This window comes from Streptomyces sp. NPDC057010 (assembly GCF_042673805.1).
GTDB lineage: Bacteria > Actinomycetota > Actinomycetes > Streptomycetales > Streptomycetaceae > Streptomyces.
Genome location: NZ_JBHUSC010000021.1, coordinates 1 through 53,965 on the forward strand (window position 1 = coordinate 1; position 53,965 = coordinate 53,965).

Sequence of the window (53,965 nt, forward strand, 5' to 3'; positions counted from 1 at the left end):
CCGCAGGACGAGCGCGCAACCACCCTTACGTCACGAAGAGGGCCTTGGTGCGCGAGCCGAGGAGACACCCCGGAGGGGCCCCGCGGACCGGCCCACACACCACCGCTCAACACCGGCCCCCTCAACCGCCCCGGCGGCCCGCGAGGGCGCGGCGAGCCGAGGAGACACCCCGGAGGGGCCCCGCGGACCGGCCCGCCCACCACCGCTCGGCACCGGCTCCCTCAACCGGCGCCGGGGCACGGGCACGGGTCAGACCCCCCGGGTTCGGGGCCCCGAGGCAACCCGCCCGATATGCGACGCTTGCGTCGTGCGCATACTCGTGGTCGAAGACGAACACGGCCTCGCCGAGTCCCTCCGGCGCGGCCTGTCCGCAACCGGGCACGCCGTCGACGTCGCCCACGACGGCCACCGCGGCCTGGACCTCGCCCTGGCCGGCGGCCCGTACGACGTCGTCCTGCTCGACCTGATGCTCCCCGGCGTCACCGGCCACGAGATCTGCACCCGCATGCGCGCCCACGGCGACACCACCCCCGTCCTGATGCTCACCGCCCGCGACGGCGAGTCCGACGAGGCCGAGGGCCTGGACTCCGGGGCCGACGACTACCTCACCAAGCCGTTCTCCTTCGTGGTCCTCGCCGCCCGCATCCGCGCCCTCGCCCGCCGCGCCGGCACCCCGGACCGCGGGACGCTCCGGGCCGGCGACCTCCTCCTCGACCCCCACGGCCGCCGCTGCCGGCGCGGCACCCGCGACATCGAGCTGACCGCCCGCGAGCTCGGCGTGCTCGCCTGCCTGATGGAGCGGCCCGGCCAGGCCGTGGCCAAGCAGGACATCCTCGACGAGGTCTGGGACACCCCGCACGGCATCGACCCGAACATCGTCGAGGTGTACGTCTCCTCGCTGCGCAGGAAGATCGACACCCCCTTCGGCCGCCGCTCCATCCGCACCGTCCACGGCACCGGCTACCGGATGGCCCCCGACGGTGGCTAGTTCGGTCCGGGCGCGTGCGGCGGTGGCCGCCGCCCTCGCGATGGCCGCCGTCCTGGCCGCCGGCGGGCTGTGGCTCCACACCCTGCTGCGGGCCAACCTGCTGGAGAACGCCACCGGCCGCACCGAGCTCGCCGCCCGCAAGGTCGCCGCCCGGTTCGACGGCCGGACCCCGCCGCCCGGCGGCCGGCTGCCCGCGCCCGAGGGCGGGGTGGACCTGGTCCTCGTACGGGACGCGCAGGGGCGGACCGTGGCGAGCAGCGGGGACGCCCCCGCGCCGGACCTGGCCGGGCTGCGCCCCGGGCCCGACGGCGACGCCCGCTCGGCCGTACTCCCGCCCGCGCGCCCCGGCGCGGAACGGCGCGTGCTGGTCGCGGTCGAGGCCCCCGGACCGCCGGGCGCCCGGACCGTGTACGCCATGACCGTGCTCGGCGACGTCGACGACGCGACCCGGGCGGTCGCGATCGGACTGCTGGCCGGCGCACCCCCGCTGATCGGCTTCGCCGCGGCCCTCGCCTGGTGGGTGACGGGCCACGCGCTGCGGCCGGTGACCGCGATCCGCAACGGGCTGGCGGCCGTCACCGCGAGCGAGCTGGACCGGCGGGTCCCGGACCCGGGCGGCGCGGACGAGATCGCGCAGCTGGCCCGGACCGTCAACGACACCCTGGACCGGCTGGAGCGCTCCGACGCCCGGCAGCGGCAGTTCACCGCGGACGCCTCGCACGAGCTGCGCAACCCCCTGGCGGCCGTCCGGTCCCGGCTGGAGGTGGCGCTGGCCATGGACCGCCCCGACCGGGAGTCGGTCGAGGCCGCGCTGGCCGACACCGAGCGGCTCCAGCGGATCGCGGCGGACCTGCTGCTCCTGGCCCGGCTCGACGGCGGGCCGGGGCCGCGGAGCGAGCCGGTCGACCTGGCCCTGCTGGCCGCGGAGGACGTGGCGCGCCGGGGCGGCTCCCGGGTCGCGCTACGGACGGACGCGCGGGCGCCCGTACCGGCGGCCGGGGACCCGGCGCGGCTGGAGCGGGCGCTGGCCAACCTCGTGGACAACGCCCTGCGGTACGCCCGCGAGGAGGTCGTGGTGCGGGCCGGCGCCGCGGACGGCTGGGCGCTGCTGGAGGTCGCGGACGACGGCCCGGGCATCCCGGAGGCGGACCGGGACCGGGTGTTCGAGCGGTTCGTACGACTGGACGCCCACCGCGGCCGGGCCGACGGCGGAACCGGGCTGGGCCTGGCCATCACCCGGGAGATCGCGCGGGCGCACGGGGGCGACGTACGCGCGCTGCCGGCGCCCGCCGGGGGCGCGCGGCTGGTACTGCGCATCCCGGCTCGGTGACCTCGGGGGAACCCGTCGCGGCGGCTTCCTCAGAATTCCTCAGGATTCCTTCAGCGCCTGTCCCCCACCATCGACAGGCATGAGCGCGCACCGGAGGAAGACGACGACCAGCCGCCGCCGGCGCACCCCGCGCCGGCTCGCCCGCACCCTGCTGGTCACGGCCTGCGCGCTGGCGGTGATGGCGGGCGGCGGCGCCTGGTACCTGTACCGGGACCTGGCCGCCGGCATCGGCAGCTCCAAGGCGCTGCAGGGCGCCGAGAAATCGCAGTACGGGGACGTGAACATCCTGCTCATGGGGCTGGACAGCCGTAAGGACCAGAACGGCGAGGACCTGCCGGCGGACGTCCTGGAGCAACTGCACGCCGGCACCTCGGACATCGGCGGCTACAACGCGAACACCCTGATCCTGCTGCACGTGCCCGGCGACGGCAGCCGGTCGAAGGCCTTCTCGGTGCCGCGCGACGACTTCGTCGAGATATCCGGCGGCCGGGGCAAGGACAAGATCAAGAAGGCGTACGGGCTGGCGAAGGAGGAGAGGCAGGAACAGCTCGTCGCGCAGGGGGTGAAGGACCGCCGGCGGCTGGAGCGGGAGGGGCGCGAGGCGGGGCGCAAGGCGCAGATCGATACGGTGCGCAGCTTCCTGGGGGTGCCGATCGACCACTTCGCCGAGCTGAACCTGGCCGGTTTCCGCCACCTCGCCGACGCGCTGGGCGGCGTACCGGTGTGCCTGAACAAGGCGGTGAAGGACAAGTACTCGGGCGCCGACTTCCCGGCGGGACCGCAGATCCTCAACGGCCGGCAGTCGCTCGCCTTCGTGCGGCAGCGGCACGGCCTGGACATGGGGGACCTGGACCGGACGAAGCGGCAGCAGGCCTTCCTCGCGGGCGCGACGAAGAAGCTGAACTCGGCCGGGACGTTCACCGACCCGGTGAAGCTGATCAAGCTGATCGACACGGCGAAGCAGGACGTGGTGACGGACGAGGGATGGGACCTGCTGTCGTTCGTGCGGCAGGCGAAGAACCTGTCCGGCGGCAGGGTGCAGTTCACGACACTCCCCATCGAGGGGTTCGGAAGGAACCATGGGGAGGACATCAACGTCGTAGATGATATGAAGATAAAGCGCCTCATTGCCGAGCAGATCGGGCCCAAGGCCACCGCGAGCCCGAACGCACCGGGCGCCGCTTCCGCACCGAGCCCGTCGGCCTCACCTGAGGCGTCAGCGTCACCCCCTCCCGCGTCCCCGCCCGCCCGCACGGACGGCGGCGGCATCCCGTGCGTGGACTGAAACCCCTGACGGCGGCCGGCGCGCGCCGCCGCACCGAGGCGCTGCTCCTGGTCTTCGTCGTCGCCATCGCCGTCTTCGGCCACACCTGCGCCGGCCTCGCCATGAACGGCGAGCTGCCGCCCAACCTCACCGGCTTCACCATCAGCCTGTCGCTGCTCTCGCTGGTGGGACACCTCGGCATCCGCCGGTTCGCGGCGTACGCGGATCCGCTGATCTTCCCGCTCGCCATGCTGCTCACCGGGCTCGGACTGGTACTGATCCACCGGCTCGACCAGGGGTACATCGAGCGGTACAACTCCGACGCGAACGCGCCCGGCCAGCTGATGTGGACGGTGGTCGGGGTCGCCGCCTGCATCCTGGTCGTGGCGCTGCTGCGCGACCACCGGCTGCTGCAGCGCTTCATCTACATCACGATGGCCGTCGCGCTGGTGCTGCTGATCGCTCCGGCGTTCTTCGGCGCGGACACGTACGGCGCCAAGCGCTGGATCATCCTCTTCGGCTTCTCGCTGCAGCCCGGCGAGTTCGTGAAGATCATGATCGCGATCTTCTTCGCGGGCTACCTGGTCATCCACCGGGACTCGCTGGCCCTGACGGGCCGGCGGTTCCTCGGCATGCGGCTGCCGCCGATGCGTCAGCTCGGTCCGATCATCACCGTGTGGATCGTCTCGATGCTGGTGCTCGTCTTCGAGCGCGACCTCGGCACCTCGCTGATCTTCTTCGGCGTCTTCGTGGTGATGCTCTACGTGGCCACCGAGCGCACCAGCTGGATCGTGTGCGGCCTGTTCATGGCGGCGGTGGGCGCCTTCGCGGTGGGCTCGACGGAACCGCACGTCAAGGCTCGCGTTGCGGCATGGCTGGAGCCCCTGTCCTACTACTGGGAGAACCGGCCGGCGGGGGTCACCTCGGACCAGTCGGCGCAGGCCCTGTTCAGCTTCGGCACGGGCGGGCTGTCCGGGACGGGGCTGGGGATGGGCCACCCCGAGCTGATCAAGTTCGCGGGCCGCAGCGACTTCATCCTCACGACGGTCGGCGAGGAACTGGGCCTGGCCGGGGTCATGGCCGTCCTCATCCTCTACGCACTCCTCGTGCAGCGGGGCCTGCGCATGGCACTCGGCGCCCGCGACCCCTTCGGCAAACTCCTGGCGGTGGGCCTGGCCTCGGCCCTGGCCCTCCAGGTCTTCGTGGTCGCGGGCGGCGTCACGGGCCTCATCCCCCTGACGGGCAAGGCCCTCCCCTTCCTGGCCAAGGGCGGCTCGTCCCTCCTGGCCAACTGGATCATGATCGCCCTCCTCCTCCGCATCAGCGACAGCGCGGAACGCCAACGCGAGGCGGACACGAGGGGCCCGGCGGAAACGACCATCACGCCGGTGGCGGTGGGGGCGGGGGCGGGGTAGGGGCTCCGCCGGGACGGGGCGGGCGGGGGCTTCGAGACGCTTCGCCCGGGCGGGGTTTCTGCCCCCCTCTCACCACCACCGCGGTGCGGCGGCTGCCCACCCGCCACCTCGGCGCCGAGACCGAAACTCGGTAATCCGGCGAGCGGGGTCGGCCACATCGGCATTTCCCTCAGGCAACTCGGCCGGCCGGGGCGGGGGCTTCGGGACGCTTCGCCCGGACGGGGCCTCCCCCCTCTCACCACCACCGCGCACCGGGGCTTCGGGGTTCGGAGCCCCGGAAGGCGGCATCAGGGAAGGTTTGGGGGTTTCCCGTCAGTCTCATCGTCCTTCCGCGTCGGCCCGGCCTGTCAAGGGCGCTCCTCCTTCGTCGTCGCGTCGCTTCGCGATGGCCTACGGCCACCCTTGACAGACCGACCCGCCACGGAAAAACGAAGACCGACGGGACCCCCCCAAAAGAACGGTCCACGGGTCAGAGACACAGGCCCGGGCGAGCCAGGGATGCGCGAGCCCGCTTCCCCAGTCCGGCCAATGCCGACTACCAAAGGCATAGGCGGGCACCGTCCGAGCCGGGCGCAGCCCAACCTGCACCAAACAGCGGCGAGGGCCTCATCGGGAGCCTTGAGCGCGTCAAATCGCTACGCACTCCTCGTTGACGGCGTCCGGCGGCCGTCCGTGGCTGGACATAAGCCGCCCAAGATCGCTGCGTGCCCCTTCACAGCTCAGCGTCTCCCGGCCGTCTGGAGCTGGTCACAGGGCTCCCGCTGGCGGCGACCGGGGCGGCACGGCCTGAGGTCAACGCACGACGGGGCCCTTTCCGGCTCGCCAATCGTTGATTCGTTTGCGGATGCTGGGCACCATCTGTAGATCTTCAGTGGCCTCCGGGGCGAACCAGGCGACCTCAAATGACTCGTCAGACGTACGGAGCCTGCCACCAGTGGGGCGGGCGAGGAGACAGATCGAGAATTCCTGCCGGACCTCGCCGTCGTCGTAGGCGAAGACGTGTCCGGGGTTGGTGTATGTCCCGACGATCCCGGTGATCTCAACCGCTATTCCGGTCTCTTCGAGGGTCTCCCGGACCGCGCAGTCCCCGATGGACTCCCCAAGCTCCATCTTGCCGCCGGGCAGAGCCCACATGCCATTGTCCGTGCGTCGTTGCAACAGCACCCGGCCGTCGTCATCGACGACGACTGCCGAAGCCGCCGGCACCAAGCTGTTCGCTTTCGGCGCGTTGGGATCGTCCTCGAAGTCACGCCTGGGCATCCTGCCTCGCCTCCCGGATGTCGCGTCCCCGGCTCCACAGCTCTTCGACGTGAGCTGCGAAACGGTCGAACATTCCGTCTGTCTGCCTGCGTCGGATGTGCATCATCGGTGAATCGTGGCCGACTCTGCGGGCCAGAATGGGGGTGACGATCATCTCGTCGTCGAACCGGAAGACGGAGAGGTTGACGTGACCGGTCTCGAACCGGCCTTCGATGGCGCTGACGTCACGCAGCTTCTCGAGCTCATTCAGCGTCACGGCGATACGGGTGGAAAGCGTCAGCGGTACGCCCTCCTCAGCCTCTCGCGCTGCGGTGACCGGGCTGTTCGGATCGCCGATCAGGAAGCGCACCCGGCATCCGCCCTGAGCCTTGCGGCGTAGGGCACTGGCCAGGTTCGCCTGCTCCAGCCACAAGAAGTAGTTGGTGTACCCGGCGAATACCAGCTCTCGCTGCGCCTTCGTCACCAGGGACTTCCACAGACTGGCTGGTGCTGCGGAGCGATAGGGGAAGACCTGGACTATCTCCTTGTCCGGCCCGGTGGTGAGTGCCGACCGGACGGCGTTGGGCCACAAGGCTGCCTCCTCCTCACCTAATACCTCACAGGCAGCCCATCGGTGGCGAGCATGCGGAATCCGGTTCGGCTCAGTGATCCATCGACCGACCGTCTTCGCATCGACCCCACAAGCTTCTGCGAGCTGCGCTTCAGTCATCTTGGCATTCACCATCGCTCGCCGGAGCGCGTGATTCACAGTTCGCCTCCGCTGAACCGTTGGGGACGGAACGAACGGTAGTGGTGAAGCGTCCCAAACGTCCCGTGAACGCGGTGGCAACGCTCCGACGAGGGACGGAACATCAGGGCATGCCCGGTCCGCGGCACCGAACGATGCGTGGGACGCAACTGCGAAAGGGAGGCAGGGCATGCGCAACCGGATGCCGATGCTTGGCGTTTCGTCCGGGAGGCACCTTTGATCCGGGACCTGGGCGACGAGGAACCACGTGCCCCGAACTCTCGCCCACGCTGAGCACGGCCTCGCCATGTTCCTCGCACGGTGGGAGGAACATGGGGCGGCGACTCATGGGCGCGTTACCGACGTCACCGCGGGGGACTGGTGCTGGCACCTCCTACGGCCCCGCGAACAGTCTGAAGAGATCGCGCCGGCCACGTCGTACAGGTGGGCTCGGCGTGGCACGGCATCGACGCGGCGCAGGCGATCACCTGAGATTGTCCCGCGGCAGGGAGTCGACGGCTCCCCGGCGTAAGCCCCTGGCTGCGGGGCGCAGCGACCCGGCTCGGCAACCGCCCCCGCCGGCTACGGCACCACCCGAGAGGAACACCACCATGGCCAAGCACTCTCCGCCCCCGCCCCCGCCGTCCAACCCGCCGCCCCCGCCCGGTCAGCCCGCCCCGCCACCGCCACCGCCGAACCCGGACACCAGCACGCCACCCGGCGGCGGGACACACCGCAAGTGACCACCGCCGCCCACCAGGGGCGCCCCAGCCGTACCGAGCTGGGGCGCTGCCTCCGGTCTGCCGGCGCCCTCTCCTCTGACTGGGCCCCCTCGTTCGCCGCGGTCGACCGCGCCGCATTTCTCCCTGATGTGATCTGGCCGTTCGTCCCCGACAGCGATGGCGCTTCCCGCACCATCACCGTCGACCGCCACACCGACCCTGCCGCCTGGCACCGCTACGCCGACTCCGACCTTTCGATCGTCACGCAATGGGATGACGGCGCCCACGAAGGCAAGACGCCCGGCACCGTGCCAACCTCGTCCAGCTCTCAACCCTCAGTTGTATACAGGCTTCTCGCTGCCCTCGACGCCGAGGCGGGAATGAGGGTGTTCGATGCGGGCACCGGCACCGGCGAGACCGCCGGGCTCCTCACCCACCGATGCGGGCCAAGAACCGTGACCAGCATGGACGTCGACGCCGCCGTGACCGCGGGTGCCCGGCAGCGTCTGACCGCCCTCGGCTTTCCCGCCAACGTCATAGCAGGCGACGCTCTAGCCGGTCACCGCGACGGAGGCCCGTACGATCGCATCCTGTGCACGTTCGGGCTGCGCACCGTTCCCGGCGCGTGGCTGTCCCAGGTACGGCCCGGCGGGATGATCGTCGCACCATACGGGACGCACTACTCCAACCGTGACGCCTTACTCCGCCTCACCGTGCATGCCGACGGCACCGCGAGCGGACCGTTCACTGCCGGGGTGGAGTTCATGAAGGCGCGGACGCAGCGAACCACATGGCCCAACCACACCGACTACGTCACCGAGTGGCCCGGGCCCACCAGCACCCCCATCCAACCCGACCAGCTCGCCGACACCGATGCCGCCCACGCCATCGGTCTCGCCATCCCGGATGTCACCCACACCCTGTACCGCACAGCCGACGGCAACCAGGCCGGATGGTGGTACTCCCTCACCGACCGGTCATGGGCGTACGTGCGATGGCCTGAGCAGCACGGACCGGGCATCGTCCACCAGCACGGTCCGCGCCACTTGTGGGACGGCATCGAGTCCGCACACGCCTGGTGGGAGCATGCCGGCCGCCCGGCTCTCATGCGGTTCGGCCTCACCATCACCCCCGACGGTGCTACACCATGGGTGGACGCCCCTGGCAACGTCGTGCCGGGAGCGGGCTGGCGGTAAGGAGAGACCGTGGACAGCAGCGATAACCCTGAGGCACCTCGCCGTAACAGCCTTGAGGCATGGGCAGCCCGCCGGGAGCGGCGCCAGCAGACCGACCACTGGCTCACCGGCACCCGCCGCGCCGTGCCTCTCGCCCCGGGGGCCCGCGCTTCTCACGTGGCACCCGACGCCCCACGTCTGCTACTCGAACGAGACACCGACGGCCGGTGGTCGCCGGTCGGCGTCGCCGCCGACCACGCCGAGGCTGCCGAGTTCCTCAAGGGCTGAACGATTGAAGAACAAGCTCAGCCCATGCCGGGCTGATCGCCGCCGGGTCACCTCAGCCGCGGGGCGACCCGGTAGACCCATGTCCAGCTCCGGGCGGCCGCCGGACGCCGTCAACGAGGAGCGCGTAGCGGTTTGACGCGCTCAAGGCTCCCGATGGGCTTCTCGCCGCTGTTTGGTGCAGGTAGAGCCGCCCCCGGCCCGGACTACGCCTGCTTATGCCTGGATGGGTGCCTGGCTGCCCTGGACCCGGCGCTGCCCGGCATGGCTTGGGGGCATTGGCCGGACTGAGGGAGCGGGGATTGGGTTCCTGGCGCTCCCCGGGTGGATGCGTCTGACCCGGCCCGTTCCTTTGGGGGCTTCCCGGCAGTCTTCGTTTTTCCGTGGCGGGCCGGTCTGTCAAGGGTGGCCGTAGGCCATCGCGAAGCGACGCGACGACGAAGGAGGAGCGCCCTTGACAGGCCGGGCCGGCGCGGAAGGACGATGGGACTGACGGGAAACCCCCAAACCTTCTCTGATGCCCTCCGCTCGGCTACCGGCCCCCAAGCCCCCGATGCGGCCCCGCCCGGCTACAGGTAGTCCTCCAGCCGCCCGATCCGGTAGCCCTGTTCCTGGATGCGCTGGAGCATGCGGGTCGTCATCTGGGTTTCCGTCGAGCCCTTGAGTTCGGACGGGCCGCGGAAGTGGGCCAGGATGATGTCGCCCGGTTTGAGGGCGGAGCCCTCGGCGTACTGGAAGTTGTTGATCTGCATCGACGCCCGCCAGAGGACCAGGGACGAGACTCCGCACTCCGAGGCTGCCCGGAGGGTGTCTTCGTTGTAGTTGCCGAAGGGCGGGCGGAAGAGCGTCGGGCGTTGGCCGAAGCGCTGTTGCAGGCGGTCCTGCTGGCCGCATATCTCCTTCTTCTGCGCCGCGAAGGGCAGCGTCCGGAGGTTCGGGTGCGTCAGCGTGTGGTTGTTTATCGTGCTCGACGAGCCGTTGTCGCGGAGCTTCTCGAAGTGGCCGTAGTCCGAGGAAGCCACGTTGTCCGTCAGGAACATGCTGATCGGCAGCTTGAGGTCGGCCGCCATCTTCAGGAACTCGGGGTCCTTCTCGGCGCCGTCGTCGAAGGTCAGGAAGACTGTTTTCTCCCCGTCCGGGACGGGTATTCGGTCGACGACCGGGACCTTGCCCGGGCCGGCCTTCGGGATCTGCGGCTTCTGGGCGGGCTTCGGCGCGTACGCGACGGGGGCCGTCAGGCCCCACTTCTTGTACGCCTCGTCCGAGGCGTTCCCCGCCGCGTTCCCCGCCGACGGGCTGGGCGACGGAGTCGCCGACGCCTCCGCCGTCCCGGCCCCCTGCGTCGTCTTGCGCCCCAGCCTCTCGATGGGGTCCACGCTGTCCCCACACCCCGTCAGGGACAGCGCGAGCGCGCCGGCCGCCAGCGTTCCGGCTACCAACCGGCGCGCGTGCTTCACAGATAGTCCTCCAAGCGAGCCACGGCGTATCCCTTGTCCGTGACGGTCTTCATGACATGACGGATCATGTCAGGCATCGTGCCCTTCCAGTCCTCCTTGCCCCGGAAGTGCGTGAGGATGATGTCACCGGGGTGCAGGTCGCGGTCCCATTCGCGGTAGTCCATCCGGTTCGTGAACGCCTCCGCGTTCCACAGCGGTACCGCCTTGATCCCGCAGGACTTCGCCGCCTTGAGGGTGTCCTGGTTGTAGTTCCCGTACGGCGGCCGGAAGAGCGTCGGCCGCTTGCCGAACTGCTTCTGGATCGTGTCCTGCTGACCGCAGATCTCCTCGCGCTGCTTCTCGTACGAGAGCGCCGGCATGTAGCGGTGGTTGAGCGTGTGGTTGTTCAGGGTGACGCCCGCGTCCTGCATCTTCTTGAAGTACGGGTAGTCGTCCCGCACCAGGTAGTCGCTGAGGAAGGCCGTGTACGGGATCTTCAGCTCCTGCATCATCCTGAGGAACTCGGGGTCCTTCTCCGCGCCGTCGTCGATCGTGAGGAAGACGACCTTGTCCTCGGTCGGGACGGTGGTGAAGACCGGCGGGTACTCCTCCTGGTCCTCGACCTCGAAGCCGTCCCGCGTGGTGATCTCGGGCTTCGTCTTCGGCGCGGCCGGGGCGGTCAGCGGCACCTTGCGCAGGCCCCACTTCTTCGCCGCCGCGACGCGCGCCTGCTGGGCGGCCTTCGCCTTCTCGGCGGCGCTGAGGGCGCCGGCCGCGCCCGCCTCGGCACCCTTGGCGGCCTTCGCCTTCTCGGCCTTGTCCGGTGCCCCGGATCCCCCGGAGCAGGCCGTGCCGAGGGCAGCCACCAGCAGGGCGGCCACGGCCACCCCGAACCGGCCGCGCGGACCCGCCGCGTACCGGTGACCCAATTGCGTCTTATCTTCCTTTTGTCGTACTAGCTGCATAGCTGCGCATCCTGGCACCCGACACACGGGCTTCCCGGAAGACACCGCGAGCGGAATTCCACCTTCCTTCGACTGGCCCACACCGTTTGACGGGAGCGTCCGGAGCACCGCCCCTCCCGCCCCGTCGCCGACAATGGATCCGTGACCCCCGAAGACTTCGCCGCCCTCCTCACCCCCGAGGGGCGCGCCCTCCTCGACTCGCTCCGCGACTACGACCCCGCCCAGGAGCTGGCCGTCGCCACCCGGCTGCGCCGCGAGCACCCCGCCGGACTGGTCTCCGCCGCGCTCGGGCAGGCCCGGCTGCGGCAGCGCGCGGTGGCGAAGTTCGGGGCGCAGGACGCGTTCCGGATGTACTTCACGCCCGGCGGCGGGGAGATGGCCACGCGCGCGTCCGTGGCGGCGTACCGGGCCGGGCGCCTCGCCGACCTGGGCGTGCGGTCGCTCGCGGACCTGTGCTGCGGCATCGGCGGGGACGCCCTCGCGCTGGCGCGGCTCGGCATCCGGGTCCTCGCGGTCGACCACGACCCGCTGACCGTCGCCGTCGCGCGCGCCAACGCCGAGGCGCTGGGGCTGGCGGACCTGATCGAGGTGCGGGAGGCGGACGTGACGGAGGTGGACACCTCCGGCTACGACGCCGTCTTCATCGACCCGGCCCGGCGCGGCGGGCGCGGCCGGATCTTCGACCCGGAGTCCTACTCGCCGCCGCTGTCGTGGGCCGTGGAGACGGCCCGTGCGGCGAAGTACGCCGCCATCAAGATCGCGCCCGGGATCCCGCACGAGGCGGTGCCGCAAGAGGCCGAGGCCGAGTGGATCTCCGACCAGGGGGACGTGAAGGAGGCGGTGCTCTGGTTCGGGACCTCGCCCGGGACGGTGCGCGCCACGCTGCTGCCCGGGCCGCGCGCCCTGCAGACCGCCGATCCGCTGCCGGATCCCGAGGCGGGGCCGGTGGGCCGCTGGCTCTACGAGCCCGACGGCGCCGTGATCCGCGCGCACCTCGTCGCCGAGGTCGCCGAGCGGCTGGACGGGCGGCTCATCGACCCGACGATCGCCTACATCACGGCCGACGAGCTGCGGGAGACGCCGTACGCGACGGCGTACGAGATCACCGATGTGCTGCCGTTCGGCCTGAAGAAGCTGAAGGCGCTGCTGCGGGAGCGGGGGGTGGGGGTGCTGACCGTGAAGAAGCGGGGGTCGGCGATCGAGCCGGAGGAGCTCCGCAGGAAGGTGAAGCCGTCGGGGCCGAATTCGGCGACGGTGTTCCTGACGCGGGTGGCGGGGGCGCCGGCCATGCTCATCGGGGCGCCGGCCGGGTCGGGTGCGGGTGTGGCGCGGCCCTGACCTCTCCCCTCGCCGGGGGTGCGCGGCCTTCGCGTGCGGCCCCGGGCTGCGCCCGGGCTCCCGGGGCTCCGCCCCGCACCCCGCGCCTCAAACGCCGGCGAGGCTGGAATTGGCCACCCTGAGTGCGCGAGCGCGGGCTCAAGACCGGGACTCCGCCCCGGACCCCGCGCCTCAAACGCCGGCGAGGCTGGGATTGCTCATAGACCGGTGCGGGCCGGATGTGGGCGGGGGAAGGCTCGGAGGGCCCAGCGGTAGTGGGCCGTGGCTTTGGCTGCGCCCAGGAGGGCGGTGATCCAGAGGATCATGCCGATGCCCATGAAGTACGTGAGCTCGCCGTACTTGACCGGGCCCGGGCCAGAGGTCGCCGCGGCGGCGAAGGTGAGGGACAGGCCCAGCGCGCCCAGGGCGAAGGAGGACAGGAGCCAGGTCAGGCTCCGGGCCGGCGCGCGGAGCCGGGAGTCCGTCGCCGGATCGCGGTCCGCCGCGGCCCACGCCGACAGCAGCCGCCTCACCTCGCGGTCCCGCCGGGCGCCCCAGGCGAACCAGAACCCGGCCGGGATCAGCACCCCCACCCCTAGGACGCCGTAGACGGGGACGGAAAGGAGGGAGAGCCCGTCGCGCGCCTCGAAGGCCATCACGGCCAAGCCGACGAAGGTCCAGCCGACGGCGAACACCGCCGAGACGGCCCAGAGAAGGAGCAGCCGCCCGAGGCCCAGGCTGCGCCGGGCCAGCTCGCGCAGGAAGAGCGCGCGGTCGGCCCTCAGGGCGGTTTCGTCCATCCAGGCGCGCACGTGCGCGGGCGGCGGCGGAGGGGGCAGGTTACGGCCAGGCATGGGCATGACCATAACCGCAAGCCCCGCCTCGTCAGGCGCCGGTCACCTCGACCGACTCGAACCGCCAGCGGTGCACCGCCCGCGTGATCAAGTCGGCGGCGGGCTCCGGCAGTTCGGGGAGGTCAGCCGAGACCCCCTCGGCCGTCTCCCACCACGTGATCACGAGCACCCGGTCCTGCGGGGCGCGCAGCACCTCACGGCGCGCCGGCTCCCGGGCGAGGATCTGGGCGCGCGCCCACTCCAGCAGCTCGTTGCCCCGGCCGGCGACGGCCCGGGCCTCCCACATCAGCGCGATCACGAGTACAGGTTGTCCTTGCTCAGTTCGTGTACGTGGTCGTGGGAGTGGGAGTCACCGTGCGCGTGGGACGTACCCGGCACGTGCGGGTCCGTCACCGGCAGCGAGGAGTCCGCGGAGAGGTCCCAGTCCGAGGCCGCCCGGTTCCGCTTGACCATCTCCGCACCCAGCGCCGCCACCATCGCGCCGTTGTCGGTGCACAGCTTCGGCCGCGGCACGCGCAGGATGATCCCCGCGTCGTCGCACCGCTCCTGCGCCAGCGAGCGGAGCCGGGAATTGGCCGCCACACCGCCGCCGATCATCAGGTGGTCGACGCCCTCGTCCTTGCAGGCCCGGATGGCCTTGCGGGTGAGGACGTCCACGACCGCTTCCTGGAAGGAGGCCGCCACGTCGCGTACCGGAACCTCCTCGCCTGCCTTCCGCTTCGCCTCGATCCAGCGGGCGACGGCCGTCTTGAGGCCGGAGAAGGAGAAGTCGTACGCCGCGTCGCGCGGCCCCGTCAGCCCGCGCGGGAAGTTGATCGCCCTCGGGTCGCCCTCGCGTGCGAGCCGGTCGATGACCGGGCCGCCGGGGAAGCCCAGCTGGAGCACGCGCGCGATCTTGTCGAAGGCCTCGCCGGCCGCGTCGTCGATGGTCGCGCCGAGGGGGCGGACGTCGCTGGTGATGTCCGGGGCGAGGAGCAGCGAGGAGTGGCCGCCGGAGACCAGCAGGGCCATCGTCGGCTCGGGCAGCGGGCCGTGTTCCAGCTGGTCCACGCAGATGTGCGAGGCCAGGTGGTTCACCCCGTAGAGCGGCTTGCCGAGCGCGTACGCGTACGCCTTGGCGGCCGAGACGCCCACCAGCAGCGCCCCCGCCAGGCCGGGGCCGGCCGTGACCGCGACGCCGTCGAGGTCGCGGGCGCTGACGCCCGCCTCCTTCAGGGCGCGCTCGATGGTGGGGACCATCGCCTCCAGGTGGGCCCGCGAGGCGACCTCGGGCACGACCCCGCCGAAGCGCGCGTGCTCGTCGACGCTCGACGCGACGGCGTCCGCGAGGAGGGTGGTGCCGCGGACGATGCCGACGCCGGTCTCGTCGCAGGAGGTCTCGATGCCGAGGACGAGAGGTTCGTCAGCCATTGCTCTCACTGCTCTCAGAGTTATCGGTGTTCTCAGGGGTCATGGTCAGCCGCATCACGAGCGCGTCCACGTTGCCGGGCTGGTAGTAGCCCCGCCGGAAGCCGATGGGTTCGAAGCCGAAGCGCTCGTAGAGCTTCTGGGCGCGGGCGTTGTCCACCCGTACCTCCAGCAGCACCTCGGCGCACTCGAACGCGGTCGCGGCGCGCAGCAGTTCGGTCAGGAGCCGGGCGCCGAGCCCGGTCCCCCACTGGTCGCGGGCGGCCGCGATGGTCTGTACGTCGGCCAGGTCCCCGGCGGCGGCGAGGCCCGCGTAGCCCACCAGACGGCCGGTTCCGGGGGCTTCGGCGACGACGTACCTGCGCGTGGCCTGCGGGCCGCGGGCGTGGGCCAGCTCCGACCAGAACATCCCGGCGGACCAGGCGTCTTCGGGGAACAGCTCGTGCTCCAGTTCGAGCACGGGTGCGATATCCCACCAGCGCATCTCGCGCAGCACGACATCAGGGACGGGCGTCACTGCGGGGTGACCACCTTGTAGTTCTTGGGCACCTGCGCGTCGGGGCGGCGCAGGTAGAGCGGGGTCGGAGGAAGGAACTCCGCCCCGGCAGCCAGTCGTTCCACGGCCAGGGAGGCCAGGGCCGCGGCGGACTGGTGCTCGGGTGCCCGCGCGTCCGGGAAGACGTCCGGGTAGAGCAGTGCGCCCTGGCCCACCGCGGGCAGCCCCGCGACCTGTTCGGCGATGTCGGCCGGGCGGTCCACGGCGGGGTCGCCGACGCGCGTGCGCGGGTCCTCGTACCGCGCCCAGTAGACCTCCTTGCGCCGCGCGTCGGTGGCGACGGTGAAGGGGCCCTCGATCCCGGCGGTCCCGGCTGCGTAGGCGAGGCCGTCGAGGGTGCACAGGCCGTGCACGGGCACGCCCAGCACGGCCGCGAAGGTGGAGGCGGTGACGAGACCGACGCGCAGACCGGTGTAGGGGCCGGGGCCGACCCCGACGACGATGCCGGTGACGGCTTCGAGCTTCGCCCCGGCCTCGGCGAGCACCTGGTCCACGGAGGGCAGGAGCAGCTCCCCGTGGCGGCGGGCGTCGACCTGGTTCGACTCGGCGAGGACGGACTCGCCGTCGTGCAGGGCGACGGTGACGGCGGGCGTGGCGGTATCTACAGCGAGCAAGAGCACGCGAACAGCCTACGACTCCTTGAACCCGGGCCCTTGCGGCCGGGCACGGACCGGGTCGGCTGCTACCTTTCGATCAGGTAATCCAGGCGGCTCGGAGAGGTGGAGCAAGGTGGCACGCAGCAGCTCGGGAATCGTGGCCGGGCTCACCGCCGCGGCACTCATCGCCATCGGCTTCCTCGGCTACCAGGCATCCGCTACGGCTCCCGCCCGCCCGCCGAAGGCGGCCCCGCAGGCCCCGGCCCCCGCCCCGAGCCAGTCCGCCGCCAAGCAGGACCCCACGAAGCCGGTGCCCGTACCGGAGGGCTCGGGCGAGGGGGTGCGCGTCGTGTACTCGGTGGGCCAGAAGCGGGTCTGGCTGGTGGGCGACCCCGCCGCCGGCCAGCAGCCGAAGTCCTTCACGGTGATGCCGAGCACGGTGCACCCGAAGGCCGGCAGCTACGTGGTCGGCTCGCGCTCGGGCGCGGTCACCGGTTCGGACGGGGTGCCGATCGAGCACGTCGTCCGGTTCACGAACACCGACGGCGTGGCGATCGGCTTCAGCGCCCGCGCGGACGGCGCGACGCCGGAGCCCGACCCGAACAAGAAGACCGGCGGCATCCGCATGGCGAAGGCCGACGGCGACGCGATGTGGGCCTTCGCGACGATCAACTCGAAGGTCGTCGTCGTTCCCTGACGGCAGCACTTTCACCCAAACGGGCGACTCAGGCCGCTTCGGAGCCCGGCTCCGGAGCGGCCTCTTCGTCGACCGGGCCCTGCGGCCCGCCGTCCTCCGGAGCCTCGGGAGCGGGCGCGTGTTCCCGTACGGGCGGGGTCGAGACGGCGGTGGCGGCCAGGCCCGCGGCGAGCAGCGCCCGCATGGACACGGCGGACGGACGGGGGTCGCGCGGTGCTCCCGCTGGTGCCGACATGGCTGCCTCCTGGGCCCCGGAACGCCGAACTTAGGCATACCTAAGAAACTCTCGGTACCATGGGACCACGCCCGCGACCACAGGCGCAATATCTTGCCGACGAGTTGTCGGTACGTTTACTCCGAAGGTCGATCCCTGCGGTCTATTCGGAGCGCACTCCCGCGAGCGCGTGCAGCCCGGCCCCTTCGGCCCAGCGCGCACCGATCCCGCGGACCGACACCTCCCGCACGTCGTCCAGGACCTCCTCGTGGCCGACCGCCCGCGCGATCACCACGTGCAGCCGGTCCTCGGAGAGGTCCTCGACCTTGCCGTCGCCCCACTCCACGACGACCACGGATTCGGGCAGCGAGACGTCGAGGTCCAGGTCCTCCATCTCGTCCAGCCCGCCGCCCAGCCGGTACGCGTCCACGTGCACCAGCGCCGGCCCGCCGGTCAGCGAGGGGTGTACGCGGGCGATCACGAAGGTCGGCGAGGTCACGGCCCCGCGCACGCCCAGGCCCTCGCCGAGGCCGCGGGTCAGCGTGGTCTTGCCCGCGCCCAGCTCGCCCGTGAGGAGCACCAGGTCGCCGGGGCGCAGCAGGCGGGCGAGCCCGCGGCCCAGCTCCTGCATGGCGTCCGGGGAGTCGACGGTGATCCGGGTCTCGACGGCGCCCTCAGGCGCCGGTGCCGGTGTTGCTGCCGGCGCTTCCAGCGGTACTTCTTCCATGCCCGCCAACGTTAGTCGGTGCGGCGCCCGGGACGGCCCCGGTGCTCGCCAGCAGCGCGGTGAGCAGCCGCGTCACGGTCTCCGGGCGCTCCAGCATCATCAGGTGCCCGGTGGACTCCAGGACCACCAGCTCGGCGCCCGGCAGCGCCTCCTTGATGGCCACGCTGTGCCCGGGCGGGGTGATCATGTCCTTGTCCCCGGCGATGATGGTGACCGGGACGTCCGCGAAGTGCTGGAGCGCGGCGGTCTTGTCGTGGGTCTGGAAGGCCGGGTAGAACTCGGCGACCACGTCGATCGGGGTGGCCTCGATCAGCCGCTCGGCGAAGCGCGCGACGCCCGGGTCCACGTCCCGGGAGCCGAACGAGTACATCTTGATCATGCCGGCGAAGAGGTCGGCGGTGGCCCTGCGGCCCCTCTCCACCAGTTCGACCTGGGACCCGAGCGCCTTGAGCACGCCGGGCAGGAGCTTGCGCACGGCTCCGACACCGACGGAGGGGAGCCCGTACGTCACCTCGTCGAGGCGGCCGCTGGAGGTGCCGACGAGCGCGACGCCGATGACGCGGTCGCGCACGAGTTCGGGGAACTGCTCGGCGAGTCCCATGATGGTCATTCCGCCCATCGAGTGACCCACGAGGATCAGCGGGCCTTCGGGGGCGGCCGCGTCGATGACGGCCTTCAGGTCGCGGCCTAGCTGGTCGATGGTCACCGGCTCGCCGTCGGCCTGGGCCAGGCCGCGGTCGCTGCGGCCGTGGCTGCGCTGGTCCCAGTAGACCGCGCGGACGGTGCCGCGCAGCGCGGCGCGCTGGAAGTGCCAGGAGTCCTGGCCGAGGCAGTAGCCGTGGCAGAGCACGACGGTGGCGGGGGGCGCGGCCTTGCGGCGCATGCGGCGCCGTTTGCCTTCCTCCGGCAGCTCGTCGACCTCGTAGTAGAGCCGGGTGCCGTCCTCCGCCCGGCAGGTCCCCTCGGTGCCGCGCAGGGACCCGTAGTCCCCGGCGGCGTCGAGGGCCAGGCGCGCCTTCATGCGCATACCCCGTCCGACGGTGATCCGTTCGACCGCGACACCGGCAGCCGCACCGGCCGCTATCACGCCGATGGCGGCGCCGGCCCAGCCGGCCTTGCGCCAGTTCTCGCTCACGCCGCTCACGCCGCCGCCCTCGCTCCGTGTCAGGCGCCCAGGTACACCCGGGGCACGCGCCCTCCGATACGGGTGACGATCTCATACGCGATCGTGTGTGCCGCTTGAGCCCAGTCCTCGGCGGTGGGCTCGCCGCGCTCCGCGTCGCCGAAGATGACGGCCTCGTCGCCGGCGCGGGCCTGGTCGCCGCCCAGGTCGACGACGAACTGGTCCATGGCGACGCGGCCCGCGACGTGCCGGACCGTACCGCCGACGAGGACGGGGCCGCGGCCGGAGGCCTGCCGCGGGATGCCGTCGGCGTAGCCCGCCGGGACCAGCGCGAGGGTGGTCTCGCTGTCCGTGACGTAGTGGTGCCCGTAGCTCACGCCGTGCCCGGCCGGGACGGTCTTGACCAGCGCGAGGGAGGCCTTGAGCGTCATGGCGGGGCGCAGGCCCAGCTGGGCGGGGGTGCCGAGCTCGGGCGCGGGCGAGACCCCGTAGACGGCCAGGCCGCAGCGGACGAGGTCGAAGTGGGACTCGGGGAGGGTGAGGGTGGCGGGCGAGTTGGCGATGTGCCGGACCTCGGGCTCCACGCCCTCCTTCTCCGCGTACGCGAGCAGGTCGCGGAAGGCGGTGAGCTGCAGCTGGATGGAGGGGTGGCCGGGCTCGTCGGCGCAGGCGAAGTGCGACCAGATGCCGGTGACGTTGACGGTGCCCTCGGCCTGGGCGGCGACTGCGGCCCCCACGAGTTCGGCCCAGTCGGCGGGCTGACAGCCGTTGCGGCCGAGGCCGGTGTCGGCCTTGAGCTGGATGCGGGCGGTGCGGCCGGTGGCGCGGGCGGCCTTCTTCACCTCGTCCAGGGCCCACATGCCGCTGACGGAGACGTCCACGTCGGCCTCGACGGCCTCCCGCCAGGGCCCGCCGGGGGTCCACAGCCAGCACATGATCCGGCCCTCGATGCCGGCGGCGCGCAGGGCGATGGCCTCTTCGGGGGTGGCGGTCCCGAGCCAGGTCGCACCGGCCTGCTGGGCGGCCCTGGCGCAGGCCAGGGCTCCGTGCCCGTAGGCGTCCGCCTTGACCACGGCCATCAGCTCGGACCGGGGCGCCCGCTCGCGCAACGCGCGCACGTTCGCCCGTACGGCGTCAAGATCGATCTCGGCGTACACGCGCGTCGGTGTCTCGTTCATTGCGCACAGTCTCTCAGAATCCCTTGTCGGCTCGACGGAGCCCACTCCCACGCCGGCGAGGCTGGAATTGCCCTGCGGGCAATCCAGCCCGCCAGGCGCGCCCTTGGCACGGCTCGCACTCTCAGCCCTACGCGGGCCGAATCCAGCCCCTCCGGCGTTTGAGGAGCGGGGTGCGGGGCGGAGCCCCGGTCCTGTGGCCGCACCTGTCAGGGGCGGTGGACGTTCTGCCAGGCGGCGGGGAGGGCCTCGGCGACCTGGTGGGCCAGCACGGGGGACCCCGCGAGCCTGGCCGCCAGGCCGTGGAGGTAGGCCGCCACCGCGCCGGCGTCCGGGCCCGACAGGCCGGCGGCCAGGAGGGAACCGGCCAGGCCGGACAGGACGTCACCGCTGCCCGCCGTGGCCAGCCAGGGCGTCCCCGTCGGGTTCACCCGGACAAGGCCCCCGCCGGAGGCGACCAGCGTCGTCGAGCCCTTCAGGAGCACCGCCGAGCCGTACGCCCCCGCCAGCTCCCGCACCGCCGCCAGCCGCCCCGCCTCCACCGACTCCCGCGAGACCCCCCGCAGCGCCGCCGCCTCCCCCGCGTGCGGGGTCAGCAGGGTCGCGGCCGTCCGGGCGCGCAGCACCTCCGCGTCCAGGCCCCGCAGCCCGTCCGCGTCCACCAGCACCGGCACGTCCTGCGCGAGCAGCTGCGCGACCTCCCCGGCGCGCCCCTCCCCCAGCCCCGGCCCGACCACCCACGCCTGGACCCGTCCGGGCCCGATCAGCGTCTCCGGGTAGCGGGCCAGCACCGCGTCCGCCGCCGGCCCCACGTACCGCACGGCGCCCGCCCCGCCCCGCAGCGCACCGGCCACGGCCAGCACGGCCGCCCCCGGGTACTGCGCGGATCCGGCGACGATCCCGACCACGCCCCTCCGGTATTTGTCGCTCGACGCCGTCGGCACCGGCAACAGCCCCGCCACATCGGCGTGCTGGAGCGCCTCCACCCGCGGCTCCGGGAGTTCGAGCCCGATGTCCACGAGCCGCACCGCGCCCGCCCGCGAGGCTCCGGGGTCGATCAGCAGGCCGGGCTTGTACGCCCCGAAGGTCACCGTCACATCGGCCCGTACCGCCGGCCCCGCGACCTCGCCGCTGTCCGCGTCCACGCCGCTCGGCAGGTCCACCGCGACCACCGGCGCCCCCGGCGGGATCCGCTCCACCAGCGCCGCGGCCGCCGGCCGCAGCCCGCCCCGCCCGCCGATCCCGAGCAGTCCGTCCACGACGAGGTCCGCGCGCCGCGGAACGGCCTCCTCGACCCACCCCCCGGCCGCCCGCAGCGCGGCGAGCCCGCCCGCGTGCATCCGCTCCGGATCCATCGGCACCGCCGTCACCCGGGCCCCGCGCCGCGCGAGCCGCGCGCCCGCGTACAGGGCGTCGCCGCCGTTGTCCCCGGGCCCCACGAGCAGCACGACCCGCGCCCCGTACACCCTCCTCAGCAGCCCCGCGCAGACGGCGGCCAGCCCGGCCGCCGCCCGCTGCATCAGGGCGCCCTCGGGCAGCCGCGCCATCAACTCCCGCTCGGCGGCCCGTACGGTCTCCACGCTGTAAGCAGTTCGCATGGGCTGCCTCCTAACCTTCTGCGATCACCACGGCCGACGCGACACCGGCGTCGTGGCTCAGCGAGATGTGCCAGGACTTCACGCCCAGCGCCAGGGCCCGCGCCTCGACCGTGCCGGACACCCGCAGCCGCGGCTGCCCGGAGTCCTCGACGTACACCTCGGCATCGGTCCACAGCAGCCCGCCGGGCGCGCCCAGCGCCTTGGCCAGCGCTTCCTTCGCCGCGAACCGGGCGGCGAGCGAGGCGGTTCCGCGCCGCTCGCCGCTCGGCAGGGTCAACTCGGCGTCCACGAACAGCCGCTGCGCCAGGTTCGGCGTGCGCTCCAGCGCCGCGCCGAACCGCTCGATCTCCGCGACGTCGATCCCCACGCCGATAATCACAACAGGAACCCCAACTACTCCACCGTCACCGACTTTGCGAGGTTACGCGGCTGGTCCACCTCGTTGCCCCGCGCCGTGGCCAGTTCGCACGCGAACACCTGCAGCGGCACCGTCGCCACCAGCGGCTGGAGCAGCGTCGGCGTGGCCGGGATCCGGATCAGGTGGTCGGCGTACGGGACGACCGTCTCGTCGCCCTCCTCCGCGATCACGATGGTCCGCGCCCCGCGCGCCCGGATCTCCTGGATGTTCGACACGATCTTGTCGTGGAGCACCGAACGGCCGCGCGGCGACGGGACGACCACCACCACCGGCAGGTCCTCCTCGATCAGCGCGATCGGCCCGTGCTTGAGCTCGCCCGCCGCGAAGCCCTCGGCGTGCATGTACGCCAGCTCCTTGAGCTTGAGCGCGCCCTCCAGCGCCACCGGGTAGCCGACGTGCCGCCCCAGGAACAGCACGGTGTTCTTGTCGGCCAGCGAGCGCGCCAGGGCCCGTACCGGCTCCATCGTCTCCAGTACGGTGTCCACCGCCGCGGCGATGTCCGACAGCTCCCGGATCACCGCCTCGATCTCGTCGCCCCACTTCGTGCCCCGCACCTGCCCGAGGTACAGCGCGACCAGATAGCAGGCCACCAGCTGCGTGAGGAAGGCCTTGGTGGAGGCGACGGCGACCTCCGGACCGGCGTGCGTGTACAGCACGGCATCCGATTCGCGCGGGATCGTCGACCCGTTCGTATTGCAGATGGCCAGCACCTTGGCGCCCTGCTCGCGCGCGTGCCGCAGCGCCATCAGGGTGTCCATGGTCTCGCCGGACTGCGAGATCGCGACCACCAGCGTCCGCTGGTCCAGGATCGGGTCGCGGTAGCGGAACTCGCTCGCCAGCTCCGTCTCGCACGGGATGCGGGTCCAGTGCTCGATGGCCAGCTTCGCGATCATGCCCGCGTGGTAGGCCGTACCGCACGCCACGATCACGACCTTGTCGACTTCCCTGAGCACCGAGTCGGGGATGCGCACCTCGTCCAGGGTCAGCGAGCCGTTCGCGTCGATCCTGCCCAGGAGGGTGTCGGCGACAGCCTTCGGCTGCTCCGCGATCTCCTTGAGCATGAAGTAGTCGTATCCCCCCTTCTCGGCCGCCGAGGCGTCCCAGTCCACGTGGTACGCCCGCACGGTCGCGGGCGTGCCGTCGAAGTTGGTCACCGAGACACCTTCGCGGCGGAGCTCGACGACCTGGTCCTGCCCCAGCTCGATCGCGGACCGGGTGTGGGCGATGAAGGCGGCCACGTCCGAGGCGAGGAAGTTCTCGCCTTCTCCAACGCCCACCACCAAAGGGGAGTTCCGGCGCGCGCCGACCACCACGTCCGGTTCGTCGGCGTGCACCGCGACCAGCGTGAAGGCGCCCTCCAGGCGCCGGCACACCAGCCGCATCGACGCCGCGAGGTCCGCGGTCGCCGAGAACTCCTCGGCGAGCAGGTGGGCCACCACCTCGGTGTCCGTCTCGGAGTCCAGCCGGTGGCCGCGCTCGGCCAGTTCGGCGCGCAGCACGGCGAAGTTCTCGATGATGCCGTTGTGTACGACGGCCACCCGTCCGGAGTTGTCCAGGTGGGGATGGGCGTTGACGTCGGTGGGCCCGCCGTGGGTGGCCCACCGGGTGTGCCCGAGCCCCGTGGAGCCGGCCGGCAGCGGGTTGCCGACCAGTTCCTTCTCCAGATTGACCAGCTTCCCGGCCTTCTTGACGGCGGCCAGCCCCCCGTCGGCGAGCACGGCGATGCCCGCCGAGTCGTAGCCGCGGTACTCCAGCCGCTTGAGTCCGGCGATGACCACATCGAGCGCCGACTGCGCTCCCACGTAACCCACAATTCCGCACATAGGCCGCAGCGTACGCCGAAGTCGCCTGCCTGCCCCGTACCTGAACAAGACGAAAACCCCGCCCCGGCGAATCGCCGGAGCGGGGTTGACGTTCAGTCGGCCGCGGTTCAGCCGAGCTTCTTGACCTGCGCGTCCACGACGGCCTTCGGCTGCTCGGCGGTGCCGGTCAGGCTCAGGGCGGAGAAGGTCGCGACGGTGTTGCCCTTGCGCACGACCACGAGCTCCATGGTGAGCGGCTCGCCGTCCGCGTCACCCGTCACGGTGTACGCGACGGCCTCGTCGCCCGCGGTGACGGCAGCGCCCGGGGCCACCTTCGTAATCTTGAGGGAGTCGCCGCCCTGGCTGCCGGTGTAGCCGCCGGCGCAGGCCGTGCCCGCGGTCTTCACCGTGGCGAAGGCCTCCTGCGCGCCCTTGCCCTCGTACGAGGCGAGGGTCACCGAGGTGGCGGTGGCGCCCAGGGCGCCCATGGCGGCCTTGGCCTTCTCCTCCGGGCTGGCGTCCGCGGCGGGCGCCTTGGGCTTGGCGACGGCCTTGGTCCGGGCCGTGCCCGCGGCGGTGCCGACCGGGTTCATGGACTGCGCCGAGACCAGCGGCTGGCACGCAGGCTTGTCGCTCTTGGCGTCGGCCGCGGCGGCCGCCTCGGCCGGGGTGGCCTCCTTGACGACGTGGTCCGGCAGGTCCGCCTGGACCACGATCACACCGGCCAGCTCGGCGTTCGTCTTCGCCTTGCCGGCCGGGGCCGCGGAGGCCGAGCCGGCGCTCGCGGACGGCTTGGTGTCGGCCTTGGTGTCACCCTTCTCGGCGCCGCAGGCGGTGCCCAGCAGGGCCAGCGACACCGCGGACGCGGTCAGGACGGTACGACGGACAAGAGCGGTACGCACGTGAGAACTCCCCCGGAAAACGAGAACAGGAACCGCAGGAGCGGCGCCCCGGCAAAGGCGGGGCGGGCACGCTTGCAGGACTGCGGTATCCGGCAATCTACTGCCGAAACGATCACTTGATCGGACTTTTTGGCTCCCCCCGGCCAATCGTGACCGGCACGAGACCGCACGAGGGTCGAATCGGTACCGGTCCGGGTGCAACCGCCCCCCGGCCCGTCCGCACCTGACGTACGTGACCGACCACACCACCCACAACCGGCCCCGAGCCCCGACAATGGCGGTGTGATCACTTCGCCGCCACGAAGCAGCACGCCGGACAGTGCAACGGAGCGCACCGGACGGGAGGGGCACCCCACGCGCCCCGCCCACCGCCGGGGCCCCGAGGCCTCGCCGTACGTCGACCTCACCCGCGCCGAGTGGAGCGCCCTGCGGGAGCGGACCCCGCTGCCGCTGACGGCCGACGAGGTCGAGCGGCTGCGCGGTCTCGGTGACGTCATCGACCTCGACGAGGTCCGCGACGTCTACCTCCCGCTCTCCCGCCTCCTGAACCTCTACGTCGGCGCCACCAGCAACCTCCGCGGCACCGTCAACACCTTCCTCGGCGACGCGGGCAACGGCCACGGCGCCCAGCAGGGCACGCCCTTCGTCATAGGGGTCGCCGGGTCGGTCGCCGTCGGCAAGTCCACCGTGGCCCGTCTGCTCCAGGCCCTCCTCGCACGCTGGCCCGAGCACCCCCGCGTGGAGCTGGTCACCACCGACGGCTTCCTGTACCCGATGGAGGAGCTCCGGCGGCGCGGGCTCACCTCCCGCAAGGGCTTCCCGGAGTCCTACGACCGCCGCGCGCTCACCCGCTTCGTCGCCGACATCAAGGCGGGCAAGGAGGAGGTCCGGGCCCCGGTCTACTCGCACCTGATCTACGACATCGTCCCCGGCGAGGAGCTCGTCGTACGCCGCCCCGACATCCTCATCGTCGAGGGCCTCAACGTGCTCCAGCCGGCCCTCCCCGGCAAGGACGGCCGCACCCGCGTCGCCCTCGCCGACTACTTCGACTTCAGCGTGTACGTGGACGCGCGCCCCGAGGACATCGAGCGCTGGTACCTCAACCGCTTCCGCAAGCTCCGCGAGACCGCGTTCCAGAATCCTTTCTCCTACTTCCGCAAGTACACCCAGGTCTCCGAGGAGGAGGCGATGGAGTACGCGCAGACGATGTGGCGGACCATCAACAAGCCCAACCTGCTGGAGAACGTGGCCCCCACCCGCGGCCGGGCGACCCTGGTCGTCCGCAAGGGCCCGGACCACAAGGTGCAGAAGCTGAGCCTCCGCAAGCTCTAGGGCCCGCCTGGCTAGGGTGCGGGCATGATGCACCTGCGGATGATCACCCCGCACCACCTCACGGACCAGGTGGTCGCGCTGATCGAGCGGACGGTCGGCACCACCCACCTGGTGCTGCTGCCCGGCGCCGCCCGCACCCCCGAGGGCGACCTCGTCCTGTGCGACGTCGCCCGCGAGGCCGCCGACGAGCTGCTCGTGGAGATGCTGGCGCTCGGCATCGACAAGACCGGGTCGATCGCCGTGGAGCACATCGACCTCTCCATCTCCGAGCGCGCCGACCGGGCGGAGCAGGAGGCTCCGGGCGAAGCCGCCGACGCCGTGATCTGGGAGCAGCTGGCCGAGGCGACCCACGAGGAGTCCACCCTCACGATCACCTACGCCGCATTCATGATCGTCGCGACGATGATCGCGGCCTGCGGTGTGGTCCTGGACAACGCGATCCTGATCGTGGGCGCCATGGCGGTCGGCCCCGAGTTCGGACCGCTGGCCGGCATCTGCACGGGTCTGGTGCAGCGCGCCCCGAAGCTCGCCTGGCGCTCGGCGGTCGCCCTGCTGGTCGGCTTCGCCGCGGCGATCGTGGCGACCACGGTGTTCAGCCTGGTGATGGACGCGCTCGACCTGTTCCACCCGGGCATGCTGGACCGGCCCCGCCCGAACACGAGCTTCATCTGGCAGCCCGACCCGTTCTCGTTCGTCGTGGCCCTGCTCGCCGGGGTCGCCGGGGTGCTGTCGCTGACCTCCGCGAAGGCGGGGGCGCTGGTCGGGGTCGCCATCTCGGTCACCACGGTGCCCGCAGGCGCCAACGCCGCCGTGGCGTTCAGCTACGGCGAGTTCGGCCAGATGTGGGGCTCGGCCGTGCAGCTGCTGCTCAATCTGGGCGGCATCGTCCTCGCGGGCACGCTCACCCTCGTGTTCTGGAAAGTGCTGTGGCGCACCCAGCACGACCGGATGGTCCGGCCGCCGGGTGCGCCACGCACCTGAACACGGCGTACGACTAGCCGAGCGCCGACTTCACGACGTCCGCGAGCCGGCCGGCGACCGCGCGGGCCTGCTCGATGTCGGCGGCCTCGACCATCACCCGTACGAGCGGCTCCGTACCGGACGGACGCAGCAGCACCCGCCCGGTGGTGCCCAGCTCGCGCTCGGCGTCGGCGACCGCCGCGGCCAGCTCGGCGGAGGTGGTGACCCGGGACTTGTCCACGTCGGGGACGTTGACCAGGACCTGCGGCAGCCGCGTCATGACGCCGGCCAGCTCGGCCAGGGACTTGCCGGTGGCCGCGACCCGCGCCGCCAGCAGCAGGCCGGTGAGCGTGCCGTCGCCGGTCGTGGCGTGGTCGAGGATGATCACGTGGCCGGACTGCTCGCCGCCCAGCGCGTAGCCGTGCTCCTTCATCGACTCCAGCACGTAGCGGTCGCCGACGCCGGTCTGCACGACCTGGATGCCCTCGGCCTCCATGGCCAGCTTGAAGCCCAGGTTGGACATGACGGTGCCGACGACGGTGTTCTCGCGCAGGTGCCCGGCCTCGCGCATGGCCAGCGCCAGGACCGCGAGGATCTGGTCGCCGTCGACCTCGGCGCCGGTGTGGTCCACGGCCAGGCAGCGGTCGGCGTCGCCGTCGTGGGCGATGCCGAAGGCGGCGCCGTGCTCGACGACGGCCGCCTTGAGCAGGTCGAGGTGGGTGGAGCCGCAGCCGTCGTTGATGTTCAGACCGTCCGGCTCGGCGCCGATCGTGACGATCTCCGCGCCGGCCCGCGCGAAGGCCTCGGGCGAGACGTACGCGGCCGCGCCGTGGGCCTCGTCGAGGACGACCTTCAGGCCGTCGAGGCGGTTGGGCAGCACCCCGATGAGGTGGGCGACGTACTTGTCGAAGCCCTCGGTGTAGTCCGAGACGCGGCCGACACCGGCGCCGGTGGGCCGGTCCCAGGGAGCGCCGGTGCGGTGCTCCTCGTAGACGGACTCGATGCGGTCCTCCAGCTCGTCGGCGAGCTTGTGCCCGCCGCGCGCGAAGAACTTGATGCCGTTGTCGGGCATGGCGTTGTGGCTGGCGGAGAGCATCACGCCGAGGTCGGCACCCAGCGCACCGGTGAGATACGCCACCGCCGGGGTGGGCAGCACACCGACGCGCAGGACGTCCACGCCCGCGCTCGCGAGGCCGGCCACGACCGCCGCCTCGAGGAATTCGCCGGAGGCCCGGGGGTCCCGGCCGACCACGGCGGTGGCCCGGTGGCCCGCGAAGGTGCCCGCCTCCGCCAGTACGTGGGCAGCCGCCACGGAGAGGCCGAGCGCGAGCTCCGCCGTCAGGTCCGCGTTGGCGACGCCCCGTACACCGTCCGTCCCGAAGAGTCGTCCCACTGTTGTCCTCCCGAGTTTCCGCTTCGTCTGTGACCGCATGTGACAGGTATTTGCCGCTTGTGGCGGTAAACGAACCGCCCCGACAGCACGGAGAGTGCTGCCGGGGCGGTTTCGTTGCTGAACAGCAGGCGCAGATTAACGCTTGCTGTACTGCGGAGCCTTACGGGCCTTCTTGAGACCGGCCTTCTTGCGCTCGACCGCACGGTCGTCGCGGGAGAGGAAGCCGGCCTTCTTCAGCGCCGGGCGGTTGTTGTCCACGTCCGCCTCGTTCAGCGCGCGGGCCACGCCGAGGCGCAGGGCGCCGGCCTGACCGGAGACGCCGCCACCCGAGATGCGGGCGATGACGTCGTAGCGGCCGTCAAGCTCGAGGAGCTTGAAGGGCTCGTTGACTTCCTGCTGGTGCACCTTGTTGGGGAAGTAGTCCTCAAGGGTGCGACCGTTGATCTTCCACTTGCCGGTGCCCGGAACGATCCGGACGCGGGCGATGGCGTTCTTGCGACGGCCCAGGCCGGCGGCCGGCTGGGGGTCGCCGAAGCGACCGGCAAGGGACTCGGAGGTGTAGTCGCCCTCGACGACGACCTCAGACTCGCTGGTGTACTCCTCGACGTTGCCCTCGAACTCGTCGACGGGGGTCGTCTCGGCGGTGGTCTCGGCCACGATGCTCCTCAGAATTTTCTACGTCTTAGGGGGTGGCCGGAACTACTGCGCGACCTGGGTGATCTCGAACGGCACCGGCTGCTGGGCAGCGTGCGGGTGCTGGTCGCCCGAGTAGACCTTCAGCTTCGAGAGCATCTGACGGCCCAGGGTGTTCTTGGGGAGCATGCCCTTGACGGCCTTCTCGACGGCCTTCTCCGGGTTGTTGGCCAGGAGGTCGTCGTAGCGCACCGAGCGGAGACCGCCCGGGTAGCCGGAGTGGCGGTACGCCATCTTCTGGGACGCCTTGTTACCGGACAGGTGCACCTTGTCGGCGTTGATGATGACGACGAAGTCACCCATGTCCATGTGGGGGGCGTAGGTCGGCTTGTGCTTGCCCTTCAGGAGGGCAGCGGCCTGGGTCGCCAGACGGCCGAGGACAACGTCCTGGGCGTCGATGACGAGCCACTGGCGCGAGATGTCGCCGGGCTTGGGGCTGAACGTACGCACGCGTATGCCTTCGCTTCTTCAGTGGTGGTATCCCACGGGCGCAAGCCTCACGGGAAGGTCCTGACAGGGTCACCACGGACGATCACGACAGCCCTCGTTCACATCGGGGACGCAACCCGTGTGTGAACGTGTGAACCGCTGGTCATCGGTCCGGTGGACCGGCGTAAGGCCCTTTCACGTGAGAATGAGAAAGCCAATACGCATAACAAACCAGCAGGGTACCCAAGCAGACCCGTACGGGTCAAAACGCGGTCCGCGATGCCGATTCAGCTGGCGTCGCGGCGCACTCCGGTTCGGTCCTGGGTGGGGACCCCGCAGTTGTTACGGGCTCCAGAATAACCCGACCGGAGAGCAGCGCACGACGCGCCAGCAGAATCGCCAGCCCGCAGAGGGTGGCGCAGTCCTTGAAGGCCCGCCGTTTGTGGGCCAGCTCGGAGGGCCACGGGATCAGCGCCACCTGGGGCGTCAGGGCCAGCCAGAACCAGGGCGAGCGGGGCATCGAGCCCGGCCGCACCACCGAGGCCAGCAGCAGCGGCAGCACCACCAGCAGGTAGTGGTCGAAGGAGGGCCGGGAGACCAGGAATGCGGCGAGCATCACCATGCAGGCCGTCTCCGCCAGCCGCAGCTGCCCCTCGTCGGACTCGTCGGGCCGCCGCCAGCGCCGCCAGGTGCCCCACAGCCCGGCCGCGGCCCCCGCGAAGGCCACCGCCACCGCCACGGGCTGCGGCACCCCCAGCCGCGGCAGCACCGCGATCGGCGAGGCGTCCCAGGGCAGCGCGTAGGAGTCCTGCCCCTGGAAGAGGAACGGCAGCGTCTTGGTGAAGAACAGCGAGGGGCTCGGCATCAGCAGCGCCCCCGCCAGGGACGCCCCCAGCGGCACAAACACCGCCGCGGCGAGCCCCCGCCACTGCCGGGCCAGCAGGAACAGCAGCCCGATCGGCACCAGCATCGGCTTGCAGGCGATCGCCAGTCCGACGACCAGCCCGGCCGCGCCCCACGCCCTGCGGTGGGCGAGGAGCAGCGCCACCGGCAGCGCGGCGGCCGAGATGGCCGTCCAGTTCCCGATCAGCACGAGGTTCACGTACGGCTTGTAGGCGAGGGCCAGGACCGCGAAACCGCCGACCGCGAGGCGCGAGCGCAGCGGCACCGAGAACAGTCGCAGCGCGGCCAGCCAGCCCACGCCCAGCAGCCCGGACATGCCCACCGGCAGCAGCCATCTCAGGGCCGTCTGCGGCAGCAGCGCCTCCGGAACCGCCATGAGCACCGCGCTCGGCAGGTACAGGAAGCGCTTGTCCTCGTACGGGGAGCCGCCCGCCAGCAGCGTCTGCGCGGCCTTGACCACGAAGGCGTTGTCGGAGCCCCAGTTCTCCCGCAGGCTCGTGGAGACGCAGATCCCGAGGACCACCGCGAGGGAGACGAGCTGCCAGGGCCGGGACGCGGGGCGCAGCAGCCATTCGACGAGCCGGTCGCCGGAGCTGCGGTTCTCCCACTTCATGAGCCAGATGCCAGGCCGCAGCCCCACAACGCCTCCCTTTCGCCCTACCGCTTGCGTTCGACTCTACGTTCGTCCCAGACAGGTTCCTGAGTTTCCCGCACCACACCGTCCGAACCGAAGACCAGGTAGCGGTCGAATGTGCGGGCGAACCAGCGGTCGTGGGTGACGCACAGCACAGTGCCCTCGTAGGCCTCCAGGCCGTCCTGGAGGGCCTCCGCGGACTCCAGGTCCAGGTTGTCCGTCGGCTCGTCCAGCAGCAGCGCCGTGGTGCCCGCCAGCTCCAGCAGCAGGATCTGGAAGCGCGCCTGCTGGCCGCCCGAGAGCTTCTCGAAGGGCTGCTCGGCCTGGCGCTCCAGCTCGTAGCGGCGCAGGGCGCCCATCGCCTGGCCCAGCGGCTTGGCCGCCTCCGTCCACAGGATGTCGACGAGGGTGCGGCCGAACAGCTCCGGGTGCGCGTGCGTCTGCGCGAAGTGGCCCGGGACCACCCGCGCGCCCAGCTTCCAGTCACCGGTGTGCTTGACGTCCTCGCCGGCCAGCAGCCGCAGGAAGTGCGACTTGCCGGAGCCGTTCGAGCCGAGGACCGCGACCCGCTCCCCGTAGAACACCTCCAGCGAGAAGGGCTTCATCAGCCCCGTGAGCTCCAGGTTCTCCACGGTCAGCGCCCGCACGCCGGTGCGGCCGCCCTTCAGCCGCATCTTGATGTCCTGCTCGCGCGGCGGCTCCGGCGGCGGGCCGGCCTCCTCGAACTTCTGGAAGCGGGTCTGCATCGCCCGGTAGCGCGAGGCCATGTCGGGGCTGCTCGCGGCCTGGTTGCGCAGCCGCAGCACCAGCGCCTTCAGGCGGGCGTGCTCCTCGTCCCAGCGCCGCTTGAGCTCCTCGAAGCGCGCGAAGCGCTCCTTGCGGGCCTCGTGATAGGTCCCGAAGCCCGCGCCGTGCACCCACACGTCGCTGCCCATCGGGCTGGCTTCCAGGCTGATGATCTTCTGGGCGGCCTGGGTGAGCAGCTCCCGGTCGTGGGACACGAAGAGCACCGTCTTGCGGGTGGCCTTCAGCTGCTCCTCCAGCCACCGCTTGCCGGGCACGTCGAGGTAGTTGTCCGGCTCGTCGAGCAGCAGCACCTCGTCGGGGCCGCGCAGCAGCGCCTCCAGGACGAGCCGCTTCTGCTCACCGCCCGACAGCGTGCGCACCTCGCGGAACTGCGCCCGGTCGTACGGGACGTCCAGCGCGGCCATGGTGCAGACGTCCCACAGGGTCTCCGCCTCGTAGCCCTGTACGTCGGCCCAGTCGCTGAGGGCCTGCGCGTACGCCATCTGCGCGGCCTCGTCGTCGACCGTGAGGATCAGCTGCTCGGCCCGGTCCACGGCCTTCGCGGCCTCCCGGATCCGCGGCTGCGCCACCGAGACCAGCAGGTCCCGTACGGTCGTCTCGTCCCGTACGGAGCCCACGAACTGCGACATCACCCCGAGGCCGCCGCCGATGGTGACCCCGCCGCCGTGCGGCTGGAGCTCGCCGGAGATCAGCTTGAGCAGGGTGGTCTTGCCGGCGCCGTTCGCGCCCACCAGGGCCACCACCGACCCCTCCCCCACGCGGAAGGAGACGTCGGGGAGCAGGACCCGCCCGTCGGGAAGGTAGTACTCCAGGTGGCTGGCTTCGAGATGTCCCATGCCGCGCATTGTCCCGGCAGGCCGCGCTCCGCCCAAACCGATAACCGAATCGTCAGCAGCAGCCGGCCCCGGGCAGCGTGCGCTTGTTGCGCGCCTCCTTGCTGCGGGCGGCGAGCAGCTCGTCCGCCGGGTAGCCGACCTCCTCCAGGGTGAGCCCGTGCGGCTTGACCACGTGCACCGAGGAGTCCCGTACGGCGGCCTCCAGCACCTTGCCCGGCCAGTCGGTCGGCCGGTGGCCGTCGCCGACGTGCAGCAGGGCGCCCACCAGCGAGCGGACCATGTTGTGGCAGAAGGCGTCGGCGCGGACGGTCGCGGTGATGATCCCGTCCTCTCCGCGCTCCCAGCTGAGCTGCTGGAGCGTACGGATGGTCGTGGCGCCCTCGCGCTTGCGGCAGTACGCGGCGAAGTCGTGCTCGCCGAGCAGCGGGGCGGCGGCCTCGTTCATGGCGTCCACGTCCAGTGGCCACTGGTGCCACAGCACGTGGCCGCGGCGCAGCGGGTCGACGCCGCCCTGGTGGTCGCCGACGCGGTAGGCGTAGCGGCGCCAGATGGCCGAGAACCGGGCGTTGAAGCCCTCGGGGGCCTCCGCGACCTTCCAGACCCGTACGTCGTGCGGCAGCCGGCCGGCGAGGCGGCGCAGCAGCTTGTCGTGGTGCTCGGCCCACACCTCGTCGGCGATGTCGAACTGGGCGACCTGCCCGCGGGCGTGCACCCCGGCGTCGGTCCGCCCGGCCACGGTCAGCTCGACCGGGTCCTTCAGCCGCATCACGGTCTGCAGGGCGCTCTCCAGCTCGCCCTGCACGGTCCGCAGCGTGCGCTGCTTGGCCCAGCCGGAGAAGTCCTTGCCGTCGTAGCTCAGGTCCAGCCGTACCCGGACGTGCCCGGGCTCCACCTCGTCACTCACGTGACCGATCCTCTCAGAGATGCAGAACGGGCCCGCCCCGGGAAGGGGGCGGGCCCGTTCAGAGCCATTCAGCGTGATCCCGAGAGGGATCAGGCCTCCTTGGTCTCTTCGGCGGCGGGAGCCTCGGCGGCCTCCGCCTCCTTGACGGCGCGCTTGGTGGCGGCCTCGGCCTCACCAGTGGCCTGCTGGGCGACCGTGAGGGCCTCGACCAGCTCGATCACGGCCATCGGGGCGTTGTCGCCACGACGGTTGCCGATCTTGGTGATGCGCGTGTAACCACCGGGGCGGTTCTCGTAGCGCGGGGCGATCTCGGTGAACAGCGTGTGCACGATGCTCTTGTCCGTGATCGTCTGCAGCACCAGGCGACGGTTGTGGATGTCGCCCTTCTTGGCCTTGGTGACCAGACGCTCGGCGTAGGGACGCAGGCGGCGGGCCTTGGCCTCGGTGGTGGTGATGCGGCCGTGCTCGAAGAGGGCCTTCGCGAGGTTCGCGAGGAGGTGCTTCTCGTGCGCGGCGGAGCCGCCCAGGCGGGCACCCTTTGCGGGACGCGGCATTGTTACTCCTTCATATCTGCACCGGCCGTGTCAGGTACCGGTGTCAGTTCCCCCGGGGCGGATGCTCCGGGGAAGTTCTCTTTAGTACTGCTCGGTCTCGACGAAACCGGCGTCCGCGTCGTCGTCGGCGCCGAAGGCGTCGGCGGCGGCGGTCGGGTCGAATCCGGGCGGGCTGTCCTTGAGGGCCAGGCCCATGCCGGCCAGCTTCGCCTTGACCTCGTCGATCGACTTCGCACCGAAGTTGCGGATGTCGAGCAGGTCGGCCTCGGAGCGGGCGACGAGCTCACCCACGGAGTGGATGCCCTCGCGCTTGAGGCAGTTGTACGACCGAACGGTGAGCTCCAGCTCCTCGATCGGCAGCGCCAGGTCGGCGGCCAGGGCGGCGTCCGTCGGGGACGGGCCCATGTCGATGCCCTCGGCGTCGATGTTGAGCTCGCGGGCCAGACCGAACAGCTCGACCAGGGTCTTGCCGGCGGACGCCATGGCGTCACGCGGGCGCATGGCCTGCTTGGTCTCGACGTCGACGATCAGCTTGTCGAAGTCGGTGCGCTGCTCGACTCGGGTCGCCTCGACCTTGTAGGTGACCTTGAGGACCGGGCTGTAGATGGAGTCGACCGGGATGCGGCCGATCTCCTGGCCCAGCTGCTTGTTCTGGACGGCGGAGACGTAGCCGCGACCGCGCTCGACGGTCAGCTCCATCTCCAGCTTGCCCTTGCCGTTGAGCGTGGCGAGGACCAGGTCCGGGTTGTGCACCTCGACACCGGCCGGGGGCGCGATGTCGGCAGCGGTGACCAGGCCGGGACCCTGCTTGCGCAGGTACATCACGACCGGCTCGTCGTGCTCCGAGGAGACGACCAGCTGCTTGATGTTGAGGATGATGTCGGTGACGTCTTCCTTGACACCCGGCACGGTGGTGAACTCGTGCAGGACGCCGTCCACGCGGATGCTGGTGACAGCGGCACCCGGGATCGAGGACAGGAGCGTGCGGCGCAGGGAGTTACCGAGGGTGTAGCCGAAGCCCGGCTCCAGCGGCTCGATCACGAACCGCGAGCGGTACTCGTCGACGACCTCTTCGGTCAGCGAAGGACGCTGAGCGATAAGCATGTCTGTGTTCCTTCAGTCGTGGACGCCCACTATTTGACGCCCGACAGGTACTACGTGACACAAGGGTACGGGCGGTACGTCCCCCGCGAGGGGTTCGTACCGCCCGGACACTCAAAGACGCACAGGTGCGTCCGCTGCGTCAGACGCGGCGGCGCTTCGGCGGGCGGCAGCCGTTGTGCGGGGTGGGGGTGACGTCCTGGATCGAGCCGACCTCGAGGCCGGTGGCCTGCAGGGAGCGGATCGCGGTCTCACGGCCGGAGCCGGGACCCTTGACGAAGACGTCGACCTTGCGCATGCCGTGCTCCTGCGCGCGGCGGGCGGCCGACTCGGCGGCCATCTGCGCGGCGAAGGGGGTGGACTTGCGCGAGCCCTTGAAGCCGACGTGGCCGGCGGAGGCCCAGGAGATCACGTTGCCCGAGGGGTCCGTGATCGAGACGATCGTGTTGTTGAACGTGCTCTTGATGTGGGCGTGCCCGTGAGCGACGTTCTTCTTTTCCTTGCGGCGCACCTTCTTGGCAGCGCCCTGACGACCCTTGGGGGGCATCTAAATCTCCTACGGGAGGTGGTCGGTCCTACAGCGCAAGACCGCTGAACAGGACTACTTCTTGCCCGGCTTCTTCTTACCGGCGATCGCGCGACGCGGGCCCTTGCGGGTACGCGCGTTCGTGCTGGTGCGCTGACCGTGCACCGGCAGGCCACGACGGTGGCGGATGCCCTGGTAGCACTGGATCTCGATCTTGCGGCGGATGTCGCCCTGGATCTCGCGGCGGAGGTCACCCTCGGTACGGAGGTTGGCGTCCACGTACTCGCGGATCTTGACGAGGTCCTCTTCGGCCAGGTCACGAACGCGGGTGTTCGGGTTCACGCCGGTGGAGGCGAGGATCTCCTTGGACCGGGTGCGCCCGATACCGAAGACGTAGGTGAGTGCGATCTCCACACGCTTTTCGCGCGGGATGTCAACACCGGAAACGCGTGCCATTCAATGGCTCCTGTGTGTTCGGGGGTCTTCCGCAGAACCGATCCCGACCGCCGACCGCCCTTGCCGGGTGGTGGTACGTCCGGGTCCCCGGCCCCCGCCGGAGGTGCCGCCGGCCCCGTTCAGGGCTGGGCGGGTTCTGCGTATGTACGTTTTCTTACGTCGCGCGAAGAACTGCGTAAAGGCAGGTCGGTCGGCGTGCGTCAGCCCTGGCGCTGCTTGTGGCGCAGGTTGTCGCAGATGACCATGACCCGGCCGTGACGGCGGATCACCTTGCACTTGTCGCAGATCTTCTTGACGCTCGGCTTGACCTTCATGTTGGTGAGGTTCTCCGGGTCAGTGCCACCACCCGCACCGGGACGGATGCCCAGGCAGGAGTGAGAGCAAGATCTACTTGTATCGGTAGACGATCCGGCCACGCGTCAGGTCGTACGGAGACAGCTCCACAACGACCCGGTCATCGGGAAGGATGCGGATGTAGTGCATACGCATCTTGCCGCTGATGTGCGCGAGGACCTTGTGACCGTTCTGGAGTTCCACCTTGAACATGGCGTTCGGGAGGGACTCGATCACGGTGCCCTCGATTTCGATGGCACCTTGCTTCTTGGCCACGCTTCGCCTTTCGAATCGGCTACCTTGATCGGCTCCGGTACCCCATGCAGGCATGGAAGTGCACGAGAGCCGACGAGTCAGTCTACGTCAGGGCACCCAGAAAGACGAATCCGGAAAGTTTGCCCCAGAGTCTAGATCATTAACCGAGGGGGTCCGGGGCCGTGGTGACCCCGTACGCCGCCAGCTTCGCCTTTCCGCAGTCCGGGCTGGTCAGGACGATCGGCCCCTCCTCCGTCAGCGCGATGGAGTGCTCCCAGTGCGAGGACCAGGTCCCGTCCGTCGTGATGACCGTCCAGTCGTCCGCCAGGACCTCCGTCTGGGCCGTGCCCAGCGAGACCATCGGCTCGATCGCCAGGCAGACGCCCGGGACGAGCTTGATCCCCTTGCCCCGCTTGCGCGAGACGTAGTTCAGCAGGTGGGGGTCCATGTGCATCTCGGACCCGATGCCGTGGCCGCCGTAGTCCTCGATGATCCCGAACTTGCCGAGGCTGTGCTCACCCGTGCCCGGGCGCGGCTGGCGCTTGATGTACGTCTCGATGGCCTTCGAGATGTCCACGAGACGGTTGCCGAGCTTCATGGCCGCGATGCCGGCCCACATGGACTCCTCGGTCACCCGGGAGAGCTCCAGGAGCTCGGGCGCGTGCCCGGTGCCCACGAAGGCGGTGTAGGCGGCGTCGCCGTGCCAGCCGTCGACGATCGCGCCGGCGTCGATCGAGATGATGTCGCCGTCCTTGAGGACGGTCTTGTCGTCCGGGATGCCGTGGACGACCACCTCGTTGACCGAGGTGCAGATGGTCGCGGGGAACCCGCCGTAGCCGAGGAAGTTCGACTTTGCCCCGGCGTCGGCGATCACCTTGCGGGCCACCATGTCCAGATCCCGCGTCGTGGCGCCCGGAACGGCCGCCTCACGGGTCGCCGCGTGGATCGCCGCGACGACCAGCCCCGCCTCGCGCATCTTCGCGATCTGCTCGGGGGTCTTGATCTGAACCATGGACGGACCTTCCACCTTCGAATACGAGTCTTCTCAACAGTACGGCCGCGATGCCCAAGGGACACCGCGGCCGGACCGGACCTGCACAGCAGGGGTACTACTTCTTGAGGGCGTCCATCGCACGCCGGGTGACGTCAGCGACCTCACCGAGGGCCGGGATGGTCACCAGCAGGCCCTGGGCCTTGTAGTAGTCGATGATCGGCTCGGTCTGCGTGTGGTAGACCTCCAGCCGGTTGCGCACCGTGGCCTCGGAGTCGTCGCCGCGCTGGTACAGCTCGCCACCGCAGGTGTCGCAGACACCCTCGGTCTTCGGCGGGGCGTACGTGACGTGGAAGACGTGCGCGGAGTCGTTGCGGCAGATCCGGCGGCCGGCGATCCGCTTGACGACCTCGTCCTCCTCGACCTCCAGGTCGAGGACGGCGTCGAGCTTCATGCCCTCGGCCTGGAGCATCACGTCGAGCGCCTCGGCCTGCGAGACGTTGCGCGGGAAGCCGTCGAGCAGGAAGCCGTTCACGGCGTCGGGCTGCTCCATCCGGTCCTTGGCCATACCGATGGTGACCGAGTCCGGGACCAGGTCGCCGGCGTCCATGTACGCCTTGGCCTGCTTGCCGAGATCGGTGCCCTGGCTGATGTTGGCCCGGAACAGGTCGCCCGTGGAGATGTGCGGGATCGACAGGTTCTTGGCAAGGAACGCGGCCTGCGTTCCCTTGCCCGCACCGGGCGGTCCGACGAGGACGATTCGCATCAGCGGAGGAACCCTTCGTAATTGCGCTGCTGGAGCTGGCTCTCGATCTGCTTCACGGTTTCCAGACCGACACCCACGATGATGAGGATGCTCGTCCCGCCGAACGGGAAGTTCTGGTTCGCTCCGAAGCCTGCCAACGCCATCGTCGGCACAAGAGCGATGAGACCCAGGTACAGCGACCCCGGCCAGGTGATCCGGTTGAGCACGTAGCTCAGGTACTCGGCAGTGGGTCGACCGGCACGAATACCCGGGATGAACCCACCATACTTCTTCATGTTGTCTGCAACTTCCTCGGGGTTGAAGGAAATCGCCACATAGAAGAACGCGAAGAAGACGATCAAGAGGAAGTACGCCGCGATGTAGTACGGGTGGTCGCCCTTGACGAAGTGCTTCTGGATCCAGGTGGCCCAGCCCGCGGTGGATCCGCTGAACTGAACGATCAGTGCCGGGATGTACAGCAGCGACGAGGCGAAGATGACCGGAATCACACCGGCCTGGTTCACCTTGAGCGGGATGTAGGTCGAGGTGCCGCCGTACGCACGGCGACCGATCATGCGCTTCGCGTACTGGACCGGGATCCGGCGCTGCGCCTGCTCGACGAAGACCACCAGGGCGACCATCGCGAGGCCGACGAGGATGACGACACCGAACTCGACCCAGCCGTCGGCGATCTTGCCCTGGAGCTTGATCTGCCACAGGGCGCCGATGAAGCCGGCGGCGATCGAGATGAACATGAGGATCGACATGCCGTTGCCGATGCCGCGGTCGGTGACGAGCTCACCGAGCCACATGACGACACAGGTACCGGCGGTCATGGTGACCACCATGACGATCGTGGTGAAGATGGACCGGTCCGGGACGATCTGGCTGGCGACCGGGCACCCCGTGAAGAGGGCGCCCGTGCGGGCGGTGGCCACGAGGCCGGTGCCCTGCAGGATCGCGAGTGCGACCGTCAGATAGCGCGTGTACTGAGTGATCTTCGCCGTGCCGGACTGGCCCTCTTTCTTGAGGGTCTCCAGCTTCGGGATGACCACGGTCAGCAGCTGCAGGATGATGCTCGCCGTGATGTACGGCATGATGCCGAGCGCGAAGATCGTGATCTGCAGCAGCGCGCCGCCGCTGAACATGTTGACGAGACCGAACAGCCCATTGCTGTTGCCTGCCTGGTCGACGCAGATCTGGACGTTCTTGTAGCTCACGCCGGGTACCGGGATGTGGGACCCGAGCCGGAACAGCACGATGATGCCGAGCGTGAAGAGCAGCTTCTTGCGCAGGTCGGGCGTCTTGAACGCCCGGGCGAACGCGGTGAGCACGGTGCCTCCTGCGACCCCCGCGCTACTGCGTCAGAGGTGACGGTCTGAGGGATCGACGAATACGTACAAGCAAAGGTGCAGGCCACCTTACCGGCGACTGCGCCCCCCGTGGAACGACCAACCGGGGATGCCCCATATGTGAGGCATCCCCGGTCGGGTTTCGAGCTATTTAGCCACTGAATTCGTCTTAGACGAGCTCGGTGACAGTGCCGCCGGCAGCAGCGATCTTCTCCTTGGCGGAGGCGGAAACGGCGTCAACCGAGACCGTCAGCGCCACGGAGATCTCGCCCTGGCCGAGGACCTTGACGAGGCTGTTCTTGCGAACCGCGCCCTTGGCGACCAGGTCGGCCACCGTGACCTCTCCACCCTCGGGGTAGAGGGCACCGAGCTTGTCCAGGTTGACAACCTGGAACTCGGTACGGAACGGGTTCTTGAAGCCCTTGAGCTTCGGGAGGCGCATGTGGAGGGGCATCTGCCCACCCTCGAAGCGCTCCGGGATCTGGTAGCGGGCCTTCTGGCCCTTCGTACCACGACCGGCCGTCTTACCCTTCGACGCCTCACCACGACCGACACGGGTCTTCGCGGTCTTGGCGCCGGGGGCCGGACGGAGGTTGTGGGCCTTCAGCGGGCTGTTCTCAGCCATGATTAGTCAACCTCCTCAACCGTCACGAGGTGGCGGACGGTGTGAACCATTCCGCGGAACTCGGGGCGGTCCTCCTTGACGACGACGTCGTTCAGGCGCTTGAGCCCGAGCGAACGCAGCGTGTCGCGGTGGTTCTGCTTGCTGCCGATGTACGACTTCGTCTGCGTGATCTTGAGGCGGGCCATTACGCGACACCCGCCCCGGCACGCGCACGGAGAAGAGCCGCGGGGGCGACGTCCTCGAGGGGCAGACCACGGCGAGCCGCGATCTCCTCGGGACGCTGCAGGCCCTTGAGGGCCTCCACGGTCGCGTGCACGATGTTGATCGCGTTGTCGGAGCCGAGCGACTTCGACAGGATGTCGTGAACGCCGGCGCACTCCAGAACGGCGCGCACCGGGCCACCGGCGATAACACCGGTACCGGGGGAAGCAGGCTTCAGCAGGACGACGCCCGCAGCCTTCTCACCCTGGATCGGGTGCGGGATGGTGCCCTGGATGCGCGGAACCTTGAAGAAGTTCTTCTTGGCTTCCTCGACACCCTTGGCAATGGCCGCGGGAACTTCCTTGGCCTTGCCGTAACCGACACCTACGGTGCCGTCACCGTCGCCCACCACGACCAGCGCGGTGAAGCTGAAGCGGCGACCACCCTTGACAACCTTGGCGACGCGGTTGATCGCGACAACGCGCTCAACGTAAGCGGTCTTCTCGGCGGCAGGGCCACCGTCGCGACCCTTCCGGTCCCGCCGCTCGCCGCCACCGGCACCGCTTCCGCGGCGCTGGGGTCCAGCCATTGGATTACCTCTCTCTGTTACGTCCGTGAGTCCCGGAACCGGGGCTTAGAACTTCAGCCCGGCTTCGCGGGCGGCGTCAGCCAGAGCGGCAATGCGCCCGGCGTATCGGTTGCCACCGCGGTCGAACACGACGGTCTCGACACCCGCAGCCTTGGCACGCTCGGCGACGAGCGCGCCGACAGCCTGGGCCTGCGAGCTCTTGTCGCCTTCGCCACCGCGGATCGAAGCGTCCAGGGTCGACGCGGACGCCAGGGTGTGGCCCTGGAGGTCGTCGATGACCTGAGCAACGATGTTGCGGTTCGAACGCGTCACGACGAGGCGCGGACGCTCCGCCGTACCCGAGACGTTCTTGCGGATGCGGATGTGGCGGCGAGCCTTGGCAGCGCGCTTGTACGCGTCGCCCTTGGCGATCTTCACACCGTATGCCATGGCTACTTACCAGCCTTTCCGACCTTGCGGCGGATGACCTCGCCGGCGTACTTGACACCCTTGGCCTTGTACGGGTCGGGCTTCCGCAGCTTGCGGATGTTGGCGGCGACCTCGCCGACCTTCTGCTTGTCGATGCCCTCGACCGAGAACTTGGTCGGCGACTCGACCTTGAAGGAGATGCCCTCGGGCGCCTCCACCAGGATCGGGTGGCTGTAGCCGAGCTGGAACTCCAGGTCGGAGCCCTTCGCGGCCACGCGGTAACCGACACCGCTGATCTCGAGAGCCTTGACGTATCCCGTGGTCACACCGGTGATCATGTTCGCCACCAGCGTGCGGGACAGGCCGTGGAGGGCCTTGTTCTGACGCTCGTCGTTCGGACGGGTGACGTTCAGAACGCCGTCCTCGTCCTTGACGACTGCGATGGGAGCCTTAACGGTGTGCGAGAGGGAACCCTTGGGGCCCTTCACCGCGACCGTCTGGCCATCGATGGTGACGTCCACACCGGCGGGAACCTGGATGGGGAGCTTGCCGATTCGCGACATTGCTTTTCCTCCGTTCCCGACTACCAGACGTAGGCGAGGACTTCCCCACCTACGCCCTTCTTGCCTGCCTGCTGACCGGTCAGGAGACCGTGGGACGTGGAGATGATCGCCACGCCCAGGCCACCGAGGACCTTCGGCAGGTTGGTGGACTTCGCGTACACGCGCAGACCGGGCTTCGAGATCCGCTTGATGCCCGCGATGGAGCGCTCACGGTTCGGCCCGAACTTCAGCTCGAGGACGAGGTTCTTGCCGACCTCGGCGTCCTCGACCTTCCAGCCGGTAATGAAACCCTCCTGCTTGAGGATCTCTGCGATGTGCGACTTGATCTTGCTGTGCGGCATCACGACGGTGTCGTGGTACGCCGAGTTAGCGTTACGCAGACGCGTGAGCATGTCTGCGATCGGGTCAGTCATGGTCATGAAGTGGCCTTCGGCCTCTCTCGCCGGGGTTTCCTGTATGCGCCATCCCTCTCCCCACTCAGTGGCGGGACGGGTGCGGTGCGGGGACCTACGGCGTAGTAAGTCGATAGGGCGGCGGACGCCCAACCCCACAAGCCTACGGCATGCGGGCAGGGCGGTCCGCCGACCTGATGCTTACCGAGAGCGTCTGGAAAACCTCAACACCCAAAGGGTGAGGGGATTACCAGGAGCTCTTGGTCACGCCCGGCAGCTCGCCACGGTGAGCCATCTCACGAAGGCACACGCGGCACAGGCCGAACTTGCGGTACACGGAGTGGGGACGACCGCAGCGCTGGCAGCGGGTGTACGCACGCACACCGAACTTGGGCTTACGGGCAGCCTTCGCGATGAGAGCCTTCTTCGCCATCTCGCTTACGCCTCCTTGAAGGGGAAGCCGAGGTGACGAAGGAGGGCACGGCCCTCGTCGTCGTTGGTCGCCGTGGTGACCACGGTGATGTCCATACCCCGGGTACGGTCGATCTTGTCCTGGTCGATCTCGTGGAACATGACCTGCTCCGTGAGACCGAAGGTGTAGTTGCCACGGCCGTCGAACTGCTTCGGCGACAGACCACGGAAGTCACGGATACGCGGCAGCGCGAGCGACAGCGTACGGTCCAGGAACTCCCACATGCGGTCACCACGGAGGGTGACGTGGCAGCCGATCGGCTGACCCTCACGCAGCTTGAACTGCGCGATGGACTTGCGGGCCTTCGTGACGGCCGGCTTCTGACCGGTGATCGTCGTCAGGTCGCGGATGGCACCGTCGATCAGCTTCGAGTCACGGGCGGCGTCGCCGACACCCATGTTCACGACGATCTTGACGAGGCCGGGGATCTGCATGACGTTCTCGTAGGAGAACTCCTCACGCAGCTTGCCCGCGATGTCCTCGCGGTACTTCGTCTTCAGACGCGGAGTGGTAGCCATCAGATGTCCTCACCCGTGCGCTTGGCAACGCGGATCTTGTTGCCTTCGTCGTCGAAGCGGTAACCGACGCGGGTGACGACCTTCTTGCCGTCCTTCTCCACGACCAGCTGCACGTTGCTCACGTGGACCGGGGCCTCGGTGATCACGATGCCACCGGCCTGGTTCTGCGCGGCCTTGGTGTGCTTCTTGACCCGGTTGACACCCTCGACGAGGACGCGGTTCTCAGCGGGGAAGGCAACGATGACCTTGCCCTGCTTGCCCTTGTCCTTACCGGTGATGACCTGGACCAGGTCGCCCTTCTTGATCTTCATGCTTACAGCACCTCCGGCGCGAGCGAGATGATCTTCATGAACTTCTTCTCGCGCAGCTCACGGCCGACGGGGCCGAAGATACGGGTGCCGCGAGGGTCGCCGTCGTTCTTCAGAATGACGGCGGCGTTCTCGTCGAAGCGGATGTACGAGCCGTCCTGGCGGCGGCGCTCCTTGACGGTGCGAACGATGACCGCCTTGACGACGTCACCCTTCTTCACGTTGCCACCGGGGATCGCGTCCTTGACGGTGGCGACGATGACGTCACCGATGCCCGCGTAGCGGCGACCGGAGCCACCGAGAACACGGATGCAAAGGATCTCCTTGGCACCAGTGTTGTCGGCGACACGCAGTCGCGACTCCTGCTGGATCACGTCTATCTCCTGTTTGTCTGCCGGTTCCCGGCCGGGGCTTCAACGAAGCCCCGACCGAGCCTGGCGGAACGAACCTAAGGGAAACCCCTCAGGTGCTTACTTGGCCTTCTCGAGGATCTCGACGATGCGCCAGCGCTTGCTCGCCGACAGCGGACGCGTCTCCATGATGAGGACGCGGTCGCCGACGCCGGCAGCGTTCTGCTCGTCGTGCGCCTTGAGCTTGTTCGTACGGCGGATGACCTTGCCGTACAGGGCGTGCTTCACGCGGTCCTCGACGGCGACGACGACGGTCTTGTCCATCTTGTCGCTGACGACCAGACCCTCACGGGTCTTGCGGAAACCGCGCTCGGTCTTGTTCTCAGTCACGTTGTTCTCGCTCATCAGGCGCTCTCCACCGTCTCGATGCCGAGCTCGCGCTCGTGCATCAGGGTGTAGATCCGGGCGATGTCCTTACGGACGGACTTGAGCCGACCGTTGTTCTCCAGCTGACCCGTGGCCGCCTGGAAACGGAGCTTGAACAGCTCTTCCTTGGCCTCACGCAGCTTGGCAACGAGCTCCTCGTTGCCGAGCTCGCGCAGCTCAGACGCCTTGGTTCCGGCCGCCATCACGACTCACCTGCCTCGCGCCGAACAATCCGGCACTTCATCGGAAGCTTGTGAGCAGCGCGGGTGAGCGCCTCACGAGCAATCTTCTCGTTCGGGTAGGACAGCTCGAACATGACCCGGCCCGGGTGCACGTTGGCGATCCACCACTCGGGAGAACCCTTACCGGAACCCATGCGGGTCTCGGCAGGCTTCTTCGTGAGCGGACGGTCCGGGTAGATGTTGATCCAGACCTTGCCGCCACGCTTGATGTGACGGGTCATCGCGATACGAGCCGCCTCGATCTGGCGGTTCGTCACGTAGGCGGGGGTGAGCGCCTGGATGCCGTACTCGCCGAACGAGACCTCAGTACCGCCCTTGGCCATACCGCGGCGCTTCGGGTGGTGCTGCTTGCGGTGCTTGACCCTACGAGGGATCAGCATGTCGGTCAGGCCTCCGTTCCGGTGCTCTCAGCCGGAGCGGCGGCGGGAGCGTCGGCCTTGGGGGCCTCGACACCAGCAGCCTGCTGCGGCTTGCGGCCACCACGGCCGCCGCGCTCGCCACCACGGCCACCACGGCCGGCGGGACGGTCGCCAGCGCCGGCACCACGGGCCGGGCGGTTACCCGCACGGGCCGCAGCGTTCTCGGCGCGAACCTCGGCGATGTTCTTGACGTCGCCCTTGTAGATCCAGACCTTCACACCGATACGGCCGAAGGTGGTCTTGGCCTCGAAGAAGCCGTAGTCCACGTTCGCGCGCAGCGTGTGCAGCGGCACACGACCCTCGCGGTAGAACTCGGAGCGGGACATCTCGGCGCCGCCGAGACGGCCGCCACACTGGATCTTGATGCCCTTGGCGCCGGCCTTCATCGTGCCCTGCATGCTCTTGCGCATGGCACGACGGAAGGAGACGCGGGAGGAGAGCTGCTCGGCAACGGCCTGGGCAACCAGCTGAGCGTCGAGCTCGGGGTTCTTGACCTCGAGGATGTTCAGCTGGACCTGCTTGCCCGTGAGCTTCTCGAGGTCACCGCGGATGCGGTCGGCCTCGGCGCCACGGCGGCCGATGACGATGCCCGGACGAGCGGTGTGGATGTCCACACGCACGCGGTCACGGGTGCGCTCGATCTCAACCTTCGAGATGCCGGCGCGCTCCATGCCGGACGTCATCATCCGACGGATGGCGACGTCTTCCTTGACGTAGTCCTTGTACAGCTTGTCGGCGTACCAACGCGACTTGAAGTCGGTGGTGATGCCGAGCCGGAACCCGTGCGGGTTTACCTTCTGGCCCATTACCGGGAACCTTCCTTGCTGCTGACGACCACGGTGATGTGGCTGGTCCGCTTGCGGATCCGGTAGGCACGGCCCTGCGCACGCGGACGGAACCGCTTCAGGGTCGGGCCCTCGTCCACGAACGCCTCGCTGATGAACAGCGAAGAAGCGTCCGGGTGGTTGTAGTTGTGTGCGGCGTTGGCAATGGCGCTGTCCAGCACCTTGCCGACCGGCACGCTCGCGGCCTGCGGGGCGAAACGCAGGACCGCCTGAGCCTCCGTGGCATCCATGCCACGGATAAGGTCCACCACGCGGCGGGCCTTCATGGGCGTGACGCGGATGTACCGCGCCTGGGCCCTGGCTTCCATGGTTGTCCCTTCGGTGTAAGTCATAGTCGTAACCACCCCGCCTTTAGCGGCGCTTCGACTTCCGGTCGTCCTTGACGTGGCCGCGGAAGGTGCGAGTCGGCGAGAACTCGCCGAGCTTGTGGCCGACCATCGACTCGGTGACGAACACCGGGACGTGGGTCTTGCCGTTGTGCACCGCGATGGTGTGACCCAGCATGCTGGGGATGATCATCGAGCGACGGGACCAGGTCTTGATGACGTTCTTGGTGCCGGCTTCGTTCTGGGCGTCCACCTTCTTTACGAGGTGGTCGTCGACGAAGGGCCCCTTCTTGAGACTGCGCGGCATCTAAACCCGCTCCTAGCGCTTCTTGTTCGTCTTGCGGCGGCGGACGATGTACTTGTTCGAAGCCTTCTTCGGCGAACGAGTACGACCCTCCTTCTGACCCCACGGGGAGACCGGGTGGCGACCACCGCTGGTCTTGCCCTCACCACCACCGTGCGGGTGGTCAACCGGGTTCATCGCGACACCGCGGACGGACGGGCGAACGCCCTTCCAGCGCATGCGGCCGGCCTTGCCCCAGTTGATGTTCGACTGCTCGGCGTTGCCGACCTCGCCGACCGTGGCGCGGCAGCGCGCGTCGACGAGACGGATCTCACCCGACGGCATGCGGAGGTGGGCCATGACGCCCTCCTTCGCCAGCAGCTGCACGGAGGCACCAGCGGAACGCGCGAACTTGGCGCCGCCACCGGGGCGGAGCTCGATCGCGTGGATCGTGGTACCGACCGGGATGTTGCGGAGCGCGAGGTTGTTGCCCGGCTTGATGTCGGCCGTCGGGCCGTTCTCAATCCGGTCACCCTGCTGCAGACCGCGCGGCGCGATGATGTAGCGCTTCTCGCCGTCGGCGTAGTGCAGCAGCGCGATGCGCGCGGTGCGGTTGGGGTCGTACTCGATGTGCGCGACCTTGGCCGGCACGCCGTCCTTGTCGTGACGACGGAAGTCGATCACGCGGTAGGCGCGCTTGTGGCCACCGCCCTGGTGGCGAACGGTCACACGACCGGTGTTGTTACGGCCGCCCTTGCTGTGCAGGGGGCGGACCAGCGACTTCTCCGGCGTGGACCGCGTGATCTCGACAAAGTCGGCGACGCTGGAGCCACGACGGCCCGGGGTCGTCGGCTTGTACTTGCGGATACCCATTTCTCAGTCCTCGTCCGATTCCGGACGACTAGACCTCCGTTAGGAGGCCTGGCCGCCGAAGATGTCGATACGGTTGCCCTCGGCAAGGGTCACGATGGCGCGCTTGGTGTTGGCGCGCTTGCCGAAACCGGTCTTGGTGCGCTTGCGCTTACCCTGACGGTTGATCGTGTTGACCCCGGTGACCTTGACCGAGAAGACCGCCTCGACGGCCTGCTTGATCTGGGTCTTGTTGGCGCCGGGCGCGACGATGAACGTGTACTTGTTCTCGTCCAGCAGCGCGTAGCTCTTCTCCGAGACGACCGGCTTGATCAGCAGGTCGCGCGGGTCGGAGAAGGTCTTGCTGGTAACGGTCGCCTCAGACATCAGGCGTCGCTCCCTTCGGTCTCGTCGGCCTTGGGGCCAGACACGAAGGACTCGAGCGCGGCCTGGGTGAAGACCACGTCGTCAGAGACGATCACGTCGTACGTGTTCAGCTGGCCCGGCTCCAGGATGTGAACCTGGGGCAGGTTGCGGGCGGACAGCCACGCCAGCTCGTCAGAGCGCTCGGCGACCAGGAGCAGGTTCTTGCGCTCCGAGATCTTGCCGAACAGCGTCTTGGCGGCCTTCGTGGAGGCGGCACCCTCGACCACGCCGGTGACGACGTGGATGCGGGAGTGACGCGCGCGGTCCGAGAGGGCACCGCGCAGGGCGGCGGCCTTCATCTTCTTGGGGGTCCGCTGCGAGTAGTCACGCGGCACGGGGCCGTGGACGACGCCACCGCCGGCGAACTGCGGAGCGCGGGTCGAACCCTGACGGGCGCGGCCGGTGCCCTTCTGGCGGTACGGCTTGCGGCCACCACCACGGACTTCGCCACGGGTCTTGGTCTTGTGCGTGCCCTGACGGGCAGCAGCCAGCTGAGCGACAACGACCTGGTGGATCAGCGGAACGCTGGTCTTCGCGTCGAAGATCTCCGCGGGGAGCTCGACGGTACCGGCCTTGTCGCCTGCCGGCGAAAGGATGTCAATGGTGCTCATTACCTCAAGCCCCCTTGGCCGCGGTACGGACCAGGACGAGGCCGCCGTTCGGACCGGGGACCGCGCCCTTGATGAGCAGCAGACCCTTCTCCGCGTCAACCGCGTGGATGGTCAGGTTCTGGGTGGTGACGCGCTCGTTACCCATCCGACCGGCCATGCGCATGCCCTTGAAGACACGCCCAGGGGTGGCGCAGCCACCGATCGAACCGGGGGAGCGGTGCTTGCGCTGCACACCGTGACCGGCGCCGAGGCCCCGGAAGTTGTGCCGCTTCATGACACCGGCGAAGCCCTTGCCCTTGCTGTTGCCCGTGACGTCAACCTTGACGCCGGACTCGAACACCTCAGCAGTGATCTCCTGGCCGAGCGTGTACTCGCTGGCGTCGGAGGTGCGGAGCTCCACCAGGTGGCGGCGGGGGGTCACGTCGGCCTTGGCGAAGTGGCCCTTGAGGGGCTTGTTCACCTTGCGCGGGTCGATCTCGCCGAAGGCGATCTGGACCGACTCGTAGCCGTCGATGTCGTTCGTACGGACCTGGGTAACGACGCAGGGCCCGGCCTTGACGACGGTCACCGGGACGACACGGTTGTTCTCGTCCCAGACCTGGGTCATGCCGAGCTTCTCGCCCAGGACGCCCTTGATCTGCTTTGCCATCTTCTCGACGCCTCTCAGAGCTTGATCTCGATGTCAACGCCGGCCGGAAGGTCCAGGCGCATCAGCGAGTCAACGGTCTTGGGCGTCGGGTCGAGGATGTCGATCAGGCGCTTGTGCGTGCGCATCTCGAAGTGCTCGCGCGAGTCCTTGTACTTGTGCGGCGACTTGATGACGCAGTACACGTTCTTCTCAGTGGGCAGCGGCACCGGGCCCGCGACCGACGCACCAGTGCGGGTCACCGTCTCGACGATCTTCTTCGCCGAGGAGTCGATGACCTCGTGGTCGTAGGCCTTGAGCCGGATGCGGATCTTCTGTCCCGCCATGGCTACTCCGTAGTCCTGTCTCTATGTGGAAACGCTCTGGCCCTCGGTCGGCTGCGGGACGGATCCCGCGGCTTCTCTCCGACCCACGCGGTCGGGCGTGTCGCACTCCCTCTACAGAAAATTCCCATACGGAAATTCCCTCGTCCAAGGGGGTGCGGTCCCTGTGACCGCGTTTCGGGGGAGAAACACCCACCGAGCGCCTGGTGGGCACCGTGCTGACACTTCCCAGAAGATTCCCGTACGTCCGTCCCCATTGCTGCCCCGGAAGGCAGATTAAGGACGACGAGTACTGTGGGACTCGCTTCCGGTCCTCCCGGCGGGAGGCGCGCAGCATCGGCACTCAGCCGAGCAACTTGAGTAGTCTGCCATACGAGGCACGTACCTGGCCAATCGGGCCGAAGAGAATACCCCGCCACGGTGTGTGGTCAAACTGCACCACGCCCATCACCCCGGCGGGGTCTCCCCCGGTCAGGAACGGCTGGCCGTCCCGCACTCCTTCGGCAGCTCCGCGAGGTCCTTGCTCCGGTCGTACGGGTCGGTGACCGGGCCGGTCGCGCCGGCCCCCGGCTTGAGCTCGCTGGGGAACAGGGGGTGCAGGTAGCCCGTGCCGTCCCGGGTGCAGTCGTCGTTGCCCGCGCTCTCCGACCAGGACACGATCTGGAGCGTCCCCTTCGTCGCCTGCCACTTCTTCGGGTCGACGAGCGCCGTCGTCAGCGTGCGCCGGACCACCGTCCGGGCCACCTCGTCGGAGCCGCCCTTCGCCGGCACCACCGGGTACACGAAGGTGTAGTCGGCGTGCACCAGCACCTCGCCTTCCTGTCCGCCTTCGAAGGTCATCCGGCCGCGCGTCTTCACCACCCCGCCGTGGAAGCGCACGTGCCCGGGGTCGAAGCGGCTGAACAGCCAGAGCGGGTCGGTCTCGGTCGAGGGCGTGGCCAGCGCCCGCTCCATCATTCCCCGGCCCTCGGGCTGGAGCGGGTCCAGCAGCTTGAGCGCGGCCTCGGGCCGCTCCCCGCCCAGGACCGCCGGGTCCAGGTTCGAGGCGATCAGCAGATCCCGGGTCCGGCCCAGCGCGGTCGCCACCTGCTCCTGGGACGCCCCCTTGACGGCGGTGGCCTCCGGCAGCTCGATGCCGGCCGCGCCGTCGGCCCACTGGAGGGCCGGGGAGCCGCGGAAAGGTTCCTTCAGGGTCGGCTGGTCCGGGTAGGCGGCCCCCGGCGCGGCGGTCGGACGTACGGACTCCGCGGGCAGCGGCGCGGCGTCCTGACGGGCGTCCGCCTTGCCCGTGAGGCGGTCGATCACCAGCTCGGGCCGTACGGCGACCAGCGCGAGCCCGGCGATGAAGACGACGGCCAGCCCGGCCTTGAGCCGTCGCCGGGCCCGGCCGCGGCCCTGCATCTCCTGCCAGGCCGGCCCGGTGCGCCAGCCCGCCGGCTCCTGCTCGTGGCGCAGCCGCTCGGTCACCATCCGCGCCCGCGCGGACGGCTCCTTCGGCGCCGCGCCGCCCCCCGCGGCGGCCTCCTCCATGAACCGGGCCCAGTCCTCGTCCGAGAGTTCCGGCCCGTCGCCGCGGTCTTTGCTTCTGCCCATGTCCCCACCCTGATCGTGAACGGCCGAGAGGCCCCGCACCTTGCGGTGCGGAGCCTCTCACGTGCGACGATGCCGGGCTAAATCCTGCCGCGACGGCGCCGGTCAGTCGCGGCGCCAGATCACGTAGTGGTCCTCGCGGACCTCCCGGTCGACGTGCCAGCCGGCCGGGACCCTCTTCCAGCTGTCGGCGGCCGGGGCCTTCTCGTCCAGGATGGCGAGCACGGCGACGTTGGCCTCGGCCGGCGGCGTCTCGTTCACGATGAGGGCGCGGGTCCAGACGCGGCCGTCGAGCACCGAGTAGCCCAGGGTCACCCGCGTCTCCCAGCGGAAGGCCCGGTCCATGACCAGGCGGTCGCCGGGCCGCAGGCCGGCCTTGTCGAAGAAACCGGTGGCGTCGTTGTAGCGCCACTTCATGTTCGGCACGGTGACGTTGTCGGTGATGGCGACGGTCCCCCACCCGGCGAACACCGCCAGGACCACCCCGGCGGCGCCGGTGGCGAGCGCGTTGCGGCGGCTGCCGCCGAGCAGGCGCAGCGCCATCAGGACGGCGAACACGATCAGGGCGACCACGGTGGTGCGCACCGCGTGGAAGTGTTCCCAGTCCTTCGACCACAGGCCGGCGAGGAAGGTCGCGTCGGGCAGGCCCCACAGGATGAAGTAGGACTTGGCCCACTGGTGCTGGGCCATGTGGAGCAGCACCGCCGTCAGCGCCAGCGTCACACCCGCGCTCGCGGCGCCGAGCGCGACGATCTTCTTCCAGCCGCGTACGTGGTAGAGCACCGCCATCGCGACCAGCACGTACACCGCGACCAGCGGGGACAGGTAGCGGGCGTAGACGATGGTGTCGATCCGGTGGTCGTTGGGCAGGCCCGCGGCCGCGGCCAGGGCGATGCCGCCCAGCAGCGCGACCATCAGGAAGGCCACCACGCGGTTCGCCCGGGTGAAGCGCGAGCTGAACACGGCGCACACGCAGACCACCAGGGTCAGCGCGCCCAGGCCCCAGGTGCTGGTCATGAAGTACCAGATGTGCCCGATCACCCGCATGATGGTGCGGCGCATCAGGCGGGTGTTCTCGAGCGTCTGGAAGACGGCGTTTCCGACCTCGCTCGGCTTCGCGCCGTCGATGCGGGACATCATCCAGGTGGTCATCAGCTGCTTGACGACGAACATGACGGCCAGCACGGCCAGCCCCAGCGCGGCGGCGATCCGCGGGGTCCACTTGAGGACGAGCGCGACCAGCAGCACCAGACCGGTCAGCGCGATGATCACGCCTCCGCGGTCATGGGTGAGCAGGCAGTATCCGGCGGCGAAGGCGGCCAGCAGGGCGAACCAGGTCCGGCGGCGCCGGCCGCCCTCGGAGAACGCGCCGTGCACGCCGATCAGCCAGGCCAGCACCAGGCCCGGCAGCGGGGTGTCGGCCATCCCGAACTGCGAGTAGAACACCACCGGCGGCAGCAGCACCGCGGCGAAGGCGGCGACGTACGACACCGCCTTGGAGACGTTCAGCCTGCGCATCGCCCAGTACCCCAGCGGCAGCACCAGGCAGCTGAGCAGGGCGTTGATGCCCAGGATCAGGTGGTAGGCGAACACCGGATCCTTGGTGAACCACAGGGCGGGCGAGATGAGCAGCGAATAGCCGGCCGGGATGACCTGGTCGCTGGGGATCTCGGTGGTCGGCAGGCCGGCCAGCATCCTGGCCATCACCAGGTACATCGGCTCGTCCGGGCTGACCGTCGGGTAGTCCTGCTCGGTGACCAGGGACAGCCGGAACAGCACGCTGAGCACGTACCCGGTGACCAGCGCCACCGGCACCACCCAGCGGGCGTGCCACCACCCTGCCCTGGTGCCGCTGTCCGCCGGGGAGTCCCCCGTGGTCTGGTCGGGCTCCGACCCGACGGGGGGCATGGAGTCCAGTCGTGTCATGGCTGGGGTCACACTTCCGTGAGGTGTCCGTTGGGTACCGGTGCGGCGGTACGGCGCGGCACGGCGCCGCGCAGGGTGAGGAGCATCGCGGCGGCCGTGGCCAGCGAGCCGACCGCGTAGGCGAGGCCCACGCGCAGCGCGATGTCGCCGGGAAGCAGGGTGATGCCGAGGAGGACCGCGGTGCCGAACGCCCAGCAGGCGAGCTGGGCACGGTGCCTGTGCAGCACCATCTGGGCCTGGCCGAGCACCATCGCCAGCATGTAGCAGGTCGTGCCGGTGGCGAACCACAGGAAGTCCAGGCGGCCGAGCTGGCCGGGCGCGGCACCGAACAGGACCTCGATCAGCCAGGGCCCGATCAGCACGGCGGGCACGCCTCCGAGGACGCCGAGGCCGAGCACCACCAGGCACGCCTTGCGCAGCATCCGCGCGAAGCCCTGGTGGTCGCCGGCGGCCACCACGGTGGACAGGCC

66 protein-coding genes (1 of these 66 cut by a window edge) are annotated in these 53,965 nt (G+C 69.9%); 10 read left to right on the forward strand and 56 right to left on the reverse strand.

Features of this window, described 5'->3' with window-relative positions; translation table 11 throughout:
- Window positions 1-307 precede the first annotated feature (307 nt).
- The 4 genes from ACFTXQ_RS19025 to ACFTXQ_RS19040 all read left to right on the forward strand — a co-directional run bounded on the left by ACFTXQ_RS19025 (window position 308) and on the right by ACFTXQ_RS19040 (window position 4,997).
- Entirely contained in the window at window positions 308-988 is a 681-nt protein-coding gene (locus ACFTXQ_RS19025; RefSeq protein ID WP_382642188.1) for a response regulator transcription factor, read from the forward strand.
- The gene (locus ACFTXQ_RS19030) at window positions 981-2,318 is read left to right on the forward strand and encodes a sensor histidine kinase (protein ID WP_382642190.1); all 1,338 of its coding nucleotides are present in this window, start codon (window positions 981-983) and stop codon (window positions 2,316-2,318) included. The genes ACFTXQ_RS19025 and ACFTXQ_RS19030 overlap by 8 nt, the downstream gene beginning before the upstream one ends.
- 79 nt (window positions 2,319-2,397) lie before the next feature.
- Entirely contained in the window at window positions 2,398-3,603 is a 1,206-nt protein-coding gene (locus ACFTXQ_RS19035) for an LCP family protein (RefSeq protein WP_382642192.1), read from the forward strand.
- Window positions 3,591-4,997 carry an FtsW/RodA/SpoVE family cell cycle protein gene (locus ACFTXQ_RS19040; RefSeq protein ID WP_382642194.1) on the forward strand — a complete coding sequence of 469 codons (1,407 nt, stop codon included), beginning with the start codon at window positions 3,591-3,593 and terminating at the stop codon, window positions 4,995-4,997. The genes ACFTXQ_RS19035 and ACFTXQ_RS19040 overlap by 13 nt, the downstream gene beginning before the upstream one ends.
- Before the next feature lie 792 nt (window positions 4,998-5,789).
- On the opposite strand, the gene ACFTXQ_RS19045 is transcribed toward ACFTXQ_RS19040, so the two are convergent.
- Window positions 5,790-6,257 carry an NUDIX hydrolase gene (locus tag ACFTXQ_RS19045; protein WP_382642196.1) on the reverse strand — a complete coding sequence of 156 codons (468 nt, stop codon included), beginning with the start codon at window positions 6,255-6,257 and terminating at the stop codon, window positions 5,790-5,792.
- Complete coding sequence (locus ACFTXQ_RS19050; protein WP_382642198.1) at window positions 6,244-6,966, reverse strand: XRE family transcriptional regulator; 723 nt, start codon at window positions 6,964-6,966, stop codon at window positions 6,244-6,246. The genes ACFTXQ_RS19045 and ACFTXQ_RS19050 overlap by 14 nt, the downstream gene beginning before the upstream one ends.
- A 757-nt stretch (window positions 6,967-7,723) precedes the next feature.
- Here ACFTXQ_RS19050 and ACFTXQ_RS19055 point away from each other — a divergent pair.
- Together ACFTXQ_RS19055 and ACFTXQ_RS19060 are read left to right on the forward strand one after the other, a co-directional pair.
- A complete protein-coding gene (locus ACFTXQ_RS19055; RefSeq protein WP_382642200.1) occupies window positions 7,724-8,902 on the forward strand; it encodes a methyltransferase domain-containing protein in 1,179 nt (392 codons plus the stop codon).
- A 9-nt stretch (window positions 8,903-8,911) separates the two neighbouring features.
- Window positions 8,912-9,169 carry a DUF6087 family protein gene (locus ACFTXQ_RS19060; RefSeq protein WP_382642201.1) on the forward strand — a complete coding sequence of 86 codons (258 nt, stop codon included), beginning with the start codon at window positions 8,912-8,914 and terminating at the stop codon, window positions 9,167-9,169.
- 566 nt (window positions 9,170-9,735) lie between these two features.
- Here the strand turns inward: ACFTXQ_RS19060 and ACFTXQ_RS19065 are convergent.
- Both ACFTXQ_RS19065 and ACFTXQ_RS19070 read right to left on the reverse strand, forming a co-directional pair.
- Window positions 9,736-10,623, reverse strand: a complete 888-nt coding sequence (locus ACFTXQ_RS19065) for a polysaccharide deacetylase family protein (RefSeq protein ID WP_382642203.1) — start codon at window positions 10,621-10,623, stop codon at window positions 9,736-9,738.
- The gene (locus ACFTXQ_RS19070) at window positions 10,620-11,567 is read right to left on the reverse strand and encodes a polysaccharide deacetylase family protein (RefSeq protein ID WP_382642205.1); all 948 of its coding nucleotides are present in this window, start codon (window positions 11,565-11,567) and stop codon (window positions 10,620-10,622) included. The genes ACFTXQ_RS19065 and ACFTXQ_RS19070 overlap by 4 nt, the downstream gene beginning before the upstream one ends.
- Before the next feature lie 141 nt (window positions 11,568-11,708).
- On the opposite strand from ACFTXQ_RS19070, the gene ACFTXQ_RS19075 reads away from it, so the two are divergent.
- The gene (locus tag ACFTXQ_RS19075; RefSeq protein WP_382642207.1) at window positions 11,709-12,905 is read left to right on the forward strand and encodes a methyltransferase domain-containing protein; all 1,197 of its coding nucleotides are present in this window, start codon (window positions 11,709-11,711) and stop codon (window positions 12,903-12,905) included.
- 197 nt (window positions 12,906-13,102) lie between these two features.
- Here the strand turns inward: ACFTXQ_RS19075 and ACFTXQ_RS19080 are convergent, their stop codons facing one another.
- The 5 genes from ACFTXQ_RS19080 to tsaB are packed head-to-tail and all read right to left on the reverse strand — an operon-like array spanning window position 13,103 to window position 16,321.
- Window positions 13,103-13,738, reverse strand: coding sequence for a hypothetical protein (locus ACFTXQ_RS19080; protein ID WP_382642209.1), 636 nt, complete (start codon window positions 13,736-13,738; stop codon window positions 13,103-13,105).
- A gap of 31 nt (window positions 13,739-13,769) precedes the next feature.
- Complete coding sequence (locus tag ACFTXQ_RS19085; protein ID WP_382642344.1) at window positions 13,770-14,024, reverse strand: hypothetical protein; 255 nt, start codon at window positions 14,022-14,024, stop codon at window positions 13,770-13,772.
- Between the two features lie 8 nt (window positions 14,025-14,032).
- Window positions 14,033-15,148, reverse strand: coding sequence for a tRNA (adenosine(37)-N6)-threonylcarbamoyltransferase complex transferase subunit TsaD (gene tsaD, locus ACFTXQ_RS19090; RefSeq protein WP_382642211.1), 1,116 nt, complete (start codon window positions 15,146-15,148; stop codon window positions 14,033-14,035).
- A complete protein-coding gene (gene rimI, locus ACFTXQ_RS19095) occupies window positions 15,141-15,629 on the reverse strand; it encodes a ribosomal protein S18-alanine N-acetyltransferase (RefSeq protein WP_382642346.1) in 489 nt (162 codons plus the stop codon). Before rimI ends, tsaD begins: the two co-directional genes overlap by 8 nt.
- A gap of 29 nt (window positions 15,630-15,658) precedes the next feature.
- Window positions 15,659-16,321 (reverse strand): tRNA (adenosine(37)-N6)-threonylcarbamoyltransferase complex dimerization subunit type 1 TsaB, encoded by a 663-nt coding sequence (gene tsaB, locus ACFTXQ_RS19100; protein ID WP_382642213.1) that lies wholly within the window; start codon window positions 16,319-16,321, stop codon window positions 15,659-15,661.
- Between the two features lie 109 nt (window positions 16,322-16,430).
- Between tsaB and ACFTXQ_RS19105 the strand changes: the two genes are divergently transcribed.
- On the forward strand, window positions 16,431-16,994 hold the full coding sequence (locus ACFTXQ_RS19105; protein WP_382642215.1) for a hypothetical protein: 564 nt from the start codon (window positions 16,431-16,433) through the stop codon (window positions 16,992-16,994).
- Window positions 16,995-17,022: 28 nt separating this feature from the next.
- Here ACFTXQ_RS19105 and ACFTXQ_RS19110 read toward each other — a convergent pair whose 3' ends face one another.
- The 8 genes from ACFTXQ_RS19110 to ACFTXQ_RS19145 all read right to left on the reverse strand — a co-directional run bounded on the left by ACFTXQ_RS19110 (window position 17,023) and on the right by ACFTXQ_RS19145 (window position 24,953).
- Window positions 17,023-17,229, reverse strand: coding sequence for a hypothetical protein (locus ACFTXQ_RS19110; protein WP_382642217.1), 207 nt, complete (start codon window positions 17,227-17,229; stop codon window positions 17,023-17,025).
- A gap of 142 nt (window positions 17,230-17,371) precedes the next feature.
- A complete protein-coding gene (gene tsaE / locus ACFTXQ_RS19115; protein WP_382642219.1) occupies window positions 17,372-17,935 on the reverse strand; it encodes a tRNA (adenosine(37)-N6)-threonylcarbamoyltransferase complex ATPase subunit type 1 TsaE in 564 nt (187 codons plus the stop codon).
- Window positions 17,883-19,070, reverse strand: coding sequence for an alpha/beta fold hydrolase (locus ACFTXQ_RS19120; RefSeq protein WP_382642348.1), 1,188 nt, complete (start codon window positions 19,068-19,070; stop codon window positions 17,883-17,885). Before ACFTXQ_RS19120 ends, tsaE begins: the two co-directional genes overlap by 53 nt.
- A gap of 29 nt (window positions 19,071-19,099) precedes the next feature.
- A complete protein-coding gene (gene alr, locus ACFTXQ_RS19125; protein ID WP_382642221.1) occupies window positions 19,100-20,236 on the reverse strand; it encodes an alanine racemase in 1,137 nt (378 codons plus the stop codon).
- A gap of 206 nt (window positions 20,237-20,442) precedes the next feature.
- Window positions 20,443-21,831, reverse strand: a complete 1,389-nt coding sequence (locus ACFTXQ_RS19130; protein WP_382642223.1) for an NAD(P)H-hydrate epimerase — start codon at window positions 21,829-21,831, stop codon at window positions 20,443-20,445.
- A gap of 10 nt (window positions 21,832-21,841) precedes the next feature.
- Window positions 21,842-22,210 carry a holo-ACP synthase gene (locus ACFTXQ_RS19135; RefSeq protein ID WP_382642225.1) on the reverse strand — a complete coding sequence of 123 codons (369 nt, stop codon included), beginning with the start codon at window positions 22,208-22,210 and terminating at the stop codon, window positions 21,842-21,844.
- A 14-nt stretch (window positions 22,211-22,224) separates the two neighbouring features.
- Window positions 22,225-24,072 (reverse strand): glutamine--fructose-6-phosphate transaminase (isomerizing), encoded by a 1,848-nt coding sequence (gene glmS / locus ACFTXQ_RS19140; protein ID WP_382642227.1) that lies wholly within the window; start codon window positions 24,070-24,072, stop codon window positions 22,225-22,227.
- A gap of 107 nt (window positions 24,073-24,179) precedes the next feature.
- Window positions 24,180-24,953, reverse strand: a complete 774-nt coding sequence (locus tag ACFTXQ_RS19145; RefSeq protein WP_382642229.1) for a hypothetical protein — start codon at window positions 24,951-24,953, stop codon at window positions 24,180-24,182.
- A gap of 282 nt (window positions 24,954-25,235) precedes the next feature.
- Between ACFTXQ_RS19145 and coaA the strand changes: the two genes are divergently transcribed.
- Window positions 25,236-26,285, forward strand: coding sequence for a type I pantothenate kinase (gene coaA, locus ACFTXQ_RS19150; RefSeq protein WP_382642231.1), 1,050 nt, complete (start codon window positions 25,236-25,238; stop codon window positions 26,283-26,285).
- Between the two features lie 24 nt (window positions 26,286-26,309).
- Entirely contained in the window at window positions 26,310-27,266 is a 957-nt protein-coding gene (locus ACFTXQ_RS19155) for a DUF389 domain-containing protein (RefSeq protein WP_382642233.1), read from the forward strand.
- A gap of 13 nt (window positions 27,267-27,279) precedes the next feature.
- Here the strand turns inward: ACFTXQ_RS19155 and glmM are convergent, their stop codons facing one another.
- The 39 genes from glmM to ACFTXQ_RS19350 all read right to left on the reverse strand — a co-directional run.
- Entirely contained in the window at window positions 27,280-28,638 is a 1,359-nt protein-coding gene (glmM, locus tag ACFTXQ_RS19160) for a phosphoglucosamine mutase (protein WP_382642235.1), read from the reverse strand.
- A gap of 135 nt (window positions 28,639-28,773) precedes the next feature.
- Window positions 28,774-29,295 (reverse strand): 30S ribosomal protein S9, encoded by a 522-nt coding sequence (gene rpsI, locus ACFTXQ_RS19165; RefSeq protein WP_150258789.1) that lies wholly within the window; start codon window positions 29,293-29,295, stop codon window positions 28,774-28,776.
- Window positions 29,296-29,337: 42 nt separating this feature from the next.
- Window positions 29,338-29,781, reverse strand: a complete 444-nt coding sequence (gene rplM, locus ACFTXQ_RS19170; RefSeq protein WP_030008481.1) for a 50S ribosomal protein L13 — start codon at window positions 29,779-29,781, stop codon at window positions 29,338-29,340.
- 241 nt (window positions 29,782-30,022) lie between these two features.
- Window positions 30,023-31,303, reverse strand: a complete 1,281-nt coding sequence (locus ACFTXQ_RS19175; RefSeq protein ID WP_382642238.1) for a glycosyltransferase family 87 protein — start codon at window positions 31,301-31,303, stop codon at window positions 30,023-30,025.
- Between the two features lie 17 nt (window positions 31,304-31,320).
- Window positions 31,321-32,949, reverse strand: a complete 1,629-nt coding sequence (locus ACFTXQ_RS19180) for an ATP-binding cassette domain-containing protein (RefSeq protein ID WP_382642240.1) — start codon at window positions 32,947-32,949, stop codon at window positions 31,321-31,323.
- A 43-nt stretch (window positions 32,950-32,992) separates the two neighbouring features.
- A complete protein-coding gene (truA, locus tag ACFTXQ_RS19185; protein WP_382642242.1) occupies window positions 32,993-33,844 on the reverse strand; it encodes a tRNA pseudouridine(38-40) synthase TruA in 852 nt (283 codons plus the stop codon).
- Between the two features lie 89 nt (window positions 33,845-33,933).
- A complete protein-coding gene (gene rplQ, locus ACFTXQ_RS19190) occupies window positions 33,934-34,398 on the reverse strand; it encodes a 50S ribosomal protein L17 (RefSeq protein ID WP_215023458.1) in 465 nt (154 codons plus the stop codon).
- 81 nt (window positions 34,399-34,479) lie between these two features.
- On the reverse strand, window positions 34,480-35,502 hold the full coding sequence (locus ACFTXQ_RS19195; protein ID WP_007265920.1) for a DNA-directed RNA polymerase subunit alpha: 1,023 nt from the start codon (window positions 35,500-35,502) through the stop codon (window positions 34,480-34,482).
- Between the two features lie 139 nt (window positions 35,503-35,641).
- Complete coding sequence (gene rpsK, locus ACFTXQ_RS19200) at window positions 35,642-36,046, reverse strand: 30S ribosomal protein S11 (protein WP_003956432.1); 405 nt, start codon at window positions 36,044-36,046, stop codon at window positions 35,642-35,644.
- Window positions 36,047-36,100: 54 nt separating this feature from the next.
- On the reverse strand, window positions 36,101-36,481 hold the full coding sequence (gene rpsM, locus ACFTXQ_RS19205) for a 30S ribosomal protein S13 (RefSeq protein WP_007265919.1): 381 nt from the start codon (window positions 36,479-36,481) through the stop codon (window positions 36,101-36,103).
- A gap of 200 nt (window positions 36,482-36,681) precedes the next feature.
- Window positions 36,682-36,795: a 50S ribosomal protein L36 gene (gene rpmJ, locus ACFTXQ_RS19210; protein WP_003956441.1), complete on the reverse strand. Its 114-nt coding sequence runs from the start codon at window positions 36,793-36,795 to the stop codon at window positions 36,682-36,684.
- Window positions 36,796-36,868: 73 nt separating this feature from the next.
- A complete protein-coding gene (gene infA / locus ACFTXQ_RS19215) occupies window positions 36,869-37,090 on the reverse strand; it encodes a translation initiation factor IF-1 (protein ID WP_003956442.1) in 222 nt (73 codons plus the stop codon).
- A 139-nt stretch (window positions 37,091-37,229) separates the two neighbouring features.
- Entirely contained in the window at window positions 37,230-38,081 is an 852-nt protein-coding gene (map, locus tag ACFTXQ_RS19220; protein ID WP_382642245.1) for a type I methionyl aminopeptidase, read from the reverse strand.
- 97 nt (window positions 38,082-38,178) lie between these two features.
- Window positions 38,179-38,826: an adenylate kinase gene (locus tag ACFTXQ_RS19225; RefSeq protein ID WP_382642247.1), complete on the reverse strand. Its 648-nt coding sequence runs from the start codon at window positions 38,824-38,826 to the stop codon at window positions 38,179-38,181.
- Window positions 38,826-40,139, reverse strand: a complete 1,314-nt coding sequence (gene secY, locus ACFTXQ_RS19230) for a preprotein translocase subunit SecY (protein WP_382642249.1) — start codon at window positions 40,137-40,139, stop codon at window positions 38,826-38,828. Before secY ends, ACFTXQ_RS19225 begins: the two co-directional genes overlap by 1 nt.
- Before the next feature lie 187 nt (window positions 40,140-40,326).
- Window positions 40,327-40,782, reverse strand: a complete 456-nt coding sequence (gene rplO / locus ACFTXQ_RS19235) for a 50S ribosomal protein L15 (protein WP_382642251.1) — start codon at window positions 40,780-40,782, stop codon at window positions 40,327-40,329.
- A 2-nt stretch (window positions 40,783-40,784) separates the two neighbouring features.
- Window positions 40,785-40,967, reverse strand: coding sequence for a 50S ribosomal protein L30 (rpmD, locus tag ACFTXQ_RS19240; RefSeq protein ID WP_005313525.1), 183 nt, complete (start codon window positions 40,965-40,967; stop codon window positions 40,785-40,787).
- The gene (rpsE, locus tag ACFTXQ_RS19245) at window positions 40,967-41,572 is read right to left on the reverse strand and encodes a 30S ribosomal protein S5 (RefSeq protein ID WP_382642253.1); all 606 of its coding nucleotides are present in this window, start codon (window positions 41,570-41,572) and stop codon (window positions 40,967-40,969) included. Before rpsE ends, rpmD begins: the two co-directional genes overlap by 1 nt.
- Before the next feature lie 45 nt (window positions 41,573-41,617).
- Window positions 41,618-42,001 (reverse strand): 50S ribosomal protein L18, encoded by a 384-nt coding sequence (gene rplR / locus ACFTXQ_RS19250; protein WP_030008471.1) that lies wholly within the window; start codon window positions 41,999-42,001, stop codon window positions 41,618-41,620.
- Window positions 42,002-42,003: 2 nt separating this feature from the next.
- Complete coding sequence (gene rplF / locus ACFTXQ_RS19255) at window positions 42,004-42,543, reverse strand: 50S ribosomal protein L6 (protein ID WP_382642255.1); 540 nt, start codon at window positions 42,541-42,543, stop codon at window positions 42,004-42,006.
- A gap of 20 nt (window positions 42,544-42,563) precedes the next feature.
- The gene (rpsH, locus tag ACFTXQ_RS19260) at window positions 42,564-42,962 is read right to left on the reverse strand and encodes a 30S ribosomal protein S8 (RefSeq protein ID WP_007265911.1); all 399 of its coding nucleotides are present in this window, start codon (window positions 42,960-42,962) and stop codon (window positions 42,564-42,566) included.
- Window positions 42,963-43,182: 220 nt separating this feature from the next.
- Entirely contained in the window at window positions 43,183-43,368 is a 186-nt protein-coding gene (locus tag ACFTXQ_RS19265) for a type Z 30S ribosomal protein S14 (RefSeq protein ID WP_003956452.1), read from the reverse strand.
- 5 nt (window positions 43,369-43,373) lie between these two features.
- Window positions 43,374-43,925 carry a 50S ribosomal protein L5 gene (gene rplE / locus ACFTXQ_RS19270; RefSeq protein WP_030298216.1) on the reverse strand — a complete coding sequence of 184 codons (552 nt, stop codon included), beginning with the start codon at window positions 43,923-43,925 and terminating at the stop codon, window positions 43,374-43,376.
- Window positions 43,925-44,236: a 50S ribosomal protein L24 gene (gene rplX / locus ACFTXQ_RS19275; RefSeq protein WP_150258782.1), complete on the reverse strand. Its 312-nt coding sequence runs from the start codon at window positions 44,234-44,236 to the stop codon at window positions 43,925-43,927. Before rplX ends, rplE begins: the two co-directional genes overlap by 1 nt.
- A gap of 2 nt (window positions 44,237-44,238) precedes the next feature.
- The gene (gene rplN, locus ACFTXQ_RS19280) at window positions 44,239-44,607 is read right to left on the reverse strand and encodes a 50S ribosomal protein L14 (protein WP_003956455.1); all 369 of its coding nucleotides are present in this window, start codon (window positions 44,605-44,607) and stop codon (window positions 44,239-44,241) included.
- 96 nt (window positions 44,608-44,703) lie between these two features.
- Window positions 44,704-44,988, reverse strand: coding sequence for a 30S ribosomal protein S17 (rpsQ, locus tag ACFTXQ_RS19285; RefSeq protein ID WP_030773830.1), 285 nt, complete (start codon window positions 44,986-44,988; stop codon window positions 44,704-44,706).
- Complete coding sequence (gene rpmC, locus ACFTXQ_RS19290; protein ID WP_030201568.1) at window positions 44,988-45,212, reverse strand: 50S ribosomal protein L29; 225 nt, start codon at window positions 45,210-45,212, stop codon at window positions 44,988-44,990. The genes rpsQ and rpmC overlap by 1 nt, the downstream gene beginning before the upstream one ends.
- The gene (gene rplP, locus ACFTXQ_RS19295; RefSeq protein WP_030026326.1) at window positions 45,212-45,631 is read right to left on the reverse strand and encodes a 50S ribosomal protein L16; all 420 of its coding nucleotides are present in this window, start codon (window positions 45,629-45,631) and stop codon (window positions 45,212-45,214) included. The genes rpmC and rplP overlap by 1 nt, the downstream gene beginning before the upstream one ends.
- Before the next feature lie 5 nt (window positions 45,632-45,636).
- Window positions 45,637-46,476, reverse strand: coding sequence for a 30S ribosomal protein S3 (rpsC, locus tag ACFTXQ_RS19300; RefSeq protein ID WP_280917079.1), 840 nt, complete (start codon window positions 46,474-46,476; stop codon window positions 45,637-45,639).
- Entirely contained in the window at window positions 46,476-46,823 is a 348-nt protein-coding gene (gene rplV / locus ACFTXQ_RS19305) for a 50S ribosomal protein L22 (protein WP_136213228.1), read from the reverse strand. The genes rpsC and rplV overlap by 1 nt, the downstream gene beginning before the upstream one ends.
- A 43-nt stretch (window positions 46,824-46,866) precedes the next feature.
- Window positions 46,867-47,148, reverse strand: a complete 282-nt coding sequence (gene rpsS, locus ACFTXQ_RS19310) for a 30S ribosomal protein S19 (RefSeq protein ID WP_007265903.1) — start codon at window positions 47,146-47,148, stop codon at window positions 46,867-46,869.
- A gap of 12 nt (window positions 47,149-47,160) precedes the next feature.
- A complete protein-coding gene (gene rplB, locus ACFTXQ_RS19315; RefSeq protein ID WP_030026325.1) occupies window positions 47,161-47,997 on the reverse strand; it encodes a 50S ribosomal protein L2 in 837 nt (278 codons plus the stop codon).
- Between the two features lie 39 nt (window positions 47,998-48,036).
- Complete coding sequence (gene rplW, locus ACFTXQ_RS19320) at window positions 48,037-48,360, reverse strand: 50S ribosomal protein L23 (protein WP_045945286.1); 324 nt, start codon at window positions 48,358-48,360, stop codon at window positions 48,037-48,039.
- Entirely contained in the window at window positions 48,360-49,010 is a 651-nt protein-coding gene (gene rplD, locus ACFTXQ_RS19325) for a 50S ribosomal protein L4 (RefSeq protein ID WP_382642260.1), read from the reverse strand. Before rplD ends, rplW begins: the two co-directional genes overlap by 1 nt.
- Window positions 49,011-49,014: 4 nt before the next feature.
- Window positions 49,015-49,659 carry a 50S ribosomal protein L3 gene (gene rplC, locus ACFTXQ_RS19330; protein ID WP_007265899.1) on the reverse strand — a complete coding sequence of 215 codons (645 nt, stop codon included), beginning with the start codon at window positions 49,657-49,659 and terminating at the stop codon, window positions 49,015-49,017.
- 14 nt (window positions 49,660-49,673) lie between these two features.
- Window positions 49,674-49,982, reverse strand: a complete 309-nt coding sequence (gene rpsJ, locus ACFTXQ_RS19335) for a 30S ribosomal protein S10 (protein ID WP_003948644.1) — start codon at window positions 49,980-49,982, stop codon at window positions 49,674-49,676.
- A 468-nt stretch (window positions 49,983-50,450) separates the two neighbouring features.
- A complete protein-coding gene (locus ACFTXQ_RS19340) occupies window positions 50,451-51,572 on the reverse strand; it encodes a hypothetical protein (protein WP_382642262.1) in 1,122 nt (373 codons plus the stop codon).
- A 102-nt stretch (window positions 51,573-51,674) separates the two neighbouring features.
- Complete coding sequence (locus ACFTXQ_RS19345) at window positions 51,675-53,495, reverse strand: hypothetical protein (RefSeq protein ID WP_382642264.1); 1,821 nt, start codon at window positions 53,493-53,495, stop codon at window positions 51,675-51,677.
- An 8-nt stretch (window positions 53,496-53,503) separates the two neighbouring features.
- On the reverse strand, window positions 53,504-53,965 hold the 3' portion of the coding sequence (locus ACFTXQ_RS19350; protein WP_382642266.1) for a lipopolysaccharide biosynthesis protein. The gene runs 837 nt beyond the window's last position; the window shows 462 of its 1,299 coding nt (coding positions 838-1,299); the start codon falls outside the window, past its right edge — the gene reads right to left on this strand; the stop codon is at window positions 53,504-53,506.

Bases quoted from the DNA above. Each gene is read 5' to 3' on its own strand.
- ACFTXQ_RS19035 (WP_382642192.1), top strand. From the start codon at position 2,398: ATGAGCGCGCACCGGAGGAAGACGACGACCAGCCGCCGCCGGCGCACC.
- ACFTXQ_RS19045 (WP_382642196.1), bottom strand. From the start codon at position 6,257: ATGCCCAGGCGTGACTTCGAGGACGATCCCAACGCGCCGAAAGCGAAC.
- ACFTXQ_RS19050 (WP_382642198.1), bottom strand. From the start codon at position 6,966: ATGACTGAAGCGCAGCTCGCAGAAGCTTGTGGGGTCGATGCGAAGACG.
- ACFTXQ_RS19070 (WP_382642205.1), bottom strand. From the start codon at position 11,567: ATGCAGCTAGTACGACAAAAGGAAGATAAGACGCAATTGGGTCACCGG.
- ACFTXQ_RS19080 (WP_382642209.1), bottom strand. From the start codon at position 13,738: ATGCCTGGCCGTAACCTGCCCCCTCCGCCGCCGCCCGCGCACGTGCGC.
- ACFTXQ_RS19085 (WP_382642344.1), bottom strand. From the start codon at position 14,024: ATGTGGGAGGCCCGGGCCGTCGCCGGCCGGGGCAACGAGCTGCTGGAG.
- tsaD (WP_382642211.1), bottom strand. From the start codon at position 15,148: ATGGCTGACGAACCTCTCGTCCTCGGCATCGAGACCTCCTGCGACGAG.
- rimI (WP_382642346.1), bottom strand. From the start codon at position 15,629: ATGCGCTGGTGGGATATCGCACCCGTGCTCGAACTGGAGCACGAGCTG.
- ACFTXQ_RS19110 (WP_382642217.1), bottom strand. From the start codon at position 17,229: ATGTCGGCACCAGCGGGAGCACCGCGCGACCCCCGTCCGTCCGCCGTG.
- tsaE (WP_382642219.1), bottom strand. From the start codon at position 17,935: ATGGAAGAAGTACCGCTGGAAGCGCCGGCAGCAACACCGGCACCGGCG.
- alr (WP_382642221.1), bottom strand. From the start codon at position 20,236: ATGAACGAGACACCGACGCGCGTGTACGCCGAGATCGATCTTGACGCC.
- ACFTXQ_RS19130 (WP_382642223.1), bottom strand. From the start codon at position 21,831: ATGCGAACTGCTTACAGCGTGGAGACCGTACGGGCCGCCGAGCGGGAG.
- glmS (WP_382642227.1), bottom strand. From the start codon at position 24,072: ATGTGCGGAATTGTGGGTTACGTGGGAGCGCAGTCGGCGCTCGATGTG.
- ACFTXQ_RS19155 (WP_382642233.1), top strand. From the start codon at position 26,310: ATGATGCACCTGCGGATGATCACCCCGCACCACCTCACGGACCAGGTG.
- ACFTXQ_RS19180 (WP_382642240.1), bottom strand. From the start codon at position 32,949: ATGCGCGGCATGGGACATCTCGAAGCCAGCCACCTGGAGTACTACCTT.
- rplQ (WP_215023458.1), bottom strand. From the start codon at position 34,398: ATGCCGCGTCCCGCAAAGGGTGCCCGCCTGGGCGGCTCCGCCGCGCAC.
- ACFTXQ_RS19195 (WP_007265920.1), bottom strand. From the start codon at position 35,502: ATGCTTATCGCTCAGCGTCCTTCGCTGACCGAAGAGGTCGTCGACGAG.
- rpsK (WP_003956432.1), bottom strand. From the start codon at position 36,046: ATGCCCCCCAAGGGTCGTCAGGGCGCTGCCAAGAAGGTGCGCCGCAAG.
- rpsM (WP_007265919.1), bottom strand. From the start codon at position 36,481: ATGGCACGCGTTTCCGGTGTTGACATCCCGCGCGAAAAGCGTGTGGAG.
- rpmJ (WP_003956441.1), bottom strand. From the start codon at position 36,795: ATGAAGGTCAAGCCGAGCGTCAAGAAGATCTGCGACAAGTGCAAGGTG.
- map (WP_382642245.1), bottom strand. From the start codon at position 38,081: ATGGTTCAGATCAAGACCCCCGAGCAGATCGCGAAGATGCGCGAGGCG.
- ACFTXQ_RS19225 (WP_382642247.1), bottom strand. From the start codon at position 38,826: ATGCGAATCGTCCTCGTCGGACCGCCCGGTGCGGGCAAGGGAACGCAG.
- rplO (WP_382642251.1), bottom strand. From the start codon at position 40,782: ATGGCTGAGAACAGCCCGCTGAAGGCCCACAACCTCCGTCCGGCCCCC.
- rpmD (WP_005313525.1), bottom strand. From the start codon at position 40,967: ATGGCCCGCCTCAAGATCACGCAGACGAAGTCGTACATCGGCAGCAAG.
- rpsE (WP_382642253.1), bottom strand. From the start codon at position 41,572: ATGGCTGGACCCCAGCGCCGCGGAAGCGGTGCCGGTGGCGGCGAGCGG.
- rplR (WP_030008471.1), bottom strand. From the start codon at position 42,001: ATGGCATACGGTGTGAAGATCGCCAAGGGCGACGCGTACAAGCGCGCT.
- rplF (WP_382642255.1), bottom strand. From the start codon at position 42,543: ATGTCGCGAATCGGCAAGCTCCCCATCCAGGTTCCCGCCGGTGTGGAC.
- rpsH (WP_007265911.1), bottom strand. From the start codon at position 42,962: ATGACCATGACTGACCCGATCGCAGACATGCTCACGCGTCTGCGTAAC.
- ACFTXQ_RS19265 (WP_003956452.1), bottom strand. From the start codon at position 43,368: ATGGCGAAGAAGGCTCTCATCGCGAAGGCTGCCCGTAAGCCCAAGTTC.
- rplE (WP_030298216.1), bottom strand. From the start codon at position 43,925: ATGGCTACCACTCCGCGTCTGAAGACGAAGTACCGCGAGGACATCGCG.
- rplX (WP_150258782.1), bottom strand. From the start codon at position 44,236: ATGAAGATCAAGAAGGGCGACCTGGTCCAGGTCATCACCGGTAAGGAC.
- rpsQ (WP_030773830.1), bottom strand. From the start codon at position 44,988: ATGAGCGAGAACAACGTGACTGAGAACAAGACCGAGCGCGGTTTCCGC.
- rpmC (WP_030201568.1), bottom strand. From the start codon at position 45,212: ATGGCGGCCGGAACCAAGGCGTCTGAGCTGCGCGAGCTCGGCAACGAG.
- rplP (WP_030026326.1), bottom strand. From the start codon at position 45,631: ATGCTGATCCCTCGTAGGGTCAAGCACCGCAAGCAGCACCACCCGAAG.
- rpsC (WP_280917079.1), bottom strand. From the start codon at position 46,476: ATGGGCCAGAAGGTAAACCCGCACGGGTTCCGGCTCGGCATCACCACC.
- rplV (WP_136213228.1), bottom strand. From the start codon at position 46,823: ATGGAAGCCAGGGCCCAGGCGCGGTACATCCGCGTCACGCCCATGAAG.
- rpsS (WP_007265903.1), bottom strand. From the start codon at position 47,148: ATGCCGCGCAGTCTCAAGAAGGGGCCCTTCGTCGACGACCACCTCGTA.
- rplB (WP_030026325.1), bottom strand. From the start codon at position 47,997: ATGGGTATCCGCAAGTACAAGCCGACGACCCCGGGCCGTCGTGGCTCC.
- rplW (WP_045945286.1), bottom strand. From the start codon at position 48,360: ATGTCTGAGGCGACCGTTACCAGCAAGACCTTCTCCGACCCGCGCGAC.
- rplD (WP_382642260.1), bottom strand. From the start codon at position 49,010: ATGAGCACCATTGACATCCTTTCGCCGGCAGGCGACAAGGCCGGTACC.
- rplC (WP_007265899.1), bottom strand. From the start codon at position 49,659: ATGGCAAAGCAGATCAAGGGCGTCCTGGGCGAGAAGCTCGGCATGACC.
- rpsJ (WP_003948644.1), bottom strand. From the start codon at position 49,982: ATGGCGGGACAGAAGATCCGCATCCGGCTCAAGGCCTACGACCACGAG.
- ACFTXQ_RS19340 (WP_382642262.1), bottom strand. From the start codon at position 51,572: ATGGGCAGAAGCAAAGACCGCGGCGACGGGCCGGAACTCTCGGACGAG.
- ACFTXQ_RS19345 (WP_382642264.1), bottom strand. From the start codon at position 53,495: ATGACACGACTGGACTCCATGCCCCCCGTCGGGTCGGAGCCCGACCAG.